Below are 46,952 nucleotides of genomic sequence, written 5' to 3'. Positions count from 1 at the left end.
TTTATCTGCAGCGATGATAATGCCATCCGCTTCCGCAATCTCAGCTGCTGTAAATTCATTTTCCACACCGATCGAACCTTGAGTTTCTACCTTCATGGAAACGCCCAGTTTTTCTGCTGTCTTTTGAAGATTTTCTGCTGCCATATACGTATGGGCAATCCCATTTGGACAGGATGTAATCGCCAATAGCTTCATTTATTTTACCCCCCAGAAAAAAAATAAATAATTAATAACTACATCCTTATCATAATCCCGGATTGCCTATCCAAAAGAACTTCTTTTACCGTAAGTTATGGTAAAAAAAGATTATTTAAAAGCGCTTTCACCGAATGAAGAATCTCACTGCATCTTCTGGTGAAGTCATTTCATTCAATGCTCGGAGGGATAATTCATCTTCCATCAGACGGGAGATTTCCTTGAAAAGCTCTTTTAATAACCCCTTATTCGCATGGTCAATTGCCAGAAGAATTACGATTGAAACCCTGTCGCTTCCCCATTGTATCGGTTCATTGAACAGGGCAACAGCCAACCTTGCTTCCCTGACAAAATCAGGATTCCCATGCGGAATCGCAATCCCGCTGCCAATTACAGTGGAGGATTGTTCCTCACGCACAAACACCGACTTTTTATACTCAGGCTGGATATATCCTTTATCTATCAGAAGATCTGATAGCGCACCGATAATTCCAGGTCTTGTATCCCGGTTCGGGTTGATTATAATAAGCTCTTTCTCTATCAAATGGCGAATTGTTGGATAGTGGATTTCTTTCTTTTCAAGTTCAGGGTTTTCCAGCAAGTCCTTGATCTTCCGCTCCTCCTCCAGCATTAGAAAAGGAGAAACGGTAATAAGGGGAATCGTTCCACTTTCGAATGGGACTGTACTAATGATAAAGTCTGGATTTTTATCGTTTATCTCCTTTTTAACATCTTTCACCGAAGAAGTTCCTACGATCTCAAGATTATGGAATTTTCTTTCAAGCTTGGTCTGCATCAACTGGGACATTCCCACTCCCATTGAACAAACGAGCAAAACCTTTCTGTTGTTAAGGGTGTCCCTTCCGATTCTCTCTAATGAAGCCTGGAAGTGAAGGGTAATATAGGCGATTTCATCTTCCGGGATACTTATTTGAAAATCTTCCAAAACAGTTGGCATCACATAGTAAATGGTTTCAAATAACGTAAAATACATCTTCTTTATTTCATTCAGCATCGGGTTCTCTACCGGAAAAGAATATTTCAGCCGATAAAAGGAGGTTTGCATGTGCAAGGCTAGTCCAATCAATAGATGATGGTCATTGTAAAAAGGATCCCCAGATACATCGGAAACAGCTGAAATCAGCTTTTTTGTAAATGAAACAGCATCTCGGTCCAGCCTGGCAAGTTCTTCTCCCATCTTTTCCATATCGATGGTTGAAGGGTAATATATTTTGGATCCCAATATCCGGAGCGAGATATAGGAAGCCTCCTCCCTGGGAATCTTGATGGCCATAGTTTTTTCAAGTTCCTTGACAAAATCCCGTATTGCCGGATATTCAGTTCTCTTTTCAATTTGCTCGATATCCTCAACAGGAAGTTCAATCCTGCTTCCTTGTTTCACTCGTTTGATAGAAATTAATATATGAGTTACAAGGTTTTCAAGCGCCTCATCAGTAAAAGAGAATTTCAAATCCCTTTCAAGTTTTCTTAACCCATTTTTTGTGAATTCAATTTCTCCTTGATCAAATATAGACTCAATTGCTTTTCTTTCCTCCGCAGCAGCTTTGATGATCATATGCGTAATCTGTGAAAGAGCAGTGCGCCAGTTCTTTTCGACACCAACAATTTCAATTCCATGGCCCTGTTTCTTCATTAACTGCAAATCAAATCTTTTCAGCCATTCTTCAACTTCATCAAGGTCACTTCTGATGACCGTCTTGCTGACATAAAAATGGCCGGCAAACTCCTGGACAGTCGAAACCCCATCCTTTAAAAGCAGCATTTTGATTATGTTCAATTTTCTTAAGGTATCAGAAACCTCTTGGCCGCTCAGTTGTTTCATTCTTTGAATGACCTCTGACTTTTCTTTCTGGTCCCCCTCAATAAAAATACCCAGACCCGGTTTTCTGACCATGACAAGATCAGTTTCCCTTCCAAGCCACTCATCTAAGATTTTAAAGTCATTCCTTATCGTTTTTTCTGAACAGCCAGCAGTGTCAGCAAGCTCTATAACCGAAAGCGTCCGGCCGCTTTCCAACAATGTCCTCAATATTTCGTTTTGTCTATTATTCATATAATCCCTCTTAAAATAGTTATCCCATTATTCTAGCTGTAATTTGGCCTTTTGTCTGTGAAAAGAATTGCTTTGCGTTCATCTATTTGCAATACTTATAAAAAATATCCTATAACCGGAGGCATTCACATGCAAAGAGTACCTCTCATGATGATACACCCTTTATCAAACATTCCCTCTTATTCTCTCCCAGAATCTTATAAAATAAGAAACTTTGAAGAAAATGAAGAAGAAATCTGGGCTGGTATTTTAACAAAGGCCGGCGAATTTCCTTCTATCAATGCCGGAGTCGACCGCTTCAGGCAGGAATTTGCCCCACACTTGGACCAAGTTGGACAAAGGATGTTTTTTATTGAAGATGGAAACGGAGAAGCTATAGGTACAGCCACTGCGTGGTTCGGGGAACTGGACGGAGAAAAAATGGGCCGGATTCACTGGGTAGGAATCGTACCGGAACACCAGGGAAAGAGACTTGCAAAGCCGATGCTTACCTTCCTCCTGCAACAGCTGGCCAAAAAGCATGAAAAAGCGTACCTAAAAACCCAGACTACAAACCTCATCGCTATCAACGCATATTTAAATTTAGGTTTCGATCCATTTACTAAGGATGAAACCGAAGCAGACACCTGGGAAATAGTTAAAGCAGAATTACGTAATACCCAAAAGTGACAATACCAAAAAGGAGAGTGACCAGTATTGTTCTGGTCCACTCTCCTTTTGTTGTAGTTCCTTTTATTATCCAGGAGGTATATTACTGTTATTAGCTTAAAGATGCGAAACAATCATTTCAGCTTTCCCATCCAATTCAAATTCTCCAAAACCACTTGGAAGGAGGAAATGGTCACCTTTTTTAAACTCATACTTTTCACTGTCCTTAACGAGTGACCCTGCACCTTCAATCACGCTTACCAGCTGGAAGGAAAGATTTTGATCCAGTTTTGCAGAACCCTCTAATTCGCATTTATGGACGGTAAAGTAGTCGCTTTCCACAAAAGTAGTGATTTTCATCTCATCTGATGTATTGACTACAGGCTGGATCTCCGGCTCTACAGCCGGAACAGTCGTGACTGCAATTGACTGCTCAATATGGAGCTCACGCAAATTGCCTTCATTATCCCTGCGATCATAATCATAAACCCTGTAAGTTGTATCCGAGTTCTGTTGAGTTTCCAAAATAACTATCCCGGCTCCAATAGCATGAACAGTTCCGCTTGGAACAAAGAAAAAGTCGCCTGGCTTTACAGGTACTCTTGTAAGAAGCTCGTCCCATTTCCCTTCATGGATCATAGCCGCAAGCTCTTCTCTTGTTTTTGCTGTATGGCCGTAAATGATTTCTGCTCCCTCTTCACAATCGATGATATACCAGCATTCCGTCTTACCCAGGTCGCCTTCATGCTTAAGGCCATATTCATCATTAGGGTGCACCTGTACGGATAGATCCTGAGCAGCATCAAGGATTTTCGTCAACAGCGGGAAGCGATCACCCTCGATATTACCGAACAACTGGCGCTGATTTTCCCAAAGCTCACCCAAAGTTAATCCCTTATACTCACCGTTCTTGACAACACTCTGGCCATTGCTGTGCGCAGCAAATGCCCAGCACTCGCCTGTTTTGTGGTAAGGAAGCTCATAGCCAAAGGATTTCAGCTGCTCCCCTCCCCAAATCCGTTCTTTAAAAACCGGTTCAAAAAATAATGGTTGTATCGACATGTTAAAGACCTCCATAGTAACAATTCGCATAACTCTCATATTAGAAGACAATTTTAAGAAGAGCAACTTAAAAATGATGATCTTCACAAAGATATGTCAAAATCCATATGTCCATATATTCAATGTAATTTTTTCATATCTTCATTTCAAGGTTATACCTTTTTGCTATAATAAAACAAACCGAAATAAGATTGGGGGGAGAAATATGCGTTTCAAAGATCGTGTGCAGAAGTTTGAATATAAATTAAATGATACAGACGACCAAATTGTTGAATATATCCTTAAAAACAAACAAAAGTTTACTATTCAATCTATACAGAGCCTGGCTGCCACGCTATTTACCGTACCTAATACCATTACGAGACTTTCTAAAAAGTTAGGATACGACGGTTTCTCTCACCTGAAAAATAGTATCAAAGACGAGCTTGATTCCTCCCCAATACCCGATGAGGATAGTTCCTATTATTTTATACAGAAAACATTCGAACTACTCGATACAGATAGAATAGAAACAGTAGCTAAAATGATTCATGATGCAAAGCATGTTCTTTTCTATGGTGTTGGCGATACCGCCGATTTCTGTGAAATGATGGTCCGGAATTTGCGAGTAGTCGGTAAGCAATCCGAATTTTCCATCCACCGGCATGAAATCCTCCATATGCTGGAGCAAATGAATAAACAAGACGTAATTTTTTTGATAAGCCTATCAGGCGAGACACAGCAGGTTCTTGAAATAGCCAAAATAGCCAATGAAAAAGGTATTCCAATTGTCACGTTGACACATTTCACCCGTAATTCTCTGCAGAACATGGGCTCAATTAACTTATATTGTTATGCTCCTAAGAAAATGAAAAACGGATATAACATTACCGATCGAACACCAGTAATGATTGTTTTACAGGCATTATCGCAAAGTTATTGGGAAAGCTTCTAAAGTGTGTATAAATACACATGAAAACGCTTCATTTATGATAAATAGTGTAAAAATAAGAAGAATCCAATCTTCTTATTTTTTTTTGCTACGATATAGCCACAGATAGATGAAAGCACTTTCAAAAAAATCAGGAGGTAACCTTCATGAAACTACAAGCACTTACCTCACCAAGCCTGATCAGTACTGGCAAAACGTTTCAATCGAAACAGGAAGTAATCCAGTATTTAGTTAAACAGCTAGGTGATGATGGAAAATTAACAAATCCAGAAGAGTTTCTTCAATCAGTCTTAGATAGAGAAAAGCTTTCACCAACAGGCTTTGAAGGCGGACTTGCCATTCCGCACGGCAAATCAACTGCAGTAAAAGAAGCTGCTTTTGCCATTGCTACTCTGGAAACGCCTTTAACTGACTGGGAAAGCATCGACCCAAATAATAAAGTTGAGCTAGTCATCTTACTCGCAATTCCAGAGAATGAAGCTGGATCAACACATTTATCTCTTCTATCAGAATTTGTGAAACGCTTATCAGATGAATCTTATAAAAACAGGCTTTTACAAGCTAAAACAAATACAGAATTGTTCAACGCGCTGGATAACACAGAAGCAGCGACAGAAACCGCTGCTGTAAAAAAGTTAAATAAAACTGTATTAGCCATCACGGCTTGTCCAGCCGGAATCGCCCACACTTATATGGCCGCAGAGGCATTAATCAAAGCAGGAAAAGAAATGGGTGTTGATGTATTCGTCGAAAAGCAGGGTGCAAACGGAATCGAAGACCGCCACACAACTAACCTTCTTAAAAAAGCAGATGCTATCATTTATGCCAATGATGTGGCTGTCAAAGAAGAAGAACGCTTTGCACACTTACCTAAGGTAAAAACATCCGTAGCAGCGCCTTTGCGAAATGCGCAGGACCTGCTGCAGAAAGCGCTAGATAAAGCAGAAAGCACACCAAAGAAAGAGTATAACCCTTCCCAGTCAATCGCAGCATCTGATGATGACGATGGTAAAAAGTCGTTTAAAACGGAAATCAAGGACTCCATTCTGACCGGGATTTCTTATATCATCCCGGTTATCGTGGCCGGCGGTATGACCCTTGCAGCAGCAGTTTTGATTTCACAAGCATTCGGTCTTCAGGACGTGTACGCTGAGGAAGGTTCATGGCTATGGCTCTTAAGGCAGTTGGGCGGCGGTATGCTCGGACAGCTAATGATTCCAATCCTTGCTGCATATATGGCTTACTCAATTGCTGACAAACCAGCACTTGGACCTGGTTTTGCAGCTGGTATTGCCGCCAACCTAATTGGAAGTGGATTCCTTGGCGGTATGCTCGGTGGTTTCCTTGCAGGTTACTTCTTAAAATTCCTAAAGAATAAAGTAAAGCCAAAAGGCACATTTGCTGGTTTCGTGAGTTTCTGGGTATACCCTGTTGTCGGAACACTTGTTGTCGGGTCGATCATGTTATTTGTTGTCGGAAAACCAATTGCCGCAGCAAACCAGGGATTAATCAGCTGGCTTGACAGTCTTTCAGGCGCAAACGCATTACTTCTTGGAGCAATCCTTGGCGCTATGGTTTCCTTTGACCTTGGCGGACCAGTAAACAAAGCAGCCTACACCTTCTGTATTGGTGCTATGGCCAGCGGTAACTTTGTACCTTACGCAGCTTTCGCTTCCGTTAAAATGGTTTCTGCCTTCTCTGTAACAGGTGCGACCATCATTGGAAAAAAATACTTTACAAAACAAGAACAGGAAGTCGGAAAACAGACATGGCTTCTAGGTCTGGCCGGCATTACGGAAGGCGCTATTCCGTTTATGATTAATGACCCGTTGCGCGTAATTCCTTCATTAATTGCAGGTTCAGCAGTAACTGGTGCTATTGTTGCCTACTTTAACATTGGACTGAATGTCCCTGGGGCAGGTATCTTCTCACTTGCACTTGTACAAGGACAGCCTCTTCTTGTAGCCGCAAGCATCTGGTTTGGAGCAGCAATTCTTGGAGCACTTATTTCAATGCTTCTTTTGATCGCTACAAGAAAAGGAAAGTTAAGAAAAGAAGGCAAAAGCGTAGCAGAAACGACTGCAGCTTAATATATGAATCAATTGATTACAAAAAAATAAGGTGCCTAGAATTTTCTAGGTACCTTAATATTTGGAGGGCATCATGAAAAAAGTTCATATTGTACCCCATATGCATTGGGACAGAGAATGGTACTTTTCAACAGAGGAGTCACGAATCCTGTTAGTTAACAACATGGAAGAAATTCTTGAAATGCTAGAAAACAATCCTGACTATCCTTACTATGTTTTAGATGGACAAACCTCGATTCTCGAAGATTACTTTGCCGTAAAACCTGAGAACAAGGAAAGAGTCAAAAAACTAGTTCAAGCAGGAAAGTTAATTATAGGACCTTGGTATACACAAACCGACGAAATGGTCGTTGGCGGCGAATCGATTGTACGGAACCTTCTTTACGGATTAAAGGACAGTGAAGAATTTGGTTCTCCTATGAAGATTGGGTACTTGCCGGACTCTTTCGGCCAATCCTCACAAATGCCGCAAATCCTGAATGGATTTGATATTAAGTATTCCATCTTCTGGCGCGGTACTTCTGAACGTCATGGCACGGATAAAACAGAATTTTACTGGGAAAGTGATGACGGTTCGAAAGTACTCGTCCAGCTGTTCCCGCTTGGCTATGCCATAGGTAAGTACCTGCCTGAGGATGAGGAAAAACTTCAAGAGCGCATCAATAAGTACTTCACCGTTCTTGATCGCGGGGCGACAACAGAAAACATCATTCTGCCGAATGGCCATGATCAAATGCCAATTCAAAAAAACATTTTCACGGTGATGGAGAAATTACAGCGTCTGTATCCAGATCGCGAATTCTTCTTGAGCAAATACGAAAATGTCTTTGAAGAACTAGAAAAAAACAAAGAATTGCCTACCATTCAGGGCGAATTTTTAGATGGTAAATACATGCGTGTCCATCGCAGCATTTATTCAACCCGAATGGACATCAAAGCCGCAAATACACGAATTGAAAATAAAATCACAAACGTCCTGGAGCCATTAGCTTCGATTGCTTATTCCCTGGGTTTTGAGTACCATCATGGATTGATTGAGCTGATTTGGAAAGAAATCATGAAAAACCATGCCCATGACAGCATCGGCTGCTGCTGCTCTGACAAAGTCCATCGCGAAATCGTCAACCGTTTCTTCCTCGCAGAAGAAAAGACAGATCAGATGATCGAATATTATAAGCGCAAAATCACAGATTCCATTGCAACCGACCGCCAGGAGGATCGTTTAACCGCTTTTAACCTTCTTCCATATGAGCGTACAGATGCAGTCACGACAAAGGTGATCACTAAGCTAGAATCGTTTGCACTTGAGGATGGAGATGGAAAGAATATTTCTTTTGAAGTACTTGAGAAAGAAATCATCGACCCAGGTTTGATTGACCGCCAAATCGTTCATTACGGCAATTATGATCCATTCTATCAGTACACGATACAGGTAAAAGACTCCATCCCGGCAATGGGATATAAAACATACTTTGTCGTCAATGCACAGAAGGAAATGACGAATAGTTTCGTTGAAAAAGAAACAGTAGAAACTGATTTTTATTCTGTTTCTGTAAATCCAAATGGAACATTAAGAATCTTTGACAAGCAACTTGAAAAAGAATTCAACAATGTACTTCTTTTAGAAAACGGCGGAGATGACGGCGATGAATATGACTTCTCCCCACTGCCAAATGAGTCACTTATTTACAGTGACAGCGTGGAAGCAGAAGTGAAAATGATCCAAAACGGGTATGAAGCCCAAATTGATATTCAGTTGAAGCTTGATGTACCTGGTGATTTAGAGAAACGCAAGGCTAATAAAGTTGACCGATTCGTTGATGTCCACTGGAAAATCATGTTACCAAATGACCAGCCAATCATTAAAGTAGTAGCCGAACTGGACAACCAGGCAAAAGACCACCGTCTCCGTGCCTTGATTCCAACGGGCATCGCTTCATCCATCTCTGTTTCAGACAATCAATTTGGCTTCATTAAGCGTGATGTATATGATTCTGCCATGGACGTCTGGGAAAAAGAAGATTGGGATGAACGCCCAGATTCAATTTATCCAATGCTTTCATTTGTTGGCTTGTCCGACGAGGAGCATGGAGTAAGCATCTTGACCAATAGTACACGTGAATATGAGGTCATTGGAGACAATTACGATACAATCGCCCTAACTCTGTTCCGCAGTGTCGGTGTATTGGGTAAGGAAGAAATGCTTAGGAGACCAGGACGACCATCGGGAATCAAGCTTCCTACCCCTGACTCTCAAATGCTTGGAAAGCTGACGCTCGATTTCGCCATTACAATCCATGAAAAATCGACGACGGGAACCAACATCGGCAGGATCGCTAAAGAATTTACGACACCAATCCAGACATATAACAAGATTCCGCATAATGCAATGAAGCTAAACCCTGAGGATGTGCAAGCACCATTAGCATTCAGCCTTCTTAAAGAAACGAACAGCACAGCAGTCCTGAGTGTCTTGAAAAAAGCCGAAAAAGAGGATACTTTCGTCCTCAGATTCTTCAACCCAACTGAAGCAGAGGCAAAAGCTTCCTTTATCGTCAATCCTTCAATTAATCAAGTCCAGGAAGGAAACTTAAATGAAAATGCAATTGCTCCTGTACAGGTTGAAAACAATCAATTCAGCATTTTAGTAAAATCAAACCAAATAAAGACTGTTATGTTCTAAAGGTTCTAAAAATGTGATATCGAATAATAAATAAAAATGGAGAGAGTGCCCATGGAACTTCATGGATCACTCTCTCCATTTCTATATGAAGATGTTGACTCTTATATATTCAAATTTGCAACTTAAGAGATAGGTATGCCCCTTTCTTCTCACTAAAATTTATCACACTTCCTTTAAAGCTCTTTCCGCAAGCAAAAGGGAGCCAATGATACCAGAATGATTTGCTAGACCTGGACTCACTATGTACTTAGAAAGCTCTGGCAAAGACACATAATCATTAAGAAATTCTTGCAAATAAGTATATACATAAGGAAACACTTGCTGCTGATTCATGACTCCACCGCCAAGAATGATTTTTTTAGGAGAAAGAATCAGGATATACTGCATCAGTGCCTGTGCAATATAATAACCTTCCATATCCCAGACTTCATCACGCCCAACCAGATCAACGCCCTTAGTTCCCCAACGTTCTTCAATAGCTGGACCCGCAGCAAGGCCTTCCAGGCAATCTGAATGGTAAGGACATTTTCCTACGTAGCGATCCTCCGGGTGCCTCCTTACCAGGATATGGCCCATTTCTGGATGTGAAAGCCCTTGAAGCAGGTTGCCCTGGATAACGGCCCCTGCCCCGATGCCTGTGCCTACCGTTATGTATAAGCAGCTGTCCAGACCTTTAGCGGCACCAAATATCGCCTCCCCTAAAGCGGCTGCATTGACATCAGTATTGAATCCAACTGGAACAGACAAAGCATTTTTTATTTCATGTACAAAAGGATAGTCCTTCCACCCTGGCTTCGGTGTCGATGTGATATTCCCGTATGTAGCGCTACCCAGGTTCACATCGATTGGCCCAAATGATCCAATGCCAATTGCTTTAATTTGATATTTTCGGAAAAAAGCTAGAACCTGCGGGATTGTTTCGGATGGTACAGTTGTTGGAATCTGGACCCGATCCAAAATTTTCCCTGTTTCATCACCTACGGCACAGACGAACTTGGTTCCGCCTGCTTCAATTGCTCCTAGCATAACTATTCCTCCAGGCTATAAGATTTAAAACTACATTAGCATTAATTTGTTTCCAATCCTGCTTTTCCCTTTGGCTTTTTCCAAATGAAAAACAGAGTAGGAATCATGATGACATATACAATCGGAAAAACACTGAATGAGATAGGTAATAGTTCCTCCAGGTCAAAATACTTTCTCAGCGTTAAAAATAGCACTACACCGATAATCCTTCCAACCCCAAGCGGAATCTCACGGATAATGATGTAATCGAGCCTTTTCTCCTTATAATCTGGATCTCTTTCAATCGACTCGTAAATCATGGCATTCATCGATGTGCCAATCATATTCATTGCTATTGGTGACAGGAGTCCAAAGATAACCAATGAAATAAAAATAGGATACGCTGAGATTAGTACAGAGCTTAATAACATTGTAACTGAACCAATTGCAAAAACTGTAATCCTGTCCTTTGCTTTTGAAAACTTCGCAAGCATATAGAAGGCAACAATCGACATGATCTGCGCCCCGGTATTATACAACCCAAGGTTCAGCTCCCCGCCAGCCACCTTGAAGGTCATCATCGTGATTAAAAAAGTTGTAAATGCTCCTGATACGATTCCATCTGCAAACATAATCGAGTACATCTTTTTCCACTCAGGTGATGGATTTTTGATGACTTGCCAAAAATGACTTTTGGTCGTAACCGGGTTCCCTTTTACGCGAAGGGAAACGATAAAGGCAATGAACAAAAATACACAGGTTGCCATAAAAACAACGTAATAGCCAATCATGCCCGCAAACCGTGAGATCATAAGGCCCGAAAGAAGCGGCGCAATCACTCCGCCAATCGTAAATAAGATTCCCTGGATATATAAAAACTGATCGCGCTTATCATTTGTCGTCAAATCCAACACGGCCATATGCATGCCGACATAATAAAGACTCATGGCCAGTCCATTGGAGATCCCGAGCAGCATGATATGCTCGTCCAATGTGTCGTGGAAGAAAAGCATGATTAAATAAGTAATCAGGTAAAACACAAATCCTAGACGCATGGTGATCATCGGGCTGGTTTTTCTGGCTAGCCATGCACAAAGCCCGAAACTGATAATAATCGCAACAGACCAATACATGCTGTAATAGGCTAACAGGGAATAAGTTTTATCAAGTTTCCATAGAAACACGCTTTGAAATACACCTGATAAGGATGTACCAAACGCAAAAAGTGCATTCATAAGCAGATAAAACTTCAATTCCGTGGAAAAAGATCTAAAAATAGAAAGCATCTATTATCTCCCTTTAAAGACGAGGACGTCAACACCCTCGATACTTATAAAAAATACATTGGTTTCATAAAAAGCAGCAGCCACTTTTGACTACTTCTCTCTACACATAAAGACTAGTAAACAATAACACCCTTCGAAACACCCAGCTTCGGATAATCACCCATCGCAGCTGGCAACTCTTCAAGTGTAAATCGGTGCGAAATAAGTTGTTGAACATCAATGACGTTCTTTGCGATTAGCGATATCGCCTCTTCATGTGTATATGGATTAACGAATGAGCCTTTGATGGTCAGCTCCTTTGAAAAAATCTCAAAAGGAGAAACGGAAATGGCAGTTTCAGGTGCCGCGACGCCAAACAAGAGTACCTGTCCGCCTTTTCCAGCGGCTTTAAAAGCGAGTTCCATACTTTCTGGCCTGCCAACACATTCTATGACTACACCCGCATCAAGCTCCACTTCATCTTTTGGGTTGATCACTTCATCTGCACCAAGCTTAAAGAGTGTTTCCTTTTTGCTCTCAGAGGGCTCGATCACAATAATGGAATCAACATTTTGCTGCTTCACCAATTGTAAAAACAGCTGTCCAATGAAGCCTCCGCCAATGATGAGCACCTTGCTTAAGGGAGACAATTGAATTTTTCTAAACCCATGGAGGACACAGCCTAAAGGCTCAACTAAAGCTGCTTCTTCAAAGGTCATAGTGTCCGGTATCTTGTAGCAGTTTGCTTCCGGTACGACACAATACTCGCCCATGCCACCATCTCGAGTCACACCGACAGCTTGAAGGTTTTCACATAAATGGGCCCGATTGCTGCGACAGTATTTACATGTTCCGCAATAGATGTTCGGATCGACTGAAACCCTGTCCCCTGACTGCATGTTCGTTACTTCTGCACCGACTTCAACCACTTCTCCAGCCAATTCATGTCCCAGGATAATCGGCGGATTTACTTCTGCTGAACCAGGGTGGCCATGGTAAATATGCTGGTCGGTGCCGCAAATACCGCAGCTCTTCACTTTTACAAGAACCTCCCGAGGGGACGGGGATGGTGTTTTCCAATCAAGAACTTCCAGGTTTTTCACACCCTGCAATACAGCTGCTTTCATCATCATCATCACACCTCGGTTATCTTCGTTTTTACGCTATTTATCGCTTTTACTCTTAAAGTCTCCCACGGAATTTCTTTCCCTTCCGCCTGGCTTACTTTAATCCCTTTTGTCACATTAGGCTGCAGGTCAAAAAAATTATCCTCGAGCACAAGCTGTTCGATATCCATTTCAATCGTCACCATCCGTGCCAGAGTAGCAGTTGATAGAGTTATCTCACTATCTTCCCTGCTGAATTCAACAGTTAGCTCAGCATCTGGCAGCATTACATCCTTTTGGTCACGGAAGTAATAAGTATTTTCGTGGGTTTTACTATTCAATGAACGGAGAATGATCACTGCCTCTTCCTGCTTTAATCCTCCTAAAGCCTTTTCCTCTGGAACTGCGTCTAATTGATAAGCGATATTTGCCTCAACAAAGAAATTCCATCTCTTTGAGAATGCTTTTTTTCCATGAAAATCATAAATAGCAAGCTCGATTTCATCCTCATATCCTTCTAATCTGTCATTAACGATCCAAATTTTAAGGTCAGCACCTGGATCATGATCAATTGTTAATAATATAGGATGGTAGAATTTTTTCGCATAATGGTAGGAAGCCTTCGGCAGCAGGTAATAGTCGATGACCGACCAGCTCGTACCAGGCCAGCAATCGTTCAACTGCCAGAACAGCGCGCCGCTTGTTTTCGGTTTATTCCGGCGGTAATGCTCAATGCCAAATTTCAAACCTTCCGCCTGCGTCAGCATCGAATAAGCAATATACTCCTCTAAATCCTTCGGCACCCCTGTGTACCCTTCCATCAGTAAAATCCCTTTAGGATGATGGATGTCTTTATTCCGGTAGGCCATTTCTTCACTGCCCCAGAAAAATTGGTCCTTAGGGATGTTCCGCTCCAGTGTATAGCGGTTAGAAGAAGCGTGCATTCCGAACTCACTGGCAAATGCCGTATCATCGTTTTTAAAGTTTTTAAAAGAAAGGCCTTCAACACTGTAATTCACAGTCTGCGGTTCACCAAAGGTACGAGGCTCGATATTGCCATGCCAAACCTGCCAATTGTGCGTATCTCCCTGTTCCCTCGAGTTATGATCATTTCCTCCAAATGGAGAGCTTGGCCAGAACAAACGGGTTGGGTCTAGTTCTTCCAGAATTTCGGGCATCAATTCGTGGTAGATTTTTTCGCCGTAGAAAGGATCGGTAATTTCACCTGAAGAAAACAACGCTTCATAAAGCCAGTCATTCTCATTGTTTCCGCACCATAACGCCAACGAGGGATGATTCCGCAGACGCTTGACGACTTGAATGATTTCATTCCGGACATTCGCCATGAAGTTTTTATTGTAATCAGGGTAGAGAGCGCATGAAAACATGAAGTCCTGCCACACTAAAATCCCGAGCCGGTTGCACTCATCATAAAAAACATCTCGCTCATAAATTCCTCCGCCCCAAACACGAAGCATATTCATGTTCGCGTCCTTTGAGAGCCTGATTAAGTGCTTGTATCGGGAATCAGGAACAGCCGCTATGAAGCTGTCTATCGGAATCCAGTTCGCGCCCTTAGCAAAAACCTTCTCTCCATTGAGGACAAAGGTAAAGCAATGGTTCCCTTCCTCATCAACACGAAGGACTTCAATCGTTCTGATCCCAAAATCCTCTTGTTTTTCATCGATTTTCTGGCCATCCGCATATAAACTTACATTCAACCGGTAAAGATGAGGTGTCCCTAAATCATGAGTCCACCAGAGCTTCGGGTCCTCAACCACGACGATTGCCACAGCCTTTTTCCCCCGTATCTCCCCAATTCCCGTGTATAGTTCTTCACCAAAAGACAACTCGACCTGAATTTGATAGTCTTTTTCTTTTCTAAAAGAATCCACTTCCACTTCAACTTCGATGATTGCACTATCTGTCGAAATAGATGTGGTTTTCGCAAACACAGATTCAATGGTGGCATAGGTCCGCTTCTTAAGATGGACATCCTTCCAGATACCTGTTGCTACAAGACGCGGTCCCCAGTCCCAGCCCCAATGGCTTTGATTCTTCCTAGTCCAGATCCTTTCCTTGCTGAATCCGGACCAGTAATATTGAACCTTCTCTTTCACATGCACATCGATAGGGTCGAATTTAACAGCAAGAACATTATTGCCTTTTTTCAATTCCCTCGTCACTTCAAAGGAATGACTGATGAACATATTATCTGTCGAACCGAGCTCAATACCATTCAAATAAACCGTCGCAAACGTGTCGAGACCTTCAAATATTAGATCATACCGCTCGGCCTTATTACCTATTCCATCGAATTCAAAGGTGGTGCGATACCACCAAACCTTTTCCTCTACCCACTGGCATTTCAAATCATTATGACCATAGAACGGATCCTCGATTAGCTTCCGATCAATCAGGGTCGAATGAACATCACCAGGAACAGAAGCTGTCATCCAGAAATAATCAATATATTCAGGTGAAGCTACCTCCAGGTCGCGGGCAGAACCAACATCAAAATGCTTAATCTTCCAGTTTTTATTTAGCTTCATAGAAACAGAACCTTTCCTTTAAATATCTATAAAACTTCATTTAAGATAAAAGGCCAAAATCATCACTCGATTTTGGCACAATTATTGAGATTATTTTATATAAGTCAATGAGTCTAAGATTTCCTGAAGGCTTAACTCAGCACATGCCATAGATGTATCTGCAACTCCGTAGTACATTTTTACAATATCACCTTCAACGACTGCGCCGCATGAGAAGACAACATTTCCGAAGAATCCTTCCACTTCATAATCTGCTTCTGGCTCAAGGATCGGCTTGTCAGAGCGAGCGATAACCTTGGTTGGGTCTTCCAGGTCAAGCAATACGGCACCCATGCAATAACGATGGTCCGTAGTTGCACCATGGTAAAGCTCCAGCCAGCCCTTTTCAGTCTTGAACGGAACTGCTCCGCCACCCATGCGGGCACTATCCCACATACCTTCACGCAGGCCTAGTAAATATTTGTGATTTCCCCAATGCAATAGATTAGTAGATTCAGCGATCCACATCTCAGGTTCGCCAACACTTCTTGGTACAGGACGATGAAGAGCATAGTATTTGCCGTTAATTTTCTCAGGGAAGATTAACACATCCTTGTTTTCTGGTGCGAAAATCATTCCGTGGTGTTCAGTTGTGACAAAGTCCTTTGTTGAAACCATGGATTCGCCAACACCAACAGGTGATACAGCACTGAAGTAAATATAATAAGTATCATCAATCTTCGTAATCCTTGGGTCTTCAATCCCGAATGTCTCAAGCTCATCTGATGGATAAACAAATGGCTTTTCATCGATCGTAAAGTTATGGCCGTCCTTACTGCGGGCAATCCTCAAATACGATAATGAAGTCAGATAAGCGAAACGGTTCGTCTCTCCAGCTTTTTGAATCGTCCGTGGATCTGAAAAGTTGTAAGCAGGATCGTTCAAATTGAATTCCAAAATTTCAAGTTCATTTGTATTTGGGTTATAAACAGGTGATTTCACGATTCCAGGATCATCACTGATCGGACGCTCTGCGACACGCAGCAGCATGATGGTTTCATCGTTAAAAGTCGTAATCCCTGCATTAAATGCGCCAATCACTTCAAAGTCCTCTCGATGCGGTTTTACATCCATAGGTGTCACTAACGGATTCTCTTCATATCTATAAGCATTCATGTTGTAATCCCCTCAATTCAGTCAGTTTTTTTGCTCGTATCGTAAAAATGGATCTGCAATCGTAATTTTTTGCGCTTCGGCATCGCTGATTCCTGCATACATATCTGCTGTGCCATCCGCTTTCCGGACAATTCCGCCGCTGAACACAACATCAGCCAGGTCAGGCCGCTTGGAGGCACCAGGAAGGAAATTGCTTCTGGTTGCAATCAGCTCCATATCAGAACAATCTCCTGTTTCCGGATCCACCGCGAACACCATCGGATAATAATGGCGGTCTCCAGCTGCATCGAACGAAGCAACGTGTCCAAGTACACCAACCAAACCATTTGCTAGCAGGTGCGGCTCGTTCGCTCCGCCCCATTCTTCATCAATGAACTGATCTTCAAATAAAGGAGCCTCATTGATGACATCCAGCGTCAATTTTTCCAATGAAGAAATGCGGTTCCAGCCAATCTTTCCTCTGCCGCCCTTATCACCCTGAGGTCTTGTTAGCACACCGATGCTTCCATCAGCCAACTCAACAAGGCGAAGATCCTTCATGCCATCTGGACCCTTGGCAAATTCCTCTAAACTTGCAATGGTCTTTCCTTTATAAAAAACGGTACGCCATCCAAGTGCATTTTCGATAGTAGGATGGGGGAAAATCTGAACGCCGCCGAGAACTAATTCACCAGCAATCCTTGTGTAAAACGGATCCTGCAATTCAAACACAGGCGCGTTTTCCCGAGGAACCCATTCGCCGTCTCTCTCGACGAAGAAGTATACGCTTGAATGCTCGCTGTCACGCGATTCCACGCGTCCGGCAATTACCTGCTCACCTTCATCTTCAAAAGGTGATGTAATATTATAGACATCCTTTTCTCCAACACCAGAGAATATGATTTTTTCAGGATTATTCGGCTTCGCCTTCAAAGAGAACTCCTCCAAAAGCTGTTCGCAAGTTTTTACATTACCTTTCGTTAAGACTTTCATTCCCAGCATCCTCCTTTAAAATAATGACTTCATTCGCTGATATCGTGAGTACATCGCTGCTTTCAAGCGTATTTCGCTTGTTCGAAAGCAGCAGTTTCATGTTTTTCGTTTCTAGTTCAAGTGATTTCTCTTCCTCAGAAAAGTTCAGAGCAACGAATGTCCGTTCCACCTTATTGCTTCTCATGTAGGAAATCATTCCATCCTGGTAACGTAAGAATTCATATTTTCCTGTTTGAAAGGAAGTATGTTCTTTACGCAGCTTCAACATTTTTTTATAGAAGGAAAGCATCGATTCCGTATCGTTTTGTTGATTTTCAACATTTGTATGGATGGCGTCCTCAGGCACCGTAATCCAAGGAACAACTTCGGAAAAACCTGCATGAGAACCAGAATTCCACTGCATGGGAGTTCGTGACTTATCGCGGCATCGTTCGTTCGCAACAACCAGTGCATCCTCCTCAGATTTGCCTGCCTTCAATGCTTCTTCATAGGCAAGGCGCCCCTGGACATCCATCATCTTCGCAATGTCATCTGTCACCCAATCCTTCATCCCAAGCTCATCACCCTGGTAAAGGAAAGGCACGCCCTTCGCTGTAAGCATCAGCGCCGCAACCAGCTTCGCGCGCTCGTCGTCTCCGCCAAACCGTGAGATATGGCGTGACATATCGTGACTTGAAAAGAAAAGCGTAGCAATTTGATCAGAATCATAAGCTTTCTCAGTTTCAACTAATTGCTCGTAAATCTTTTTAGCATCAAACCCGGCAATGCTTCCAATATTGAAGTTAAAGGATACATCCAGTTTGTCCAGTCCCGAGTACCGTTTTAATATCTCTATATCCTCAGAACCAACCTCACCAACGAGGAATTTATCATGATATTGATGAACCACCTCGGCGATCTCCTCAATAACGGCTAAAATCCCTTGCTGGTCCTTGTCGTACAAATGAATTTGTTCATTTTTTTCTTGATCATAAGGGTTATCAATAAAGGAATTGTTGATCGTCAGGAAGTTGATGACATCCAGCCTGAATCCATCGACGCCTTTTTCCAGCCAAAACCTCATCACATCATACATCGCATTTTTTACTTCCGGGTTGGCCCAGTTTAAATCAACCTGTTCCTTCGCAAAAGCATGGTAATAATATTGGCCGGTAGCCTCATCAAATTCCCATGCCGTTCCGCTGAAAAAGGATTCCCAGTTATTCGGTTCGTCTCTCCAAATATACCAATCACGCTTCGGGTGATTCTTAGATGACTTTGATTGCTGGAACCATTCATGCTCGGAAGAAGTGTGGTTCAATACGATATCGACAATGACCTTGATTTCACGATTATGCGCCTCAGCGATAAATGCTTCAAAGTCCTCCATCGTCCCATAAGCAGGATCAATGGAATAGTAATCAGAAATGTCATACCCATTATCGACCTTCGGAGAGGGATAAAAGGGAGTGAGCCATAGCCCCTCAACTCCCAGTTCCTTCAAGTAGTCCAGCTTGGAGGTGATACCAGCAAAATCCCCCAGCCCATCTCCGTTTCCATCCTTGAAACTAGGCATATAAATTTCATAGAAAGCAGATTGCTTCCACCATTTAACCATTTGCCAGACTCCAATCTCAGGTTACTTAAGTGTAAATTGCATACCCTCCTGGAACTTCTTCGCGAAAAACAAGAAGATGATGATGATCGGCAATGTCAATAACACGGATGCCGCATACATCGGTCCTGGGTATCCTCCATACGGGCCGAACATTTGTGATAAGAGAACGTTTAGTGTAAGCATGTTATCACTCTTCGCGACAAGCATATCCCATAGTAACTCTGTCCATCTTTCCATGAACAAGAACAAGAAAATGACGGTAGTGATCGATTTTGACATCGGCAGGACAATCTTGAACATGATTTGCATTTCGCTGGCACCGTCCAATTTTGCCGCTTCAATGAATGTATCCGGAATTGCCTTGAAGAAGTTCGTGTACATGAATACTGCCCATAGACTCATCGCTTTTGGCAGGATCATTCCCCAGTAAGAGTCGTACATTCCAACCTTTTGAATAATCAGGAATGTAGGAATCAGCAAGATGATTGCCGGGAAAAACATTTGGAACAAGATCACGTTGTTGATCGTGTCTCTTCCTTTGAACTGGATCTTTGCTAATGCATAAGAAACCATTATCGCAGAGGCCATCATCAAAAGTGTCGAACCAGCCGATACGATGAAGCTGTTAAAGAAGGCATTGATCCACGGGCGCGGGATGACAGATTCCCCGCCGCCAAGCAACCATTCCCATGACTTTAATGAGTATTCAGTCGGAAAGAATTTCTTATCGACCTGGCTCCAATCAGCAAAGGAATTCAACACCATATAGATATATGGATAAATCATGATCAGCAATAGGACAATCGCAAACAGGTAACGAAAAACCAATCCTTTTTTCTTAGGTCCAACCATTTCGTTTCCCCCACAATTCCAAGAGTTTTCGAATGATGTAAATCGCAACGAACGTTACAATCGAGGCGATGATAGCGATAGCAGAAGCGTAACCTGCCTGGAGACTACTAAATGCTTTTGTAAAGATCTCCATCTGCCATGTGTTAGTAGCAAAGTTTGGTCCACCGCCAGTTAATTGATAAACCTCTGTGAAAATACCAAACGTTACACCAATCGATAAAATTAATACTGTAAACAGCGCCGGATATAGGAGTGGAAGTGTAATTTTCCAAAAGCGCTGCCAAGGCGTTACTCCATCAATCATCGCTGCTTCATAGACATCTTTACTGATGCTTCCAAACCCTGATGTAAGGATCAGCGCGTAATATCCGGTGAATTTCCAGGCAATGATCAAGGCTACTACAAATAGGGCAGCGAATGGTGATCCAAGCCAGTTAATATCGAGACCGAATGTCCCACGCAAGAATTCATTCAACGGACTGTTGTAGGACAAAATCCCTTTTACGATCAGCGAGGAAACAACGCCTGACGCGAGATACGGAAGAAAGAATCCGATTAAAAACAATCCTTTAAATCTCGGCAGCCCTTGAACAATCAAGGCCACAATGATGGAAAAAGCAATAACCAAAGGAACAAATACAGCCATGAATTTAAAGGTTACAAAAAAGGCACTTTGCACACCCTGGCTTTTTAAGGCTTCAGTGTAATTTTCCAATCCGACAAAACTATATGTCGGCGATATTAAGTTCCAGTCCGTCACGGATAGAAACAGGGACCAGACGAGTGGTATCAGGAAGAAAATAATCGCGTATAAAAGATAAGGACTGGCAAAAAGCCAGCCCAACCATCCTTGGTTCTTTCTCATTATTTGAGAGCCCCCTCAATGGCCTCTTGCATATCCTTCCATGCAGCTTTCGGATCTTTTTCTCCTTTTACAACTGGATTGAAGGCATGCTGGCCAATAAATGTCTGAATATCATTGTATTTAGAGTTATCCATTGGCGGTATTGCATTCGGAACGGCAGCAGCGTATGGCTGTAATGCTGGGTTGTTTTCAAAGAACGCTTTGAAAGTCTCGTTCGTTGTTAAGTCATCACGTGCCGGTGGCAGGTTGGTCTTTTCAAGCCATCTCAGGTCATTTTCAGGATTTGAATAGACCCATTTAATGAATTCGCTCGCAGCCTTTTGCTGTTCTTTCGTTGCAGAAGCATATACGACAAGACCTTTTGTATCAGCGAATGTCTTAACGTTTTCTGTATCCATTCCGTCTGGAACAGGAGGCAATGCTAACGCATACGTTTCGTTCAATTTCATTTCCGGGAATTTCTCTGCCCAATAAGAAATTGTCCAAGGACCAATATCCGTAAAGATTCCCAATCCGCTTTCGAATGGATCTTTAGACTGTCTAGTCATCAACGCATCTGCTTTTTGCAGCTCTTCTACAAATCCAAGAACTTGCTCTCCCGCTTTTTGATCGCCAGTAAATTTAGTTCCCTCTACGAACTTGTTGCCATCAGATGCTGCATTATAAAGCATGAAGAAGTCGAACCATCTTTTCCAAGCTGTAGGATCAGCAAGGTCTGGTTTAGCCCATACATATTTGTCTGGGTGCTTCTCTTTTAATTTCTTCGCTACTTCCAGCATTTCGCTGTATGTTTTAGGAGGTTCATTAAAGCCAAGTTCCTTCAGAATGTCCAATCTCCAGCCAAACAACATCGCATTTGAGTAGATTGGCAATACGTATTGGTGGCCGTCAGCAAACTCCCAGCCCTTCATTGTATCTTCCATATTTCTATTTTTCTTAATTTCATCCCAGCCCTCTAGCTCATCCAATGGTAAAAGCGCTTTACTTTCAGACAGCTGAGCTGCGAAACCACGGTTTATATTTTCTGACATTGTTGGTGCACTTCCACCCGCAATCGCTGATTGGATACCAGCTTCAGATGTCGGACTTTCCTTCATCGGGCTTACGTTTACCTTGATATCCGGATTTTCTTTTGTGAACTCTTCCGCTATTTCCTTCCAATACACTTGCTGCGTTGGGTTTGGAGCTGCCCAGAATTCAATAGTCGTTACTCCATCTTTTGTACTTCCATTGCTTTTATCTCCATTATTACAAGCTGCAAGTCCAGAAACAGTAAGTGAGGCAGCAAGGACTAAAGAAGCCACTTTTTTGATTTTCATCCGATATTCCCCCAATTATTAGTATGATTTCCCAACTTTATATTTTCAGTAATTTTTCCTAAAAAAACGAGAAAACTATTAATCTAGCTTTTTGATAGCGCTATCATAACCTTACAAAAAAAAGTATAATCAATAGTATCTGGGTTACGTTTATTGATATTTTATCCTTTACCCCTCATTTCTAAAGATTTTTTAAAATCATTACAAACAAATAAGTAATTAATAAATAATGCAATCAGTAACTTTACAAATACATTATTGCACCTTACGGATTATCTGTCAAACGTTTATTATACAAAATTACAATTATTAAAAAGATAGCTTTGATTCAGAGCTGTTGATTTTCGTTCCAGACTCTTCGCTTTCCGCGGAAATAATTATTAAAAAGCACAACTGCCGATTTTTTCAAAGAGCAAATTCTTCCTTGGTGCTGGCGCTGAGCCTTTTTGCAGCTTTGCTCCTGGGGGTCTCACCTGTCCAGTTGATCCCGCAGGACATATTGATTGATATTCCTTCGAACCTGCCCATGCACGATGGAAATGCGTTAGCATTTTCGGAGGAGTCTTCCCGCCTTCCAATCTAATCAACAGGCTTAAAAACAACATTTACAGTTTACACAATCATAAAGTTACACAATTACCATGATAAGTATATTGCTAAAAATATTTTGTAACGTTACAATGTAATTACAATACGAATTACAATCATTCGCTTTCATTAAGGAGAAGTTTTATATATGAAGAAAAAAGTGACTATGCAGGATATTGCGGATCGGCTGAATATTTCTAAGAATTCTGTTTCGCAGGCTTTGACCGGTAAGCCGGGGGTTAGTGAGGAAACTAGGCTGTTGGTTCAAAGAGCGGCAGATGAGTTAGGATATACGTATTCGAATAATCGAAACAGCCAAAGGCTTGATGAGAAAAATGGAATCAACATTGCGCTTATTGCTTCTGATTATGCATTTTCTCTCAAAAGTTTTTTCGGGGAGATTTATCTTAGCGTGGAAAAGGAAGTAAGAGCACGTGGATGGAATTTATTCATTGAATCAATCGATAAGGATTCAAAAGATAAGTTAATCCTTCCCTCACTGCTATCGAATCATCAAATAGATGGAATCTTAATCTTATCTCATATCAGTACCGATTATATTTCAAAGATCATTGATACTGGAATCCCAACTGTGCTGATCGATCATCACTCACCATACCTGCAGGCAGATGCCATTTTGACAAACAACCGCTTTGGCGCTTTTAAGGCCGTTGAGCATCTAATCCAACTAGGCCATCAGAGTATAGCATTTGTAGGCGATATAGAGGTATCGCCAAGCTATCAGGAGAGACTGGAAGGTTATATGCTTGCTTTGAAAAAACATGGGAAAGAACCAGATCAAGCCCTTTTATTTACAGACGCAGGGGAAACTCAGGAAGAAATATACGGGTATGTGGATGAACTGCCTTATATGCCGACTGCGTGGTTTTGTGTTAACGATGGACATGGATTTCTTGTCCAGTCAGTGTTGCAGCAAAAAGGATTCAAGGTCCCCGAAGACATATCAATCTGCAGCTTCGACAACGGACAACTGTCACAGATCGCTACTCCAAAAATTACAACAGTGGATATAGACTTAAACTACTATGGAAAAAAAGCAGTCGAACAACTAAGCTGGAGGATCAAACATAAGGATGAACCAATACATGAAATCCTTTTGCCTACCACATTGATTGTGAGAGAATCGACCGCGGTTAATACGGTTAAATCAATATGATTTTAAGATGTGGAAGCAAGGGGATCCGTTCTCTTGCTTCCCTTTGCATTACGAGGGAAACAGTTAAGGACCATTGGAGGGAATTAGCAAATGAGCACAATTACCGAGCAGACTATTTATATTTTTTCTGGACCTTGTGGTGTCGGCAAGTCCACTCTTGCTAAGGAACTAGCTGACAAGTTGGATAAGAGCGCAATCGTTCATGGAGATAACTCCTGGAAATGTATCGTGAAGGATTTGAGCCGCCCTGGGAAGAAAGATTAGCCATCATGTGGAAAAACATCGTTTCTACAACCAAAACTCTCTTTCTCCATGACCACAATGTAATTATCGATATAGTTGTTGAAGATGAACTTGATTGGTTTTATAAACACTTTTCTCACCAAAATGTAAAAATAAAGTACATAGTGTTACGTGCAGATGAAGATAGTTTGATTGATCGTATACAGAAACGAGGCGATACTTACTTAATTGACCGCTCTTTATTTCTGCTGAACAAACTTGAAAATACACCAGAAAATAAACCCTATGAAACAACTAATAATGCTCCCAAAGAAATTCTAAGTGATAATATAAACAGCTCTAAATATGATTTAGATATTTAATAGGCTCCCTTTTTACTTTTAAATCACGACCCTTCCCCCACTAAAAATCAGGCCCCTTTAAAACTTAAAGGGGCCTGATTATATATTTCTTTAAGTAATTTGGAGCATTAAGTCAGATTATTTTGTATCCATGCAAGGTTTCAAAATAGAAAATTCATTTCTCTAACTCAATGCTAAATTCAGTTTTAAGGCTTTCATTCCCATTAATCATGACAAGCTCTTCCTTACGGTTGAGTTCATCCGTTTTCGCCATCCACGGCTCTACACATATAAATTCATTTTCACTTTCCGTCCATAACACGATGTATTTAAACAGTTCTCCATAGCTTAACTTAATCCGTTTTTTCCCTCCTGGACTGCCAAAAGAAATAGAAGGATGATTCGAATCTAAAAAGACCACTGCTTCCTTCAAGTTAGTTAAGTCAATGCTTCCGGTAAACTGTTTCACTTTATCGTCATTGTAGTCATAATATTTCGTTGCATCTGTTTCATATGAGAGATTCTTTTCGCCTGTTTTAAAATAAGGGTGAAACCCTGCATAAATCGGCATGGGCTGATTTCCCTGATTGTTATACTCTTGCTTAATCGTTAGTTTTCCGCCTTCTAATACATAGGTGAAAAGAACAGTAAAGTCAAAGGGATAAAATAGTTTCGTCTGTTCATTGCTGGTGAGTCTAATCGTTAGAGAAGCTCGATTATTCATCTCTTGACCAATAACTTCCCATGAAGCATTGCGAGCAAATCCATGATTGTCCATGAAATATGTATGACCTTCCCATTCGAACGTTCCAGTGGATAGCTGACCTGAAATCGGGAACAAAATAGGAATGCCGCCCCTTACATTCTTTTCTTTATTATAAAACGTTTCTTTATTTAGGTAGAGCAGTTCTTCTCCTTGCACACCATATGAAAAAATAATGCCACCTCGTTCAGGAGCCACCTTGACCCATGAATTTGTAGCAGGATCAGTTAGTTCGTAAATTTTATAATGTTGCTCGACCGACTCTTGGACATTGTACACCTACTCACTCCTTCTTTTGAATCTTATAACAATGTTAACGCGAGAATTCAATCTACTTTCTATCATTGTGTAGCCATGGTAATCTTAAAAGGCCCTTCTTGAGTCATCAAGAAGAGCCGCAGTATGGTCTATGCTAAAACTTCATTAACCTTATTCATTACTGCCTTCTGCAGGCTATCTAATTTAATTTGGCTATCCTCCAGCGTATCTGCTTTCACACCAAAGTAAAACTTCGCTTTTGGTTCTGTTCCAGATGGACGCAGGCAGAACCAGGATCCATCAGCCAAGTGATATTTTAAAACATTAGATTTTGGTAAATCAATCTCTTTATTCAGATTCTCTCTGACATCTAGGGATACACCTTCGGAATAATCCTCTATAATTGTCACCTCAATGCCAGCCATTTCCTTGATTCTTTCTTCCCTGAAGCGATTCATGAGCATAGCTATTTTTTCTGCTCCATCTTTACCTTTTAATGTAATAGATTGTAACCCTTCCTGGTAAAATCCATACTTCTCAAAAATTTCTAATAAACCTTCATAAAGTGTTTTCCCTTTTGATTTGTAATATGCTGCCACCTCAGCTGCAAAAATAGCTGATTGGACCGCATCCTTATCACGGACAAAGTCACCAATTAAATATCCATAGCTTTCTTCATATCCAAAAAGGAATGTATGCTCTCCTGTTTGTTCGAAATCATTTATTTTCTCACCGATAAATTTGAATCCAGTTAGGGTATCAATTGTTGAAATATCATATTCTTTTGCAATAGCCCTGCCAATCTCCGAAGTAACGATTGTCTTTACCACTACGCCATTATCAGCCAGCTGACCCTTTTCTTTCTTTTGGGAAAGTAAGTATTCAAGCATTAAGGCACCAATTTGGTTCCCAGTCAAAACAATATACTCACCTTCGAGATTTTTAACTGCTATACCAAGGCGGTCAGCATCTGGGTCTGTTGCCATTAGTAGATCAGCACCCAGCTCATTTCCGTATCTGATGGCAATTTCAAAGGCAGCATGTTCTTCAGGATTTGGAGATTCTACAGTTGAAAAGTTAGCATCAGGTAATTCCTGTTCACTTACAACTGTTACATTCTTAAAACCAAATGCTGCCAAACCATCGCGAACTGGCTTATTGCCTGTCCCATGCAACGGTGAAAAAACAATCTTCAGCTCTTCAGCCACATTTTTTACTATATCTTCGTTCAACTGAAGCGTTTTTAACTCGAAAATATATTCTCGATCAATTTCTTCACCTATATATACCAATAAGCCCTTTTCCAATAATTCATTCTCTGAAGCAACCTCGATTGTCAATTCATTTTCCACTTCATTTACATATCCTATAATGATATCAGCTGCTTGCGGGGGAATTTGTCCGCCATCTTCACCGTACACTTTAAACCCATTATACTCAGGCGGATTATGGCTAGCTGTAACCACTACTCCTGCAAACGCATTTAAATATCTCACAGCGAAAGACAATTCTGGTGTAGGGCGCAGTTCATTGAACAAGTAAACTTTAATCCCATACTTACCAACTGTCCTTGCAACCTCTAACGCAAATTCAGGTGATTTATGGCGGGAATCATATGCAATTACTACACCACGATTCATGGCTGCTTCTCCCTGCTCTTTAAGGTATAGCGCCAGGCCTTCAGCCGCACGGCGGATAGTATAGATATTCATCCGGTTTGTCCCAGGGCCTATTTCTCCGCGCATGCCCCCTGTACCAAATTCTAAATGTTTATAGAATAAATCCTCCATTATCTTTTCATTGCTGCTTAGTTCAGTTAATTGTTTTGCCAGCTCTTCGTCTAAAGCAGGAAATGAAGTCCATTTAGCCGCAGTTGCTTTCCAATCCATCTTTCTTCCTCCTTATAACTATCAAAGGGATAATAAATATATTTTGTAAATCCACTATAATATTATAACGGTAATCCCTGAAAATGGTATCCTTATTTATGTTATTTGTAGGTAAATAGTAACTCTGGATTCAATTGCAATAGAAAGAGTCCTGCCCTCGTTATTGGTAGTAGACCACACAAAAAGAGAGTGAACCACTTTTGGTTAACTCTCCACTTCTAACTTAAATGTGTTCATTTCATTACTGTTATTGAGCGTTTCGTTTCATATTTCTGATTCTAATCAAAATCAATATACCCAATACCACAACTAATAAAGCTAATGCTGGCCAAACATAACTGAACCCTGATTTAGAGACTTTTGCTCCCTGCAGGTTACTGTCTTTCACATTTAAAATTTCCTTGATTGGCAGGATATAAACATTTGTATCCTGGCTGCCCACTATTAAATGTCCACTCATCAGAACAGGACCTGAGGGAGCAAGTTTGCCGCCTAATTCTTTTTTACCTAACAAATCGCCTGTTTCGGTGTCAAAAGCATAGACATAGCCTTTTGTATCTGTGAAGTAGACGATATCATTGTCAGCAACCGGAGGAGCTTTATTGACATTGCTTGGGTAATTCCATAACTGCTTTCCTGTCTTTGCATCATAGCTATAGAATGTTTTAGTGATTGGACTTCCTACAAAAACCTGGTCACCATAAACCACAGGCGCCCCAGATTTATTGTTCTCTACATTTTTCCCGGTTCCAAAACTATCTTTCCATTTTACTTCCCCTGTTTTCAAATCCATTGCATAAATCATATGGTTAGGCTTAGAAGGATCATCGGTTTCTTCCAGGCCTGTTGTAATAACATATTGGTTTTTATAAATTGCAGGCGGAACATCGTCCATACCTAGATACACATCTTCATAGCTGGTTTCCCATAGAATTTCCCTTTTGTTTAGATCAACTGCAAAAAAAGTGTATGGACGTGGATTCCCTCCGCCGACATACAGGATTCCATCTTTAATATTCGGGGAAGACATACTGATGGTATGGCCTAATTCAAGACGCCATTTTTCTTCGCCTTTGACTGGATCGACCGCATAAAGGTGCTTGTCTCCAGTTGTTATATATAGGGTATCTTCATAGAAAGCAGGAGTCGGCATTACTTCACCTTTTGTTTTGAAATCCCATAAAATCTCCCCACTTTCAGGATCAAGGCTTAGTACGCCGCTTTCCTCAGTACCCCTTGTGCCATCCTCCTGGAAAAATCTATTGCCATAACCGACGAACAGTTGATTGTTGGCATAAATAATTTCTGAATGGATCCAGTTTGGAGCTTCCGCCTTCCAATTGAATTTCTTTGTTTTTATATTATACGAATAAATGCCACCAGATTTATGATTTCCGATATAAACGTTATCCCCAACAACGACTGGAGTAGAACGAATTTCATTACCTGTCTTGATGACCTCTTTAATTTCATCCGATATTTCCCCATTGAATACGGGATTATTTTCCGAGTTCATTCTATACTGAGTCCATTCATCCGGCCCAAAAGATTCCGTATCAGCCATTACCGAATTACTCATTACAAATAAGCTAAAAACAACTAATAACATTATCTTTTTCACAAGTGCCTCCTAAGTTAATGCGAATTTTGACCATTACTACCTATTATCCTGATTCTGAATCGCAAATATGTATTGAGTAACAGAATTATGAATCATGCATGTCTAGAATCAATTTTCAGTATCGGTTGGCCACTGGGTACTATACCCGAAAAAACATCGCTAATAACTTGGTATATTAAAATTCAGTCATATTACCTAAATTAGTGAAGATATGGGGACGTTCCTATAAGGAACAAACGAAGTTTTACATAAAAAAGGCACGATGAGCGATTTTTCCCGAGCTATCCAAATCAACGGGGGCACGAGTTATGGGCGGAATATCTTATTGATTATTTTATCTCGGAATGAAACAGGAACGGGTGACAGTTTCGTCACCCGTTCTTTTTTTTACCCTGTATTGATAACATGGACGCTTTTATCTTATTTCTATTAAGTAAATAGCCTTTAAAAAACCAAAAAAGCAAATGGGAGCACCTTTTTCCTGCACCACATTTGCTTTATGTTATCTTATTGTTGAGTTTTTCAGGTCTATTTTTAGTTCATCCATGATTTTTTTTAGTGTAATCTCTTTCTCATTCGTGCCCTTTTCATAGGCTTTTTTCAGGATGTTGAAAAAGTGTTCCTGATTGAGTCCTGTATCTTCTAATCGCTGTTCCACTACAAGAACCTCCCTGATTCGCCAATATCGTTATTTTATATAAAACTATCAACAATGTAAATGTTTTTCCAGTTTGTCACAAAACTTTAAAGATATCGTCATATTATGAAACTTAAAGTGTAATTTCCTGTCAAATTAGGTATAAATTAATAGTTTTATATGATAGAATGGTGACAGAATTCTCTATTAATTTTAGGAGCTGAAAACAATTTGAAAAAGAAAGCCGCTGCTTATGCTACTGTAGCCCTGCTCGCCTCGACTGCCTTTGCCCCAAATGCTTCAGCCATGGAGTATGCCGTCCAAAAGGGTGATACCCTTTATAGCATTGCCGAGAAAAACAACACCTCTGTAAACGAAATCAAAAAGGTTAATAACTTAACCTCTAATGTAATTTATGTCAATCAAACACTGGAAGTCACAACTATTCCAGCTGCACCTGTGTATAACAGCATGGTGACAGTCCCTAAAGCAAGCAATACATATACCGTGAAGAGCGGTGACACTCTGATCAAGATTGCCAACACACATAAGGTTTCTCTTGCCGAGTTGATGGTCTGGAACCGGATCAGGGGCCACATCATCCATCCAGGACAAAAACTAGTTGTTTCGAGGGACAATACTGATGTTGTCATTGAAAATGATGTACCTGCTGCTGCACCTGCTCCTGCACCGGTAAACGAAGGCGTTTATGTTGTCAAAGCCGGTGACACCTTAAGCAAAATCAGCAGCCAATACTCGATGACCGTTCAACAGCTAAAAACGCTGAACAACCTGAGCTCTGACTTGATTTATGTGGGACAAACTTTAAAAGTGACTGGTTCAAGCCAAACTGTCAATCCTCCAGCGAGTCCGACAGACCAAAACAGACCGGCTGTGGTTAACGAAGCATACAAGGTTTTAGGCGTACCATATAAATGGGCCGGGAATACACCAGACGGCTTTGACTGCAGCGGATTTATTTATTATTCCTTCAATCAGGCCGGCAAACAGATTGGCCGTTATTCATCCGAAGGTTATTTCAGCCGTGCTTATTATATTGACCAGCCTCAGCCTGGCGATTTGGTATTCTTCGCCAACACATATAAACCCGGGATTTCCCATATGGGCATATATATCGGAAACAATGAATTCATCCATGCCGGGTCAAACGGGGTAGAAATCAGTAATCTCGATAACCCTTATTACAAAAAGCATTTTGATAGCTTTAAACGCTTCTATTAAGTTAGTTATCTATATTCCACATTATGAATGTTTCTAAACCTAATAAAAGAAGGCAGCTCCCAATCGGAAGCTGCCTTTGTCTTTTTATCGGATATGTCCATTGAGCTGCGGTTCTGCAGTTGTCGATACGGAACCTGTTCCTCCGACAATATGGATGTTATCAATATCTGCCTGGTGGTTCTGCAGGAAGCTGTTCACCTTTGATTCCAGCTTAGCAGATGTCGTCAGCAGGATCGGTCCTCTGTGGTAGTTCGCCAGTGGAGCACCTGAAAGTGCATCAGGGAAAATATCGCCGCGCACGACTGTCAGCGTATCCATGCTGATTCCGAAGTTCTCGATTCCAAACTTCGCGACATTAATGGCGACCTCGTAACGGTCTTTGCCGCCGATTCTTTCTACGTAAGCGCCGTTGCGAAGCTGCTTGATTTTCGTAATGACACTATCCTTCACAGTTGCCGGCCCGCCAACGACAATATAATTCGTAATTTCCGGGTGGTTTTTGATGAATTGCTGTACTGGGTCTGTAATGCTATCACTTTTCACAAGCAGAATTGGCATACCTGTTGTACCGGCAATCGTTGATGCAGATAATGCGTCCGGGAACACCAAGCCACTCGCGATGATTGCTGTGTCGGAGCCATAGTTATCAGCTACCCTTTCAGCTGTATCCGCTGATACGACGAAGCGATCCTTCCCGCCTATACGTTCGATATCTGTTACTCCAAGCTTCTTTAGCTGAGCTTCGACGTTTGTTGATACAGAACTGGTACCTCCAAGGATGATAGCACGCTGAGCACCAAGATTGACAATCTGGTTCTGGATAGCTGCTGGCAGTGAGTTGGTAGACGTAAGCAGGACTGGAGCTCCTTCTATTGCAGCTAGCGGTCCCCCTGAAAGCGCATCAGGATACATATCGCCGCGTGCAATCACGACTGTGCCGGTGTTATAGTGCCACTTATTCAATTGCTTGCTGACGCCTGCTGAGACTTCGTAGCGATCCTTGCCAGCGATCCTTGAAACACCAGGGAGTGTAACATAATGATCAGAGTAAACTGCGTTCCCAGACGACTCGACTGCGTATAGATAGAGGCCGTTCAGTCCTTTTTCAAGAGTTACGTTCTTGCTGAAAGAGCCAGGATTCTCAATTTCTTCAACAGTATTGTTGATATCAATTCCAAGATATTGGGCATCCGTGCTTCCTTGTACCGCAAAGGTTGTCGGTGTACCCTTGGCAAGGCGAACTTCATTGCTGACCGGGGAAGTAACCTGCAAGTTAGGCAATGTCAAATCAGGCTGTTCTGCAAAATTCCCGTTCAGCTCATAACGATAGTCGATTTCACCATCACCAAAACTTGTCACTGCCAGGGAGTAATTGCCGGCAGGGAGGTCGTATGAACCATCTGATTCTGGATAAATCATTTCCTCTGTATCGTAGGTGTATATAATATAGTCAATATCAGGATGATTATTTTCAGTAACCGTAAATTTTCCGCCAGCTGACTTGAAATTATATTCGTGAGTGTGGTAATAATCTACCTTGTTTGCATATACTGCCTGTGTTACAGAAGCAAGAGCAGAAAAAGATGATTTTTGTTCTGGCTGGATGTTACGATTTTTCAAAGTCGAAACAATATGCTGTGCATTCATATCTTCTTGATAGTCTGGTAGTTCCGATCCTTGGGCAAATGTAGCTGGTGTAAAAACTAGCGACGTAAGAAGAGCTGCTGTTGAGAGAGTTGAGTATAACTTTGTAATAGGTTTCATTTTTCCGCTCCTTCAATAAATTGGAAGTATATCCAGGATTCATTCTAATCGGATAACTATGTTATGTAATGAGTATTTTTGTCTATTAATATATTACTCTAGTTGGTAAATTTTATCTAACGAAATTTAAGGCATGTACTACATGGATTTAGTTTTGGGTTATCATGTTACAGAATCTAACCAAGACCCTCTGCTATTGTTTTCAAGGAGATACCACGTGTTCTAATAAATTCATCCATATACCTTTCAAGAATTACTTTATCAGCAAGTCTTCCAAGCAATCCAAAAGGGGATTTATACTGAAAGACGTCTACCATAAGTGTTCCATTTTCAGTTTCTATAAATTGATGCGTATGAGTGAATGAGTGAAAAGCACCTTTTACCATGACATCGACAAATTCATAGGGTCTTCTCATCTTAATAACCTGCGCAGTTAACCGCTGCCTGATCTTAAAGTGGACCGCTTCCCAGGTAACGCTATCTCCCTCTTCCAAAAAGCCCTTCGTTACGCCACCGACAGCCTTTTCATATGTTTTCGAGTTGGTCTCAATGTGAATATCCACATTTCGGGCTAAGTCAAAACAAACTTCAATGGGTGCTTTTATCAGAATTTGCTGCTTTTTGGTTGGCACTTTGCAACCTCCTTAAGTAGCATCACGAACGTAAAAGAAGCACAGGACCCCTATGCCTCTACCTCCAGGCATCGGCATTTTCTTTTTCTTCAACGCAAATTTTCACAATGGTATAAGAGAATTCCTGGTCCCCGGATAATACGTGGAAGATTGGAGTTATCTGCTGGAGTTGGTTTGTGTTTATGTAGTATAACAGCCGCGCATAAACTTCTTCTGTGACCGTTTCATCATGAGAGAAATCAGTTATGGACACCATGTGATCGAATCCAAAATAACTTCTGAATACCATATCAGAGTCTATGGAAGGTAAATCTTCTTCTACTGGCATGAAAAATTCCACTTTTACAATTTCGTCTTTAGGAACATTGTTTATGCTATAAAAAAGAGGGCCTTTAATTGTAACCCCCAATAAGCTGATATCATTCATGAATTGCGAAAGGTAAGCATCCCATTGTTTATAGTGGAAGGTATATGTCTTTGATATTACATTGGTTGCCTGCAACTGGTCATAGGGATTCACAATCATGCAGGCTCCTCCTGAACTGGAGCGTATATGTCAATGATCGCGTCTCCATAGACCGGAATGTGAATGTTGTAGAACGGCTCCTGCAGTTTCAATCCAAATTCTTTTGCGCAGGTTCTCAATAATTTATAAGATTCTTCAAGACTTTCCTCGCTGTCGCTATGCCGAAGCAGGAGGCCATCATCGAAGATTAGTATCCTATTAAAGGAATAGCCCTCCAGCCCCTCTACATCAACTTCTTCATTTACCGGGACTTGAATTGTATATTCCGCTGTTTCAAACGAGTTCTCCATCTGGAACATGACAGGTCCTGTTGGATATAGTCCATTTTTAATGATGTTGTTTCGCAATTCCTTTGCGAAGATTGGCCATTCATCAGGAGCGCATCTCGCCGTTTTACCAAGTATATTGACGAAAGCCATCGGACGCCTCTCAATTTTCATCTTTTCTTTATTCCTTTCTTTTTATCAGGAGCGGCCTGATTGATGAAGGATGGGTATGACCACTTGCCATACGCCAGGAAGTAGAATTCTGGATAGGCATAGCTTAAGCCTAACTGGACCGGCACCCACATGACGAGCAACCATGCGTTCCCAATCCCGTTTACCATTAACAAGATCACCGTAATCACTAACAGCCCGAACAGAATCAGGGGTGTACGTGCCCACATTTTACAATGTCCAGAATAAAGGAGCCCTTTGCCTTCAGCAGATCCCTCCCCTTTTTCCACATTCACTTTTGCCCGCTGAATGGACCAAAGGAAGTAAAGGATTCCTACTAGCAGAAAGGTTAGACCAAGGAATAATAAAAGGTGATGCCCGCCTTTTACACTTACAAAATAGGCAACAAATCCTTCAAAAGTAAGTTTGACATAAAGAATATTCACAAAGAGAATCTGCCATTTTTGATAACGGAATGCGATTTTCATAGAAAGAAAGGCAAGTGCTATAAGTCCATGAATGATCCATAAAATAAAAAAGATCGTTGTAATAGCCGTAATCCACGGAATCTGCAATTCATTTGAACGGTTCCCCAGGAAAGGAATCAATGTCATGAAACCGCTAAAGATAAAAGAAACCAATAAAAACGCACTCAAGCCATCCGGGCTCAATCTATGAAAACCAACGTCTTTTACTTTGTATAATTGTTCTTCTGTAATCATATTCAAATTTATTCTCCTACCAAAAGATTTTATCGAGCTTTCGGAAACCGTCTGCCAGGTTTGTGGCAGCGTCGTTTGCGATATTTTTCGCATAATCCACAGCGCTTTTCTTAGGATCATCGCCAAAGAACTTCCAGTTGGTCATTCCATAAATAAATACTCCTGCTCCTGCGCCTACGACAGTTCCAACTGGGGGCGCAATCAAGGAACCCAATGCAGCCCCTGTGGCCATTGCTGCCGATCCAGTCATTACATCAACAGAAGTATCGACAACAAATTTGCGCTGCTGTTCTGCGCTTGAACTCCAAAAATCTACTTTTCCGCTTGAATTCCGTATCGTCTCGCGGTTATCCCAAACATCAATCCCGATCCCCAGAATACCTGGCAACTTTGCCACTTTCCCAAGATTGGAAACATCCTTGGAAAGCCAGCCCCGGAAATCATCCACCGGGTTAATATTGTCCATGAAAGCTCTTCCGGCTCTTTGCAATCTGTTTGTGCCAATAAAGTCATCAAAGGTATTTCTCATTTCCGGAAATGCATCGCGCGAAAACTTATTGTAGTTTTTATTATAATAATCCCTTGTCTGATTATTATATAAGTGCAATCCTTCCGTCATCAGTAACTGCAATTCAGATTTGCTGAACGTATGCCTCCCCGTCTGGAGGCCACGCCTTAGCTTATCTTTTATTTCCTGCCACCTTCCAGGGTCAAGCGGTTTGTGGAAAAAGTTGCGAATATCCCAGCTCCATTTCCCAACCTTTATTGTCGTTTTCCCGTTCTTCTCCTGCAAAAAGAACTGGACTCCGCTTTTATAAAGCCAGTCTCCCGGATTTCCAAGGGCACTTGCAAGAGAAATAGTGGCTCCTCTAAGAATCTTGGAAATGTCGATCATGGACTGCGGGTTCCACCCATCGACAAGCTCCTTGGCTTTTGCCTCAAGGTACTTTTCCTTTTCCTCATATTCTCCAACACTGCTAATTACGAATCTGTCAATCCTGTGAAGGCGGTTTTCTGCCTCAACAAGGAAGTTTCCCGCCTTTAAAAGTTCTTCATCAACATTGCTTCGCCGCTTTATCTCCGAGTTGATTTGCCACCGAAGGCTGTTAAAGGAATTCTCAATTTTGCTGATCGACTTAATTGGCCTTTTGATCTGCGGCTGCGTCCTTTGTACTCCTTTAATATCGATCTCGAATTTCTTTGCCATCATTCCACCTCAAGCTAGTTCTGTTTTGCCCGCTTTGCTTTTTCAGCGGCCTCTAATGCCTGCTTTCGTTCCTCATCGATCCTGCGTGCAGTCTGAATCAATGTATCGTCAACCCTGCTTAAAATATTCCTAGCTTTCTGAATGTCCTCTTTCACTTCAATAAAGGCGGCTCTTAGATACTTTATCTCCGGCCCATCCCACTCTGATTCCAGGCTTTGCAGAAAAGTATCAATTTCCCCTGTAGCCCTCGAGAGCTCAGATTGAAAATCTCGAATTTGTCCTGCCTGCCGATAGGCTTGACTTATCAATTCTCCCATCTCCATCTCCTTCTCAATTGGATTTTGAACTTTACTTGACTCAGATAGTTAATACGAACTCTAAATAGGGCAAGTCAAAAACTCATTTAATAAAGCTGTGCCTGGCATTATCTAAAGATATCAACCTATTTTCTACAAAAATATTACCATTAATTGATAAATATTCCCAATAACAACATTGACATATTATAAAAACGGTATATTAGACCCACGCCTTTAGAAGCGAAGGGAAGCAAAGGGACGGTTCTCGTGCTTCGAAAGGAAGCATGAGAACCGTCCCTCTGCTTATTTGAAAAATCCAACCATAATCTGCTTGAAAAGATTCCTTTTTCCTTCTTCACTGAATGTCTTTTTGGTGAGTGTACCTGGTTTCAGCTTGCTGAAGAATGGGCTGTTTTCCTGCTGGACTTCTTCTGGCGTTCTGACTACGAGTTCGCCTGGTTTGGCTCCTTTTTTTACTTCTGTTTTGCCGCTTAGCTCTAAACCTTTCTGGATCTTGCGTTTTTCTACCTGTCCTTTTTCATTCAGGATGTAGACATAGCTGTCTTTCTTGCCTTTTTCAATCGACTTTACAGGAACTGTGGAGGCATTCACTACTTGATTCGTTACGACGGAAACATCGACATGTGTTCCTTTGATGATTCCTTCTGTTCCTTCATCAAGGGCTACAGCATAGGGGTAGTGGCTTTCTTTTTTCACTGAAGGTTCTGCTTCTGGATATTCAGAGATATTTGCCAGTGTCCCATTGACTTTCCCTTCAATCATCTCAGATTTCACAATGACCTTCATGCCTTCTTCTACTTTCTTCAAGTCCCTCTCGGTAAAAGTCCCCTTGATCATCGGTGTGTCCGAAATGATGGTTACAATCGGATTTCTCAATTCGTAGTTGATCTGTTTTACCGTGCCGGCGACTTGGCTGCTGATGCCTAGTTCATCGCTGCCATCATAGGCATCGATCATGTCATCATATTTATCTATTTCAGCATTTACACGGCTTTTCTCTAGCTGTTTATCGTATATTTCTTTTTCAATCGAGACCACCATTAAGTCATTTGAAGAATTGTTTCCACTCGTTCCATCCCCAAAAACCGGGGTGCTGTTATCAGAGGCCGATGCGGAAACGGTTTGCAGATAAAGGAGCTGCTGGATTTGTTCATCAAGCAGGGTTGCCTCGGTGACTAGCTGGCTCCTTTCCGATTCTAGCCTGGCCAGGTCCTCGTCAATATTGTCAGAGGAATATTCATACAAGGGAGTGCCAGTATCGACCTTATCCCCTTGCTTAACAAGAAAGTTCTTAAATTCACCAGAGTTCTCGTTGTAATAGACATGATGCTCTTCTTCAGGAGTGACAACCCCAGAAGCATGCAGGGTTTCCGTCAGCGTTTCCTTCCCCACAGGACTCCACTTATTGATATAGGAGGAACGGACGGCTTTGCTGTCTTCTCTTAGAGCCAGATAAAAATTTCCCGAGACAAATAGAATGCCTGCGGATAACAGAATGGCTGTCTTCTTTTTCAATTGCTGCCCCTCCCTTACAAGATTTTTTCAAATTGAATGAATGAAAAAAGTGATGCAAATAACCATATAACGAGGTTAATTGCTAAAATGATCAATAATATGATTTTAGGATTCCTATCTGTCAGCATTCTCAAGTATTTGTACTCTATAAAAACCGCCCATATTTTAAAGATTGATAGATACGAAAGGAAATAGATAATAAAATCATTTCCGGTTATGTACTGCGCGATGATTCCAAGCGAGAACGGTGAAGATACCTGTATCAGCCCCAGGGAAAGCGCGAGCGGGATGGCCAGGACTTTTTCGAGAAGAAAAATCGGCATCACGAAAAGCTGGATTGTGAGGAGCTTTTTCAGCTCAAGGTCAGACAATGTCCAGTAGAACAGAGCTGGCAGAAAAATCATGATCGCACCAAAAAACAGGCCAAGGATTGCTTGTCCAATCATGAACAGCAGCTTCTGCATTTCATACTCTTCCCTCGAAACCGAGGTCAGCTTCCTCGAAAGATACTCCGAGCCGATCCCAAAATATGCGCTGATGCCAAACAGCAGGCCGCTGAGCAAGATCAGCAGCGTGATTTTTTTCCATACACCTGGAACATCCTCTATATCTCTTAGCTTATATGTATAATCTTTATAATTAAATAATCCACGAAGCACATTTATTCTGTTATTCATGTTCAAGCCCCCAGGTTATGGTCATTTCTCTCTTTATTGTATACGAAGAATTTCCAATATTAAAATATTACCCATCGAACGTTATAGAGTTGGACGAACTCTTCTGACATTTTGTTTCGCCATTTTCAGAAAACCAAGTTCACCTCTCCTCTAATGGCTCATTATTGGGTATAATAGAAGAATATGTTTTTTTCGTTATTACTTATAATGATTTTAGCAAAGCTGATTCTAAAGCCTTGTCGATTTATGGAATATTTCTTATGAAAATAGATTCATTTTATGAAAAAAGTCGATTGACGTTGCGGAAATGGAGGAACTGTCATGGCTGTCATACCTGAAAGCCAGGCATCGATTTTTAAAGAAGCTGCCGCAAAACTGAATAAAATGCTCAAGCCGGAGGTCGAGGAGGATGCTCGCCTTGTCCAGAAGGGGCTGATGCTATATCGCCAGGGGACGGTCCATCATATGAAGTATATGGTCAAGTCGATCTGGGCAACGGTCCAGGACGTGACGCCGGTTCGTGTGTACATAAATGTGTCAGATCCCGAGGAGAGCAGCTGTACTTGCCCTGCTGGGTCGTTTTGTCGCCATCGTCTGGCCGCGTTTTTTCAGGCTTATGGTGATGTCGCGAGTGTTTCTGACTGGGTCGAAGCCTGGCGCAAGCCTGCGAAGGAGCAGCTGAATGCTGAAAAATGGGGCTTGCAGCGGGCGAAGGATTTGGTGAAGAAGGATAGCAGGTCGGGACATGATTATGAAAGCTGGGCCTCCTTATTCCGTGTTACCTTCGAGGAAATCGTCAAGGGCCAGGGTGAGCCGAAGCCATATGTCGTGCCTGGATTGTTCCGTTCCTATATTCGCAGCGTTGAGGTTTCTGCACCGCTGGAGGCCGTTTGGAAAAACCTCTATCTGATCGCAGCATCGGTTCATTCCTATAATTTGCTTACTGAATTGGCCCGGGAACTCGGCCATGATGAGGAAGCTGTAATGGACCGATACTACCGGCCGCTGTTCGAGGATTTGTTCAATGATGCCGAGGAGTATATCGAACGCCTTGCTTATGGGACGATGCCGTTTTCGTTTGATGCATTTTTGGAAAAACTAAAGGACGAAACAGTCGGATTGACTGTGCCTGATACTTCTGTAGGCTATGACCGGATTGATTTATACCGTTTGTTATGGGAGAAACTTTTTAAAAATGGCAGCTGGCGTGATGCAGAGCGGACGCGGCTTGAAGCGTTTGGTGATGACAAGCGTGATCAGATTGAAGAAGTCGCTTTGATTCATCAGCTTGTTTTAGCAAAGCAGGACGGAGAAGCATTGAAGCGGTTTACCGCACTCCCTGTCAGTTCCCTTCCATATATGTTTTATTGGCTCGACGGCTTCCGAGAACAGCGCGAGTGGAACAGAATGGGACCATTCATTGAATACCTCGTCCAGCAGCTGCGGAATTACCTGAAGCATCTTGGGGATTATTATGCCTGTAAAAAATTCACGCGTTATGCGCTGAAGCTCGTTGGCGCTTATACCCGAGAAATTGGTCGCGGCGAGCTGTACGACCGGGCGCTGGCACAGGCAATGCCATACAGCTTTTACGAATATGAAGATTCTTTATTTGAAAAAAAGCAGTACGAACAATGGGGAGAATTGCAGTCCTACTTTGGCTTTGAATATAATTCGATTTCTAGCGAGCGGATTAAAGTTTTACAAAAAGAAGCTCCTGAAGTCTTGATTCCGCTCTACCACCAGATGGTCGGCGATTTAATCGAGATGAAAAACCGTAATAGCTACAAGCAGGCCGCACGGTTGCTGAAAAAACTGCGTACAGTTTACAAAAAACTGAAACGAGTGCCAGAATGGGAAGAATTTTTCGGCAAACTGCTTGTGAGGACAAAACGACTGCGCGCATTTCACGAGGAGTGCACGCGGAGCAAGCTGATTGAGGTTGAGTGACGGAAGCATGGGGACGGTTCTCAAAGGAGGTGCTTTAGATGCTTGAAATTAAGCAGATTCATATAGATGTGATGCCGGTTGCTGGCGGGCGGTATTTTTTGAGCGCTGAGGATTTTGATGGTTTTGACCTGAAGACCTCTGACTGGAAGAAGCTTCTCTTTTTCCGCCATAAGGAGAGTTATTATGGGACGATGCTGGATTCTGACAAATGGGGCGTTGCTGAGGGAGTGACTTTGAGTGCCTGGCAGCTTGTGACGCTGTTTGGCGAGGAGAGCTTCAACCGGCTTGTTGAGTGGGAATGGGATGATCTTGGTGATATCTGCCTGTCGACGGCCCATGCGATTTATGATGCGATCCTTGCGAAGGAGTGGCATCCTGATTTCACACAGCTTGATGGCGAGGATTTCCGCTGGAAGCTTCCTGTGAGTGTGCTTGATGAGTTCCACGAGCCATTTTGGGAAGAAACGTTGAAGATCAATGACGAAAAGGTCCCAGTACGTGATTTCGTAGCGGACCTATTCCATCATAGTCTGGAGTCCTACTTCCATGAAAATGAGACAATGAAGTATCTGCTCGGCGACAAGCTTGATGTGCTGCGGAATAAGCAGCTTTCGGCTTCGCAGCTGGCAGCTTACTTTGATGAGGACCGCTGGCTTGAATGGATTGGCCTGAAGGAAAGTCCTGCACCGTTTTCGATTGGGATGCGCCTCGAGGAACCAATGGATGATCTCGGTGACTGGAAGCTCGGGTTATTTTTGCGTGGCAAAGATGAACCGATGCTGATTGAAGCTCGTGACTATGAAAGCTATCCTGCTGGTTGGGACTTTTTTAGCGATAAGATTGAGGATGAAGAAAAGCGCCTTGCTGCGATTTTCCCTTGGATTGAGGAAGAAGGACGCCTGAAGTCTTCACTGACCGAGGATGAAGCCTGGATGTTTTTAACCGAGGCAAGCGAAACGCTGATTGCGCTCGGCATTGAAATTCTCCTTCCTTCGTGGTGGGAAGCGATCAAGAACGCGAACCTGAAGGTAAAGGCTCGTTTGAAGGGCCAGACTGGGTACCGCCGGTCGTTTGTCGGCCTGAATGCGATGCTCGATTATGACTGGCGTTTCTCCATGAACGGTGTTGACCTGAGCGAGGATGATTTCCAGCGCCTTGTGAATGAAAAGCGCCGGCTTGTGTATTTGAAGGGCCGCTGGATCAAGCTTGACCATGGGTTCATCCGTCAGATCCAGGAGATGATGAAAAAAGCGGATAAAGAGGGCCTGCACATCCGCGACCTGCTGCAGCAGGAGCTGTCCGATGAGGAAGAAGACGCTGAAGGCCTCGAGGATCCCCGGGCATTCGCCAAAATTCAGATCGAGCTGAATCGCCACTGGAAACAGATGATGAAGCAGCTTTCAGAAACGAAGGAAATTCCGGATTTACCCGCGCCGGCCGGTCTGCATGGTGAGCTGCGCCCGTATCAGAAGCTCGGCATGAACTGGCTGCTGTTTTTGCGAAAATATGGCTTTGGCGCATTGCTTGCCGATGACATGGGGCTCGGGAAAACGATTCAGCTGATATCTTATATATTGTCCGTAAAAGAACAGGAAAACGACGGCCATCCGGCGTTGATCATCTGCCCTACTTCCGTTCTCGGAAACTGGCAGAAAGAAATCGAGCGTTTTGCTCCGGATTTGCGCGTCCACCTCCATTACGGGCCGAACCGCCTGAAGGGCAGCAATTTTACCGAAGAAGCTAATGGCTCTGATATTGTACTGACGTCCTATGGCCTGACCCATCTGGACTTCGATGAACTCGAAAGCATTGAATGGAGCAGCATCGCGATTGACGAGGCGCAGAATATCAAGAATGCCGATACGAAACAGTCGCGTGCGGTACGAAAGCTGAAGGGCAAGCACCATATCGCCCTGACCGGAACACCGATGGAAAACCGCCTGTCTGAGCTGTGGTCGATTTTCGACTTCACGAATCGCGGTTATCTTGGCAGCGCCGGACAATTCCAGAAAAAGTTCATCCTGCCAATTGAAAAAGAAGACAAGAAGGAAAAAATCACCCAGCTTCAATCGCTGATCAAGCCGTTCCTGCTGAGACGGACGAAGAAGGATGAAGACGTAGCCTTGAACCTGCCTGATAAGGTTGAGCAAAAGGAATACTGCCCGCTGTCAGCCGAGCAGGCATCATTATATGAACAGCTTGTAAAGGACACCTTCGCACAAATCGAAACCTTATCGAGCTTCGAGCGCAAGGGCTTGATTCTGCAGCTGTTGAGCAGGTTGAAGCAGCTGTGCAATCACCCTGCGTTGTATCTGAAAGAGGAAAAGCCTAAGCATCTGATTGACCGCTCTGCCAAGATGGAAAAAATGATCGAGCTGGTGAGCGCTGTCCTCGAACAGGAGGAAAGCTGCATCATTTTCACCCAGTACATCGGCATGGGTGAGATGATCCAGTCCGCTTTGAAAAAGAAATTCGGCATCGATGTTCCATTCCTGAACGGCAGCCTGCCGAAAACGAAGCGTGATGAACTGATCACGAAGTTCCAGAATCGTGAGTTCCCAGTGTTCCTGCTTTCTTTGAAGGCCGGCGGAACAGGACTAAACCTGACTGCGGCAAACCATGTTGTCCACTACGATCGCTGGTGGAATCCGGCCGTTGAGAACCAGGCGACTGACCGAGCTTACCGCATCGGGCAAAGCCGTTTCGTGCATGTGCACAAGCTAATCAGCACCGGAACGCTGGAGGAAAAAATCGATGCAATGCTCGAGAAGAAGCAATCGCTGAATGACCAAATCATCCAGAGCGACAGCTGGATCACTGAGCTGTCGACTGATGAATTGCATGAGCTGGTGTTTTTGTCGTAAATTCTCTTACCATCCCTTGAGAAACGGGGATGGTTTTTCTTTTGGAACTTAGATGCTCCTTCCCATTTACCATCTCTATCTATTGTATAATAGGAATTTGGCTGGGTTACTGTGGATAGCAATTTACAAAAGAAGAGAGGGAATAGCAGTGAAAAAGATTTTAATATTATTATTCGCAATTCTGTTTCTAACAGCCTGTAGATACGAAGAAGAAGAAAAAACAAACAATATCTTTCTTATCCCTGAGGGTTATGAGGGTTCCATAATGGTTTATTATGATATACCGAATACACCATCTTTAAAAAAAGAGGGAAAATACTCAGTTATACCTGTTAGGCTTGAAATTTTGAAAGAATTAGAGGGCACAAATTTAAGTCAATATGGTATTTATTTCACCTCGACTCCCGATATGGAGTATGGAATTGTAAATGATAAGTACTATTATGTAGATTCAAATGGAAAAAGGACTAGAATCGATGACTACTGTACTCACGGAATGGGAAATGGAAGCTTTACAGGAGAGAGTGAAAAAGAGGTTAAATATCGAGGAGTCCAAATAACAGCTACCAACTGTGGGGAATCATTTTTTCTTGATGGTAAAGAAGACTACTATATTCAAAAAGGCGAAATACAAACCCACTGGATGAATCATTTTGATTAATTTGTTTTACAAGAAAAGAGAAGCAGAGGTAGAAGTAGAGGGACGGTTCTCTTGCTCCTTTCGTAGGAAGCGCAAGAACCGTCCCTCTGCTTACTGTATAAAGGTATTTAGCTGCTGTTCGACATTGGTGGAAACTGAACCAACGTCTCCGATGATGTACATATGTTCTGTCTTCCCTTTATTGCTCGTCAGGAAGTTATACACTTTGCTTTCGAGTTTATTTGAGGTTGTCAATAATATAGGGGCTCCGAAGTAATTGGCTAGCGGAGCACCTGATAATGCATCAGGGAATATATCTCCCCTTACAAAGGCAATTGTACTTAAATCCATTCCATAGTTGTTCATACCGTATTTCGCGACATTGATGGAAACTTCATAGCGATCCTTTCCGCCAATCCGATCGACAACGGCTCCGCTGCGTAATTGTTTTAGCTGGGAAGCCACACTATCTTTAACTGTAGCAGGCCCACCTACAATAATGAAATTCTTGATTTCAGGATGATTTTTAATGAATGATTGAATGGAATCGGGTACTTTACTAGATTGCACCAGCAGGATTGGCATTCCCATCGGACCTGCAATCGATGATGCAGAGAGAGCATCCGGAAATACCTCTCCACTTGCGATAATCGCTGTATCTGACCCAGAGTATTCAATAACCTTTTCTGCAACACTTGCCGAGACCGCATAACGATCTTTTCCACCAATACGCTCAATTCCATTGATTCCTAAGTTTTTCAGTTGGCTTACAACCTCAGGAGATACTGAGCCTGTTCCTCCTAAAATTATCGCATTTTCAGGCTGATAGTGCTCTAGCTTCATTACGACTCTGTCAGACAGTTTATTGGTTGGTGTCAATAATATAGGTGCTGTCTCGAGCGCAGCAAGTGGACCTCCTGATAAAGCATCTGGATACATATCGCCTCTGGCAAGAATTACAGTATTGCTTCCATATTCCCAATATTCCAGAGTGCTATACACATGGCTTGTAACCCAATATCGATCCCGACCATAAATCCTTGATACTCCTGGCAAAGTAATATAATAGAATTCTGTTATAGAGTTTCCGTCAGTATTGTACGCCTCAAAAGTGACTTCATTGAATCCTTTGCCGAAAACTACATTATCCCAACGGAAATTGCCGCCATTGGATATAGAGAATCTTTCACTATTCACCGATAACTCTAGTGTGTAACCTTTAAAATAACCTTCTACCGGATAAACGGGTGATGATCCTTTAGGCATTCGAAATTCATTACTCTCCCAATTGGTTACTTCTAATTCCGGAAGGGTATTATCAGGAATCTGGGAGAACGGACCATTCAGATTGAGTTCATAGGGGACCGGAGTATCGCTGAATCCCATCACAACAAAGGCATAGTATCCTGGAATCAAATCAAATGTATTTTCTGATTCTTCTTCAATTATTTCCTGCAAATTCACATCGTATATGAGGTACTCAATTTCATCATTTTCCGCGAAATCAACAGTGAATTTCCCCCCATTTGTTCCAAAGCGATATTCATGGATATGATAAGCATCCATTACATCTTGATAATTCACTGTGGCTGCAACAGGGGCACTATATAACTGCGATTGGTATACAGGTTCATTTCCATTTTGTTGTTTTTGAGAAAACAAGTGGTTTATTTTTGATTCTCTCTCTATTACTTCTGAATTAAGGTCTTCTGCAACTGCAAAATCAACCAAAGGACTTATGGCAAGCAGGAAAGTAACTGACAATATAAACAGTTTTTTTGCAAACGACAATGTAAGCAATCCCCCATTATTCAAATTTAATTCTTCTATATTTTAATGAATTTACATTTAATAGAAATGAGTATTAATACCTATAAAAAAAGTATTTTTTGTAACTCTTAAAAATGGTAGCAGAGGTACGTAATCTATGTCCCTCACGTTTGGGAGCAGGGGGACGGTTCTCTAGCTTCTTTCGCTTAACGAAAAGACGGAAGCATAAGAACCGTCCCTATGCTCCTCGAAGGTAGGTCCATAATAAAAAATACCGGCCAAATCAGCCGGCATAAAATTTGAGGGTATATTGGAGATCAGTTTATTGAATTTCTCTCTCGAAGACCCTTAGTGAGGTGGTAACGAGGAAATTCATTTGTGTGTATTTTCTTACTTATTTCCTAACATATTCTTTTCTGCTGGAATTTGGTCTTGGTGGTTCGGCTATGAAGGAGTAGACGCGGTTGATCTGCTGTTCTTTTGAGGCGATTTCGAGCTGGCGGACACGCTTGGTGAGTTCGTCGACCTTCTCATTGTTTTTCCCAACCATTTTAATCAGGCTGACTAGTAGCTTTTCGATTGAATCGGTTTCATTATGCAAATGGCAGCTCCTCTCTTTGCGGCGGTACTGGGGGAACAGTTTCCGGTTGCCGAGGTGGTTGCGATGCCTGCTGGGTTTCTCTTGTGCCAGCTGGCTTTGTACTTAAAAATCTAACTCCCTCGGCAACAACTTCGGTAACATAGACACGTTTGCCTTCATGGTTATCATAGTTTCGTGTCTGTATGCGACCAGTCACT

At 42.1% G+C, this 46,952-nt stretch carries 39 protein-coding genes and 1 pseudogene; 11 read left to right on the top strand and 29 right to left on the bottom strand.

Translation table 11 applies throughout. From position 1 onward, the window contains the following. Both ACH0QE_RS22610 and ACH0QE_RS22605 read right to left on the bottom strand, forming a co-directional pair. Positions 1-195 (bottom strand): PTS fructose transporter subunit IIB (locus ACH0QE_RS22610; protein ID WP_415802688.1); only part of this gene is annotated, 195 nt, incomplete at its 3' end. Between the two features lie 127 nt (positions 196-322). Continuing rightward, on the bottom strand, positions 323-2,269 hold the full coding sequence (locus ACH0QE_RS22605) for a BglG family transcription antiterminator (RefSeq protein WP_415802687.1): 1,947 nt from the start codon (positions 2,267-2,269) through the stop codon (positions 323-325). Positions 2,270-2,398: 129 nt separating this feature from the next. Between ACH0QE_RS22605 and ACH0QE_RS22600 the strand changes: the two genes are divergently transcribed. Further along, positions 2,399-2,938 carry a GNAT family N-acetyltransferase gene (locus tag ACH0QE_RS22600; RefSeq protein WP_415802686.1) on the top strand — a complete coding sequence of 180 codons (540 nt, stop codon included), beginning with the start codon at positions 2,399-2,401 and terminating at the stop codon, positions 2,936-2,938. A 96-nt stretch (positions 2,939-3,034) separates the two neighbouring features. On the opposite strand, the gene manA is transcribed toward ACH0QE_RS22600, so the two are convergent. Then, on the bottom strand, positions 3,035-3,979 hold the full coding sequence (gene manA, locus ACH0QE_RS22595) for a mannose-6-phosphate isomerase, class I (protein WP_415802685.1): 945 nt from the start codon (positions 3,977-3,979) through the stop codon (positions 3,035-3,037). Positions 3,980-4,184: 205 nt separating this feature from the next. Here manA and ACH0QE_RS22590 point away from each other — a divergent pair, with 205 nt between their 5' ends. From ACH0QE_RS22590 to mngB, 3 genes are all read left to right on the top strand, one after another. Continuing rightward, positions 4,185-4,913 carry a MurR/RpiR family transcriptional regulator gene (locus ACH0QE_RS22590; protein WP_415802684.1) on the top strand — a complete coding sequence of 243 codons (729 nt, stop codon included), beginning with the start codon at positions 4,185-4,187 and terminating at the stop codon, positions 4,911-4,913. Between the two features lie 143 nt (positions 4,914-5,056). Continuing rightward, entirely contained in the window at positions 5,057-7,000 is a 1,944-nt protein-coding gene (gene mngA / locus ACH0QE_RS22585) for a PTS 2-O-a-mannosyl-D-glycerate transporter subunit IIABC (RefSeq protein WP_415802683.1), read from the top strand. 73 nt (positions 7,001-7,073) lie between these two features. Continuing rightward, the gene (gene mngB, locus ACH0QE_RS22580) at positions 7,074-9,683 is read left to right on the top strand and encodes a mannosylglycerate hydrolase (RefSeq protein WP_415802682.1); all 2,610 of its coding nucleotides are present in this window, start codon (positions 7,074-7,076) and stop codon (positions 9,681-9,683) included. A 162-nt stretch (positions 9,684-9,845) separates the two neighbouring features. Here the strand turns inward: mngB and ACH0QE_RS22575 are convergent, their stop codons facing one another. The 10 genes from ACH0QE_RS22575 to ACH0QE_RS22530 all read right to left on the bottom strand — a co-directional run bounded on the left by ACH0QE_RS22575 (position 9,846) and on the right by ACH0QE_RS22530 (position 22,371). Further along, positions 9,846-10,709, bottom strand: coding sequence for an ROK family protein (locus tag ACH0QE_RS22575; protein WP_415802681.1), 864 nt, complete (start codon positions 10,707-10,709; stop codon positions 9,846-9,848). Between the two features lie 41 nt (positions 10,710-10,750). Then, on the bottom strand, positions 10,751-11,974 hold the full coding sequence (locus ACH0QE_RS22570) for an MFS transporter (protein ID WP_415802680.1): 1,224 nt from the start codon (positions 11,972-11,974) through the stop codon (positions 10,751-10,753). A 113-nt stretch (positions 11,975-12,087) separates the two neighbouring features. Beyond that, complete coding sequence (locus ACH0QE_RS22565) at positions 12,088-13,083, bottom strand: zinc-dependent alcohol dehydrogenase family protein (protein ID WP_415802679.1); 996 nt, start codon at positions 13,081-13,083, stop codon at positions 12,088-12,090. Between the two features lie 5 nt (positions 13,084-13,088). Continuing rightward, a complete protein-coding gene (locus tag ACH0QE_RS22560; protein WP_415802678.1) occupies positions 13,089-15,611 on the bottom strand; it encodes a beta-mannosidase in 2,523 nt (840 codons plus the stop codon). Between the two features lie 90 nt (positions 15,612-15,701). Beyond that, on the bottom strand, positions 15,702-16,766 hold the full coding sequence (locus ACH0QE_RS22555; RefSeq protein ID WP_415802677.1) for a glycoside hydrolase family 130 protein: 1,065 nt from the start codon (positions 16,764-16,766) through the stop codon (positions 15,702-15,704). 21 nt (positions 16,767-16,787) lie between these two features. Further along, the gene (locus tag ACH0QE_RS22550; RefSeq protein WP_415802676.1) at positions 16,788-17,738 is read right to left on the bottom strand and encodes an MTP-1 family protein; all 951 of its coding nucleotides are present in this window, start codon (positions 17,736-17,738) and stop codon (positions 16,788-16,790) included. Continuing rightward, positions 17,716-19,335 carry an alpha-glucosidase gene (locus ACH0QE_RS22545; protein ID WP_415802675.1) on the bottom strand — a complete coding sequence of 540 codons (1,620 nt, stop codon included), beginning with the start codon at positions 19,333-19,335 and terminating at the stop codon, positions 17,716-17,718. Before ACH0QE_RS22545 ends, ACH0QE_RS22550 begins: the two co-directional genes overlap by 23 nt. Positions 19,336-19,356: 21 nt before the next feature. Beyond that, positions 19,357-20,187, bottom strand: a complete 831-nt coding sequence (locus tag ACH0QE_RS22540; RefSeq protein ID WP_415802674.1) for a carbohydrate ABC transporter permease — start codon at positions 20,185-20,187, stop codon at positions 19,357-19,359. Beyond that, a complete protein-coding gene (locus ACH0QE_RS22535; protein ID WP_415802673.1) occupies positions 20,174-21,052 on the bottom strand; it encodes a carbohydrate ABC transporter permease in 879 nt (292 codons plus the stop codon). The genes ACH0QE_RS22540 and ACH0QE_RS22535 overlap by 14 nt, the downstream gene beginning before the upstream one ends. After that, positions 21,052-22,371 (bottom strand): extracellular solute-binding protein, encoded by a 1,320-nt coding sequence (locus ACH0QE_RS22530; RefSeq protein ID WP_415802672.1) that lies wholly within the window; start codon positions 22,369-22,371, stop codon positions 21,052-21,054. Before ACH0QE_RS22530 ends, ACH0QE_RS22535 begins: the two co-directional genes overlap by 1 nt. Positions 22,372-23,107: 736 nt before the next feature. Between ACH0QE_RS22530 and ACH0QE_RS22525 the strand changes: the two genes are divergently transcribed. From ACH0QE_RS22525 to ACH0QE_RS22515, 3 genes are all read left to right on the top strand, one after another. Next, positions 23,108-24,136 carry a substrate-binding domain-containing protein gene (locus ACH0QE_RS22525; RefSeq protein ID WP_415802671.1) on the top strand — a complete coding sequence of 343 codons (1,029 nt, stop codon included), beginning with the start codon at positions 23,108-23,110 and terminating at the stop codon, positions 24,134-24,136. A gap of 90 nt (positions 24,137-24,226) precedes the next feature. Beyond that, the gene (locus ACH0QE_RS22520; protein ID WP_415802670.1) at positions 24,227-24,400 is read left to right on the top strand and encodes a hypothetical protein; all 174 of its coding nucleotides are present in this window, start codon (positions 24,227-24,229) and stop codon (positions 24,398-24,400) included. Then, the gene (locus tag ACH0QE_RS22515; RefSeq protein ID WP_415802669.1) at positions 24,358-24,741 is read left to right on the top strand and encodes a hypothetical protein; all 384 of its coding nucleotides are present in this window, start codon (positions 24,358-24,360) and stop codon (positions 24,739-24,741) included. Before ACH0QE_RS22520 ends, ACH0QE_RS22515 begins: the two co-directional genes overlap by 43 nt. A gap of 154 nt (positions 24,742-24,895) precedes the next feature. Here ACH0QE_RS22515 and ACH0QE_RS22510 read toward each other — a convergent pair whose 3' ends face one another. From ACH0QE_RS22510 to ACH0QE_RS22495, 4 genes are all read right to left on the bottom strand, one after another. After that, positions 24,896-25,762: an aldose epimerase gene (locus ACH0QE_RS22510; protein ID WP_415802668.1), complete on the bottom strand. Its 867-nt coding sequence runs from the start codon at positions 25,760-25,762 to the stop codon at positions 24,896-24,898. Between the two features lie 128 nt (positions 25,763-25,890). Further along, on the bottom strand, positions 25,891-27,630 hold the full coding sequence (locus ACH0QE_RS22505; RefSeq protein ID WP_415802667.1) for a phospho-sugar mutase: 1,740 nt from the start codon (positions 27,628-27,630) through the stop codon (positions 25,891-25,893). 247 nt (positions 27,631-27,877) lie between these two features. Then, positions 27,878-29,251, bottom strand: a complete 1,374-nt coding sequence (locus tag ACH0QE_RS22500; protein ID WP_415802666.1) for a PQQ-binding-like beta-propeller repeat protein — start codon at positions 29,249-29,251, stop codon at positions 27,878-27,880. A gap of 502 nt (positions 29,252-29,753) precedes the next feature. After that, on the bottom strand, positions 29,754-29,909 hold the full coding sequence (locus ACH0QE_RS22495; RefSeq protein ID WP_415802665.1) for a hypothetical protein: 156 nt from the start codon (positions 29,907-29,909) through the stop codon (positions 29,754-29,756). Between the two features lie 210 nt (positions 29,910-30,119). Between ACH0QE_RS22495 and ACH0QE_RS22490 the strand changes: the two genes are divergently transcribed. After that, positions 30,120-31,130, top strand: a complete 1,011-nt coding sequence (locus ACH0QE_RS22490; protein ID WP_415802664.1) for a C40 family peptidase — start codon at positions 30,120-30,122, stop codon at positions 31,128-31,130. 84 nt (positions 31,131-31,214) lie between these two features. Here ACH0QE_RS22490 and ACH0QE_RS22485 read toward each other — a convergent pair whose 3' ends face one another. The 9 genes from ACH0QE_RS22485 to ACH0QE_RS22445 form a co-directional block, all read right to left on the bottom strand. Then, positions 31,215-32,894, bottom strand: coding sequence for a cell wall-binding repeat-containing protein (locus ACH0QE_RS22485; RefSeq protein WP_415802663.1), 1,680 nt, complete (start codon positions 32,892-32,894; stop codon positions 31,215-31,217). Between the two features lie 176 nt (positions 32,895-33,070). Continuing rightward, the gene (locus tag ACH0QE_RS22480; protein WP_415802662.1) at positions 33,071-33,526 is read right to left on the bottom strand and encodes an SRPBCC family protein; all 456 of its coding nucleotides are present in this window, start codon (positions 33,524-33,526) and stop codon (positions 33,071-33,073) included. A gap of 58 nt (positions 33,527-33,584) precedes the next feature. Further along, positions 33,585-34,052 carry a DUF5085 family protein gene (locus ACH0QE_RS22475; RefSeq protein ID WP_415802661.1) on the bottom strand — a complete coding sequence of 156 codons (468 nt, stop codon included), beginning with the start codon at positions 34,050-34,052 and terminating at the stop codon, positions 33,585-33,587. Further along, a complete protein-coding gene (locus tag ACH0QE_RS22470) occupies positions 34,049-34,492 on the bottom strand; it encodes a DUF5085 domain-containing protein (RefSeq protein ID WP_415802660.1) in 444 nt (147 codons plus the stop codon). The genes ACH0QE_RS22475 and ACH0QE_RS22470 overlap by 4 nt, the downstream gene beginning before the upstream one ends. Further along, positions 34,489-35,217 (bottom strand): hypothetical protein, encoded by a 729-nt coding sequence (locus ACH0QE_RS22465; protein WP_415802659.1) that lies wholly within the window; start codon positions 35,215-35,217, stop codon positions 34,489-34,491. The genes ACH0QE_RS22470 and ACH0QE_RS22465 overlap by 4 nt, the downstream gene beginning before the upstream one ends. Before the next feature lie 10 nt (positions 35,218-35,227). After that, the gene (locus ACH0QE_RS22460; RefSeq protein ID WP_415802658.1) at positions 35,228-36,421 is read right to left on the bottom strand and encodes a hypothetical protein; all 1,194 of its coding nucleotides are present in this window, start codon (positions 36,419-36,421) and stop codon (positions 35,228-35,230) included. A gap of 11 nt (positions 36,422-36,432) precedes the next feature. After that, a complete protein-coding gene (locus ACH0QE_RS22455; protein ID WP_415802657.1) occupies positions 36,433-36,735 on the bottom strand; it encodes a hypothetical protein in 303 nt (100 codons plus the stop codon). A gap of 285 nt (positions 36,736-37,020) precedes the next feature. Beyond that, positions 37,021-38,253 (bottom strand): efflux RND transporter periplasmic adaptor subunit, encoded by a 1,233-nt coding sequence (locus ACH0QE_RS22450; RefSeq protein ID WP_415802656.1) that lies wholly within the window; start codon positions 38,251-38,253, stop codon positions 37,021-37,023. A gap of 14 nt (positions 38,254-38,267) precedes the next feature. Next, complete coding sequence (locus tag ACH0QE_RS22445) at positions 38,268-38,930, bottom strand: hypothetical protein (RefSeq protein ID WP_415802655.1); 663 nt, start codon at positions 38,928-38,930, stop codon at positions 38,268-38,270. A gap of 321 nt (positions 38,931-39,251) precedes the next feature. On the opposite strand from ACH0QE_RS22445, the gene ACH0QE_RS22440 reads away from it, so the two are divergent. From ACH0QE_RS22440 to ACH0QE_RS22430, 3 genes are all read left to right on the top strand, one after another. After that, a complete protein-coding gene (locus ACH0QE_RS22440) occupies positions 39,252-40,880 on the top strand; it encodes an SWIM zinc finger family protein (RefSeq protein WP_415802654.1) in 1,629 nt (542 codons plus the stop codon). Positions 40,881-40,918: 38 nt separating this feature from the next. After that, positions 40,919-43,744 carry a DEAD/DEAH box helicase gene (locus ACH0QE_RS22435; protein ID WP_415802653.1) on the top strand — a complete coding sequence of 942 codons (2,826 nt, stop codon included), beginning with the start codon at positions 40,919-40,921 and terminating at the stop codon, positions 43,742-43,744. Between the two features lie 148 nt (positions 43,745-43,892). Next, complete coding sequence (locus ACH0QE_RS22430; protein WP_415802652.1) at positions 43,893-44,405, top strand: DUF6843 domain-containing protein; 513 nt, start codon at positions 43,893-43,895, stop codon at positions 44,403-44,405. Between the two features lie 90 nt (positions 44,406-44,495). On the opposite strand, the gene ACH0QE_RS22425 is transcribed toward ACH0QE_RS22430, so the two are convergent. The 3 genes and pseudogenes from ACH0QE_RS22425 to ACH0QE_RS22415 all read right to left on the bottom strand — a co-directional run. After that, the gene (locus tag ACH0QE_RS22425; RefSeq protein WP_415802650.1) at positions 44,496-46,175 is read right to left on the bottom strand and encodes a cell wall-binding repeat-containing protein; all 1,680 of its coding nucleotides are present in this window, start codon (positions 46,173-46,175) and stop codon (positions 44,496-44,498) included. Between the two features lie 373 nt (positions 46,176-46,548). After that, positions 46,549-46,755 (bottom strand): hypothetical protein, encoded by a 207-nt coding sequence (locus tag ACH0QE_RS22420; RefSeq protein WP_415802649.1) that lies wholly within the window; start codon positions 46,753-46,755, stop codon positions 46,549-46,551. Next, positions 46,748-46,952 (bottom strand): annotated as a pseudogene (locus ACH0QE_RS22415) (single-stranded DNA-binding protein); the annotation flags it as partial. The pseudogene ACH0QE_RS22415 and the gene ACH0QE_RS22420, both read right to left, overlap by 8 nt.

Source organism: Mesobacillus sp. (assembly GCF_047739415.1).
Lineage (GTDB): Bacteria > Bacillota > Bacilli > Bacillales > Cytobacillaceae > Mesobacillus.
Note: the sequence above shows the minus strand (reverse complement) of the source record. Positions and strands in the feature narration are given on the sequence as shown.

Excerpts from the sequence above, each read along its gene's own strand:
- ACH0QE_RS22540 (WP_415802674.1), bottom strand. The coding sequence starts at position 20,187 with ATGGTTGGACCTAAGAAAAAAGGATTGGTTTTTCGTTACCTGTTTGCG.
- ACH0QE_RS22560 (WP_415802678.1), bottom strand. The coding sequence starts at position 15,611 with ATGAAGCTAAATAAAAACTGGAAGATTAAGCATTTTGATGTTGGTTCT.
- ACH0QE_RS22535 (WP_415802673.1), bottom strand. The coding sequence starts at position 21,052 with ATGAGAAAGAACCAAGGATGGTTGGGCTGGCTTTTTGCCAGTCCTTAT.
- ACH0QE_RS22590 (WP_415802684.1), top strand. The coding sequence starts at position 4,185 with ATGCGTTTCAAAGATCGTGTGCAGAAGTTTGAATATAAATTAAATGAT.
- ACH0QE_RS22600 (WP_415802686.1), top strand. The coding sequence starts at position 2,399 with ATGCAAAGAGTACCTCTCATGATGATACACCCTTTATCAAACATTCCC.
- ACH0QE_RS22505 (WP_415802667.1), bottom strand. The coding sequence starts at position 27,630 with ATGGATTGGAAAGCAACTGCGGCTAAATGGACTTCATTTCCTGCTTTA.
- ACH0QE_RS22550 (WP_415802676.1), bottom strand. The coding sequence starts at position 17,738 with ATGAAAGTCTTAACGAAAGGTAATGTAAAAACTTGCGAACAGCTTTTG.
- ACH0QE_RS22565 (WP_415802679.1), bottom strand. The coding sequence starts at position 13,083 with ATGATGAAAGCAGCTGTATTGCAGGGTGTGAAAAACCTGGAAGTTCTT.
- ACH0QE_RS22575 (WP_415802681.1), bottom strand. The coding sequence starts at position 10,709 with ATGCTAGGAGCAATTGAAGCAGGCGGAACCAAGTTCGTCTGTGCCGTA.
- ACH0QE_RS22435 (WP_415802653.1), top strand. The coding sequence starts at position 40,919 with ATGCTTGAAATTAAGCAGATTCATATAGATGTGATGCCGGTTGCTGGC.
- ACH0QE_RS22455 (WP_415802657.1), bottom strand. The coding sequence starts at position 36,735 with ATGGGAGAATTGATAAGTCAAGCCTATCGGCAGGCAGGACAAATTCGA.
- mngB (WP_415802682.1), top strand. The coding sequence starts at position 7,074 with ATGAAAAAAGTTCATATTGTACCCCATATGCATTGGGACAGAGAATGG.
- ACH0QE_RS22570 (WP_415802680.1), bottom strand. The coding sequence starts at position 11,974 with ATGCTTTCTATTTTTAGATCTTTTTCCACGGAATTGAAGTTTTATCTG.
- ACH0QE_RS22485 (WP_415802663.1), bottom strand. The coding sequence starts at position 32,894 with ATGAAACCTATTACAAAGTTATACTCAACTCTCTCAACAGCAGCTCTT.
- ACH0QE_RS22520 (WP_415802670.1), top strand. The coding sequence starts at position 24,227 with ATGAGCACAATTACCGAGCAGACTATTTATATTTTTTCTGGACCTTGT.
- ACH0QE_RS22445 (WP_415802655.1), bottom strand. The coding sequence starts at position 38,930 with ATGAATAACAGAATAAATGTGCTTCGTGGATTATTTAATTATAAAGAT.
- ACH0QE_RS22605 (WP_415802687.1), bottom strand. The coding sequence starts at position 2,269 with ATGAATAATAGACAAAACGAAATATTGAGGACATTGTTGGAAAGCGGC.
- ACH0QE_RS22515 (WP_415802669.1), top strand. The coding sequence starts at position 24,358 with ATGTATCGTGAAGGATTTGAGCCGCCCTGGGAAGAAAGATTAGCCATC.
- ACH0QE_RS22545 (WP_415802675.1), bottom strand. The coding sequence starts at position 19,335 with ATGGTTAAATGGTGGAAGCAATCTGCTTTCTATGAAATTTATATGCCT.
- ACH0QE_RS22440 (WP_415802654.1), top strand. The coding sequence starts at position 39,252 with ATGGCTGTCATACCTGAAAGCCAGGCATCGATTTTTAAAGAAGCTGCC.
- ACH0QE_RS22530 (WP_415802672.1), bottom strand. The coding sequence starts at position 22,371 with ATGAAAATCAAAAAAGTGGCTTCTTTAGTCCTTGCTGCCTCACTTACT.
- mngA (WP_415802683.1), top strand. The coding sequence starts at position 5,057 with ATGAAACTACAAGCACTTACCTCACCAAGCCTGATCAGTACTGGCAAA.
- ACH0QE_RS22525 (WP_415802671.1), top strand. The coding sequence starts at position 23,108 with ATGAAGAAAAAAGTGACTATGCAGGATATTGCGGATCGGCTGAATATT.
- manA (WP_415802685.1), bottom strand. The coding sequence starts at position 3,979 with ATGTCGATACAACCATTATTTTTTGAACCGGTTTTTAAAGAACGGATT.
- ACH0QE_RS22475 (WP_415802661.1), bottom strand. The coding sequence starts at position 34,052 with ATGATTGTGAATCCCTATGACCAGTTGCAGGCAACCAATGTAATATCA.
- ACH0QE_RS22470 (WP_415802660.1), bottom strand. The coding sequence starts at position 34,492 with ATGAAAATTGAGAGGCGTCCGATGGCTTTCGTCAATATACTTGGTAAA.
- ACH0QE_RS22555 (WP_415802677.1), bottom strand. The coding sequence starts at position 16,766 with ATGAATGCTTATAGATATGAAGAGAATCCGTTAGTGACACCTATGGAT.
- ACH0QE_RS22460 (WP_415802658.1), bottom strand. The coding sequence starts at position 36,421 with ATGATGGCAAAGAAATTCGAGATCGATATTAAAGGAGTACAAAGGACG.